Consider the following 57450-nt stretch of genomic DNA (forward strand, 5'->3'; position numbering starts at 1 on the left):
GCGGATCACGCCGCCCCCGCCTGTCTCCGCCCGAAACCCCGCCCCCTCCCGCACCACCGCCGCGATGGTGGTGCCGCCGCGCACCAGAACCCCCGCCCGCCGCACCAGGGACAGCAGCGCCGAGAGCCCCCGCAGCGGGTCCATCTGCCCTTCCGGCGCGCAGAAGGCCGCCCCCGCGAAGCCCGGGGCGAGGTAGGGCGCGACCGACATCAGCTCATTCGCGCCGAGCACCCGGCTATCCACGCCGAATGCGCGCTCCATCGCCACCTTGGCCACCAGGCGTTCCAGCTGCGCCGGCGTCTCCACCAGCATGATCCCGCCCTCGGTGCGGATGCCGAGGCTCTCGCCCGCCTCCGCCGCAATCTCCCGCCACAGCGCCACGGATTGCGGGCCGATGGACAGCACCTGCGCCGCCGCACTTTCCGGCCCTTCCTCCGCCCCGGCGCTGTCATAGGCGTGGAGCTGGATGTGCAGGCTGCCGGCATTGCCGGTGGTGGCGCCCTGCCCCGGCTCGCCGCGCTCCGCGAGGATCACGGAAAGCCCCTCCCGCGCACAATACAGCGCGGTGGACAGGCCGAGCGCGCCGCCGCCGACCACCAGCACGTCGCAGGCCTCGGCCGGGCCGGTGGCTGGGGTGTGGTGCACCGGCAGGATGGGGGCGGGCGTGGCGGTGGGGCCTTCCAGCCATTCCGGCTTCTCCATGGCCAGCGCGATGGCCGGCACCGGCTTCAGCGGCGCGCGGGGGGCGGCCCAGCCGGCTTCCTCCGCGGCGCCGACGATCCGCGCCACGGTGGCGCCGCACATGCGGCCCTGGCAGCGGCCCATGCCGGCGCGCGTCGCCTTCTTCACCGCGCCGAGTGAGACGGCGCCCTCGGCCATCGCGGCGCGCAGGGTGCCGGCGGAGACTTCCTCGCAGCGGCAGACCAGCGTGGGGTCGGCCAGGCTGCGCGCGTCGAATTCCGGCACGGCGAAGAAGCGCCACAGCGCATCCTGGAAGCCGATGGCGCGGGAAAGGGCGCGGCGGCTGGTGGTGTCCTCCGCCAAGCCCGGCCGCAGGTCCCGCGCCGCCGCCAGCCCGGCCAGGCGGCCGCGGGCAAAGGCGATGCGCGCGCCGCCCACCTGCGCGCCGTCGCCGACCGCGAAGACCGTTGGCAGGCTGGTGCGGCCGTCCTGGTCCGTCACCGTCTCCAGCCGGCCGAGGCCGCTATCGATGAACCGATGCCCGCAGCCCAGCGCGCGGGCCAGGCCGGTCTCCGGCTGGAAGCCCAGGTTCAGCGCCAGCGCATCGGCGGCAATGCGGATCTTCCCGGATGGCGTGCTGGCATGCAGCGCGAGGAAGCGGGTCTCGCCCTCCACCGCATCCGGGCGGGCGCCCCAGATCACGGGTACGCCGGCGCGCTTCAGAACGGCGAGGTAGCGCGCGCCGTCCCAGGCGAGGTCGGGCGCGCCGGCGGCCAGTCGCAGCGCCTGGCGCACGCCCCGGAACCCCGGAAACGGCGCGGCCTCCAGCACGGCGGCCACCTGCACGCCGCCCTCCACCAATTCGCAGGCGAGTTGCAGGTTCAGCGGGCCATTGCCGGCGATCACCACGTGATCCCCGGGCGAGACGCGATTCGCACGGGCCAGGGTTTGCAGGCAGCCGGTTGTCATCACGCCCGGCAGGGTCCAGCCGGGAATCGGCACCGGGCGTTCATGCGACCCGGCCGCGATCACCAGGCGCTGCGGGCGGAACACCACGTTGCGGCCCTCGACCAGCGCGGCGATCTCATCCGCCCCGAAACCGCCCCAGACGGTGGCGCCGAATCGGAAATCGACGCCGGCCGCGATGGCGCGCGCGCGCAGCTCGGCACCCTGGCGGAACTGGCGATCCGGCGCCGCATGGGCGTGGCTGGCGGCGAGCGGCTTCAGGTACTGGCCGCCCGGCGCATCGCGTTCATCCAGCGCCACCACCTTGCAGCCCGCTTCCGCCGCGGCGATGGAAGCCGACAGGCCGGCGGGGCCGGCGCCGACCACAAGCACGTCGCAGGCCAGTTCCTCCGCCGTCGCATGCGGCGGCGGGGCGAGGCGCGCAGGCTGCGCCGGGGCGGCGCGCTCTACCACCATGCCCGGCGCCACCTTGGCCAGGCACGCGCGCTGGTTGGCGCGGCCATCGATGGTGACCAGGCAATCGAAGCATGCGCCCATGCCGCAATGCAGCCCGCGCGGCGCGCCGGATTGCGTATACCGCAGCGTCAGCTCGCCGGCGGCGGACAGCGCCGCGGCCACCGTCTCGCCATACAGCGCGGAAATCGGGCGGCCTTCGAAGGTGATGCCCACCGCTTCGGCAGAGGGGCGGATCGCGGCGTGAGTCAGTCGCATGGGATGGGCTTGATGCTTTCGCGGAAAGGCGCATGGATGATGGCCGTTCGCGCGACAGGAGCAAGCCAATGGACCATCAGAATAAGCGGGGCGACAAATTTCGCGGCTGCTACACGGTCCTGATCACGCCCTTCACCAAGGGTGGGGCGGCAGTCGATTTGAAGGCGCTGGAGCGGCTGGTGGAATTCCAGATCCGCGAAGGTATACGCGGCCTGATCCCGCTTGGCTCCACCGGCGAATTTCTGTCTGTTTCGCCCGAAGAGAGAACCGCCATCGTGGAGACGGTGGTGAAGACCGCCGCCGGCCGCGTGCCCGTGCTGATCGGCACCGGGGCGGAGGATACGCGGGAGGTGGTGCGCACCTCGCGGGAGGCGGAGGCGCTGGGCGCGGATGGCGTGATGATCATCCCGCCCTTCTATTCCGTGCCGACGGAGGACGAGCTGTATCTCCACTACAAGACCGTCGCGGATTCCATCGGCATACCCATCATGGTCTACAACAACCCCGCCACGGCGAATGTCGACCTGACGCCCAAGATCCTCGCGCGGTTGGCCACCATCGAAAGCTGCCTCTACGTGAAGGAGAGCACGCTGGAGGTGACGCGCGTGCGCGACATCGTCGATCTCTGCGGCGACCGCATGGAAGTCTTCGCCGGCGTGCTGGGGTATGAAAGCGCCTGGCTGGGTGCCATCGGCTGGGTTGCCGTGTGTTCCAACCTGGCGCCGAAGCTGAGCACGGACATGTTCCACGCGGCGGCCTTCGACAAGGACATGGACCGCGCCCTGCCGCTTTACCGCCAATTGATGCCGCTGCTGCCCTTCGTCGGCGGGCCACGCTACGTCTCCGGCACCAAGGCCGGCTTCCGGCTGATGGGCATGCCGATGGGCGATCCGCGCCCGCCCCGCCTGCCGTTGCCGGGCACGGATGTGCCGCAGCTCGCCGCCGTGCTGCAGGGTCTGGGCCTGCTGGCCGAGGGCGCGCGCCAGGCGGCCTGAGTTCTTCTTCGAATCAAACAGGGAGTTTTAAATCATGCGTCGTCTTCTTCTCGCCGCCGCGCTCGCGGCTTTCGCATCGCCTGCCTTTGCGCAGGCCCCAACCGGCTGCACGCCGCGCGTGGCGAATTCGGAGCTGGTGAAGCCCGGCACCCTGATCATGTCGATCAACCCGACGCTGCCGCCGCTGCAATTCGTCAACGCGCAGGGTCAGTTGCAGGGGCTGCGCTTCGATCTCGGCCAGGAACTCGCCAAGCGCCTGTGCCTGACGCCGGAATGGGTGCGGATCGAGTTCAGCGCGATGATCCCGGGCCTCGCGGCGCGGCGCTGGGACGTGATCAACAGCGGCACCTTCTTCACCCCGGCGCGCGCCGAGATCATGCAGATGCTGCGCTATGAGAATGCGGCCGTCGCCTTCTCCGCCGCGCGCGGCAATCCGCTGAACATCGCCAGCGTCGATGACCTGGCCGGCAAGGTCGTGGGCGTCGAGATCGGCGGCTTCGAGGAAGCACGCACGCGCGCGCTGAGCGCGGATCTGGTCGCGCGCGGCAAGGCGCCCATCACCATCCGCACCTTCGACAACTTCGCCATCGCCTTCCAGGCGCTGCGCGTCGGCCAGGTGCAGGCGGTAACGAGCGTGGATGCGGTGGCCGCCGAATACGACCAGCGCGGCGATTTCCCGCGCGTGCTGCACGGCCTGTTCCCGACGCCGGCCAGCCTTGCCATGCGGTCCCGCCCCCTGGCGCTGGAGATCGCCAAGGTGCTGACCGAGATGAAGGCGGATGGCAGCTACGATGCGCTGTTCGACCGTTACGGCGTCAGCAAGTATGAGGCGGGCTTCGAAGTCGTCGGCCCGCAGTAACCATCCGACAACTCTGGCGGCCCGCGCACTTCGTGCGGGCCGAGGCCGCGAATGCGGCCAGCTTTCGAAAGCATGTAGATGCATATCTGGTCCTGGCAGGGGTTCTTCGACTACCTGTTCAACCCCTTCCTGCTGGAAGGCGCGGTCACCACGCTGTGGCTGACCGCGGCCTCCCTGTTCTTCGGCCTGATCCTGGGCATCGTCGTGGCGCTGCTGCGCCTGTCCGGCAACCGCTGGCTGGCCGCGCTCGCCAAATTTTATTGCTGGATCTTTCGCGGCACGCCGCTGCTGGTGCAGCTTCTCATCATCTACACCGGCCTGCCGCTGTTCGGCGTGCGCTTCAGCGTGACGCAGGCGGCGCTGCTCGGCCTGGCGCTGAACGAGGCCGCCTATCTCAGCGAGATCGTGCGTTCCGGCATCTCCGCCGTCGGCCCCGGGCAGCGGGAGGCCGGGCTGGCGCTGGGGCTGAAGAAGATCCAGGTCTTCCGCAACATCACCTGGCCGCAGGCCTTCCGGATCATCATCCCGCCGCTGGGCAATTCGGTGAACGGCTTGCTGAAGACCACCTCGGTCGCCTCGGTCATCTCGATGGAAGAACTGCTGCGGCGCACGCAGATCCTGATCCAGGAACGGTTCCTGGTGCTGGAATTGTTCCTGGCCGCGGCCTTCTGGTACCTGGTGATGACCACGGTGTGGGACCTGGTGCAGCGTCAGTTGGAAAAGCGCTACGGCCGCGCCTATGTCACCACTGCCGCCGACCGGCGCTGAGGCTCAGCCGGCGGTCAGCGCCCGCAGCAGCGCCGCCAGTTCCGGCTCCGCCACCAGCCCTGCAGCGGTGGCGGGCGTGACCAGCCGGCGTTCCCGCTCGCGGCGTTCCGGCCAGTCATGCAGCAGGCGCGCGACGCGCAGGCGATAGACCAGCACATCGCAAGGCAGCAGCACGCCGCCCGGCTTGCGCTTGTGATAGGCAAACTGGCCGATCGGGTCCGGGTCGGCCTCACCCACGATGCCGGCTTCCTCGAAGGCCTCCCGCGCTGCGCTGCGATGCGGTTGCTCGCCCGGCTCGATCCAGCCCTTCGGGATGACCCAGCGCCGTGTCTCGCGACTGGTCACCAGCACCACGCGCAGCGCCGCGCCCAGGCCGGTCAGCGGCAGGGCGGCGCATTGCCGGCGGAGGTCGGCCACCGCATCGCCCGGCATCTTTCCCCTGGCTCCCCGAATCACGGAAAGGCGACCTATCCGCCTGCGAAATTGCATCACATTGAGATGGACAATCCGTGGAGCTCTGTGAAGAGCCCATGAATCAGACGGCGCATTTCATGCGGATGACTGGACTTGTCATCGATAATTTCACAGCGCCAGCACCGCCAGCGCATGTGCGCGCAGCTTCACCTTCTGCACCTTGCCGCTGGCGGTCATGCCGATCGATTCGAACCCGTCCACAATCGCTAGGTGCCGCGGCATGCGGAAATTGGCCAGGCGCGGCTTCAGCCAGTCAAGCAGCGCCGCCTCCGTCACCGCCGCGCCATCCCGCAGCTGCACGAAGGCGGCCACCACCTCCCCCAGCCTTGCGTCCGGCACGCCGACCACCTGGGCGAGCGCCACCGCCGGATGCGCCGACAGCACCTCCTCCACCTCGGCGGGCGCGACATTCTCGCCGCCGACGCGGATCACATCCTTGATGCGGCCGACCATGCGCAGCCGGCCATCCGCATCCTGCGTGCCGAGGTCACCGGTGCGCAGGAAGCCATCCGGCGTGAAGGCCCTTTGCGTGTTTTCCGGGTCATGCAGGTAGCCGCGCATGACGGACCAGCCCCTCACCTGGATCTCCCCCGCCTGCCCGGCCGGCAGCGGCGCGTCGGTCGCGGGATCGGCGATGCGGACTTCCAGCCCCGCATGCGGCACGGCGCCGCCGGCGATGCGCGCCTCGACCGGCTCGCGATGGTCGGATAGCGCAACATTGGGCGACGCCTCGCTCAGCCCATAGGCCCAGCATAGATCCTGCACGCCCATGTCTTCCACGATCCGCCGCATCGTTTCCGGCCCCGCCGCGGCCCAGCCGCCACGCAGATGCAGCCGCGCCCGGTCGAAGCGGGGGTGGGACATCAGAAGCTGGAAGATCGCGTCATTGCCGGAGGTCAGGGTGCAGCGCTCACGCTCCAGCAAATCGAGCGCCGCGCCGGCCTCGAAGGTCGGCGGCGTCACCATCACGGCGCCGGTCACCAGGCAGACCAGCAGGGACAGGGTGGAACCGGCGACATGGAAGAAGGGCCGACAGTTCAGGTAGCGATCATCGGGCCGCACGCCGAGCTTCGCCGCACAGGCGGTGGCGTTGCGCAGCATGTTGTGGTGCGTCAGCAGCACGCCCTTGGGGTGGGCGGTGGTGCCGGAGGTGTACTGCACCAGCAGCACATCCTCCGCGGTGACCAAGGCCATTGCGACGTCCAGCGCCGCATCGTCCACCGCCCGCGCGCGAAATGCGTCCCAGCCCGGCGTGCCGGCCACCACCACATGGCGCAGCTCGGGCAATTCGCCGCGCACCTCCGCGACCGCCGCGGCGAAATCGATGTTGAGAAAGCGGCCAGCCAGCAGCACCGCCTTGCAACCTGCGCGGCCCAGCGCGAAGCCGATCTCGGGCGGCTTGAAGCGGGTGTTGACCGGCACCGTCACCGCGCCGATCAGCGCGGCGCCGTAGAAGCTGGCGACCCAGTTCGCATCATTGCCCATCAGCAGCCCGACGAAATCGCCGCGGCCGATGCCGAGCGCCAGCAGGCTGCGCGCGACGCCACGCGCCTCCGTGCGCAGCGCCGCATGGGTCAGCCGCACGCCATCCGCCACCAGCGCCTCCGCATCGCCGCGCTGCGCCGCATTGGCGTCGAGCAGGTCGGAAAGGCGCGTCGTCCAGCTCATCGGCCGAAGCCGGACATGGCGCTGCGCCATTCGGCGGCGTCCAGGCTGTCCTCGATCGCCAGCAATTCGGTGGCCAGCGCGCCGCGCGGGTCGCGTTCCAGCCCCTCATCGATGCAGCGCTTTGCGAGTGCCAGGGCCGAGGCAGGCGCCTTCAGGATGGTGGCGGTGATGGCCGCCAGCGTGTCCGCCACCGCATCGGGTGCGACCAGCCGCGCCACCAGCCCGGCGGAAAGCGCTTCCTCCGCCGTCAGCACGCGGCCGGTGAACATCATGTCCTTCGCCAGCCGCTTGCCGAGGATGCGCGGCAGGCGCTGCGTGGCGCCGACCGTGCCCCACAGCGCCTCCGGCGTCTTGAAGCTGGCTGCGGGCGTGGCAAGGATCAGGTCGCAGGCGGCGGCGATTTCCACGCCCGAACCCACGGCGGGGCCTTCGACCACGGCGATGCTCGGCATCGGCAGACGCTCGATCGATTCATAGGCCCAGAAGCCCTTCACGCGGCGCGCGCGCACCGCGTTGTCGTCCATGCCCTGGCGTTCCTTCAAATCCGCGCCGGCGCAGAAGACCGGGCCATTGGCGCGGATCACGACGCATTTCGCCTGCGCCTCGGTCGCGCGGCGGCAGGCGGCGGCGAGCGCCTCGGCGAGGGCGAGGTTCAATGCGTTGCGCGCCTGCGGGCGGTCCAGTGTCAGCGTCACCAGCCCATCGGCTTCCGTGTAAATCAGCGGTTCCGTCATATCGCGCCTTCCTCCCGCAGGGCCGCGATGCGCGCGGCGTCGTAGCCGAGTTCCGCCAGCACCGAATCCGTATCCGCGCCCAGCGCCGGCGCCGGCAGCGGTGCCGGGTCGGCAAATCCGTCGAAGCGGAAGGGCAGGCGCAGCGCCGGGTGGCTGGCTGCGCCATGCGCCACCTGCGCCACGCTGCCGCGCGCCTGCACATGCGGGTCCGCCACCACCTCATCGAGTGCCAGCACCGGGCCGTTCGGCACATTCGCCGCATCCAGCACCGCCACCGCCTGCGCGCGCGTCATCGCACCGAGGGCGGCGGACATCGCCGCCATGATGCGCTCGCGCTGTTCCAGCCGCTGCGCGTTGGTCGCCAGCCCCTCCAGTTCGGGCAAACCCAGCGCGGCGCAGAGCGGCGCCCAATGCTGGTCGCTGGCGGTGATGTGCAGGAAGCGGCCATCCTGGCAGCGAAAACTGGCAGTCGGCACGCGGCCGGGATGTTCGGTGCCGAGCCGTGGCGGCACTTCCCCCAATGCGAACAGCCGTGCGGCCGCGATGGTCAGCAGCGCCACCTGCCCGTCCAGCATGCCGAAATCCACATGCGCGCCTTCCCCTGTGGCATCCCGCCCGCGCAGGGCTGCCAGCAGCGCAATCGCCACCCACAACCCGCTGGTGAGGTCCGCCACCGGCAGCCCCGGCTTCACCGGCCCGCCGCCCTTCTCCCCGGTCAGCCCCATCAGCCCGCCCATGGCCTGAAACACCGTGTCGTAGCCCTTGCGCTGGGCGTAGGGGCCGGTCTGCCCGAAGCCGGTGCAGGACAGGTAGACGAGGCGTGGGCTCACCTCGCGCAGCGCGGGATAATCCAGGCCCCGCCGGGCCAGCGTGCCGGTCGGGAAATTCTCCACCAGCGCATCCGCGCCCGCCGCCAGGTCGCGGATCACCTGCCGCCCGCCGGGCTTGCGAAGATCCACCGTGATGCTGCGCTTGCCGCGGTTGCAGGCGAGGAAATAGCCGCTGGTGCCGAAATCGAAGAAGGGCTCGAAGCCGCGCGTTTCATCGCCTGTGCCGGGCTGCTCCACCTTAATAACGCTGGCGCCGAGTTCCGCCAGCAGCATGGTGGCGAAGGGGCAGGCCAGCACGCGCGACAGGTCCAGGATGCGAAGCCCCTGCAGCGGCCGCATGCCGCCATTCCCCGCCTGATCCATGCCACCCCCCGTTCCGTGCTTGCAGGAATGGGGCGGCTTGGTTGAGGATGTCAACGGTAAGGGCCGCCAGAGCCCCTGGGATGGAGACCACGACAATGCACATCACCCGCCGCCACGCGCTGGCCGGGCTTGGCCTGGCGCCGCTCTGCCTGGCGACCGCCCAGGCGCAGGCCGCCTGGCCGAACCGGCCGGTCCGCTTCATCGTGCCCTTCGCCGCCGGTGGTCCCGTGGAGGTGCCGGCCCGGTTCATTGCGGAATCGCTGGGCGGCAGGATCGGCCAGCCGGTGCTGGTGGAGACGCGGCCCGGCGCGGGCGGGTCGCTCGGCGTGCAGGCGGTGGTGCAGGCGAATGACCCGCACACGCTGCTGTTCACCACATCCTCCGTCGCCATCGTCCCGGCGCTGATGGCGAACCCCGGCTACGACCCGTTCCGCGACCTGGTGCCGATCACCATGGTCAGCGAGGCACCGATGGTGATCCTGGCCCGGCCGGAGAATCCGATCCGCGACTTGGCGGACCTTATCGCCCGCGCCAAGGCCGCGCCGGGGGCCATCACCTACGGCACCTCCGGCGTCGGCTCCACCACCCATCTCGGCGGGGCGCTGCTGGGCGTGCGGGCGGGGATCGATCTGCTGCACGTGCCCTATCGCGGCGCCGGGCAGGCGGTGACCGCGCTGTATGCGGGGGATACGGATCTGCTGGTGACCGGCACGATCGAGGCGCTGACCCATCTGCGCGACCGCCGCCTGAAGGCCATCGCCGTGACCAGCGCCGAGCGCGCCAGCAGCCTGCCCGATGTGCCGGCGATCAGCGAGGCGGTGCCGGGCTACGCCATGACCATCTGGTACGCCATGTTCGGCCCGCGCAACACGCCGCAGGATGTGGTGGACCGGCTGGTGCGGGAGGTGGCGCCGATGGCCCGCGGCAACCTTCTGGCCACCCGCATGGAGGAAAGCGGCGCCACGCTGCTGCTGGATGGCCCCGCCCGGCTGGCGGAGCGCCTGCGTGTCGAGGTGCCGCAGTGGCGGGAGGTGGTGGCCCGCGCGGGCATCCAGGCCGGGTGAGGCTACAGTCCCGCCAGCGCCGCGACGGCATCCTCGGGCCGTGCCACCGCGACGGCGCCGGCCTGCGCCAGCGCGGCGAGCTTGGCCGCCGCCGTCTCCCGCTCCGCCCCCGCCAGCGCACCGGCATGGCCCATGCGCGTGCCGGGCGGGGCGTGGCGGCCCATCACCAGCGCGACCAGGGGTTTGCCGAAGGCCGGCAGCGCCTCGGCCAGCGCATATTCCTTGTCGCCGCCCAGCTCGCCGCAATACAGCACGGCGCGCGTGCCGGGGTCGGCGGCCAGCATCGGCAGGTATTCATGCGGGTTGCGGCCGATCATCAGGTCGCCGCCCATATGGATGACGGCGCTCTGGCCGATGCCGGCCTCGGTCAGCAGCCGGGCCAGCGCCAGGGTCAGCGTGCCGCTGCGGCACAGCAGCGCGACAGCGCCGGGGCGGCAGAATTCCGGCGCGATGGAGCCGAGCAGCGTGCGGCCCGGAATGCACAGGCCGAGCGTATTCGGCCCGACCAGCCAGCACCCCGCCGCCCGCGCTTCCTGCGCCGCCTTCAGACTGTCCTGCACCGGGACATATTCGGCCGCCGCGACGATCAGGGGAATACGCGCGGCGATGGCGCCCCGCACCGCATCCAGCACGCCCTCGGGCGGCGTGTAGAGCACCGCGGCATCGGCGGGCTCATCGAGCTGGCTGAGATCGTCCAGCAGCGGCAGCCCATCCTGGCTGGTGCCGCCGCGGCCGGGTGCGATGCCGGCCACCAGGCGGGTGCCGGCGGCGCGCATGGCGGCGACCTGGGCGCTGGCGTAGCGTCCCGTCGGATTGACCACGACCACGCGGCGGGGCGCGTCCTGCAGCAGATTTTTGTGCATCATTCTCGGACATCGACAGGGGTTGCGGCACGATGCGGCTGACGGAGTGGGACGGCAAGACGGCGCTGCGGCGCCACGGCATCGCGGTGCCGCCCGGCGTGTTGACGGGCACGGCCGTGCCACCGGGCTGGGAGGATGCCGTGGTGAAGGCGCAGATCCTGGAAGGCGGCCGCGGCAAGCGCGGGCTGGTGCAGCGCGGCGATGCAGCGAAGCTGGTGCCGGAGATCCGCGGCCTGCTCGGGGATGCCGGCGCGCCGCTGCTGCTGGAACGTCCGGTCGACATCGCGCAGGAGATCTTCCTGGCGCTACGCGTGGACGGCACGGCGCAGGCGCTGGAGGTGCTCTGCGCGCCCGAGGGCGGCGTCGAGGTGGAAGGTGGCGCGCCGCCGCTGCGCTGGCACATCCTGCCCGAATCGCCATCCGCTTTGCCCGACAGCCTCCGCATCCTGCGCGGCGCCTTCCCGGCCGATCTGGCCGCGCGGCTGGCGCGGCTGGTGGTGCGGCTGGCGCGGGTGATGGTGGCGGAGGATCTGGAAAGCCTGGAGATCAACCCGCTGGCGCGCCTCGCCGATGGCAGCCTGGTCGCCTGCGACTGCAAGGCGGTGCGCGACGAGGCTGCCGGCTTCCGCCACGATGCGGAGGCCACGGCGCTGTCCGCGGGCCTGGAATCCGCAGCCATGACGCCGCTGGAACGCCGCGCGCGGGATGAGGGCTTCCAGATGGTCGAAATCCCCGGCGGCCGCGTCGCCATGGTCACCGCCGGTGCGGGGCTTGGCATGATGATGCTGGACCTGCTCGGTGATGCCGGCTGCCCCGCCGCCTGCTTTATGGACAACGCCCAGGGCGGTCCGGTGGAGACCGCGAAGCAGCGTTTCGCCATCGCCTTCGAGATGGCGCAGCGGCCGGGGATCGATGCCGTGCTGTTCTACACCACCCTCGCCTCCCGCCCTCTGAAGGGACGGGTGGAGGCGCTGGCGGCGCAGTTGCGGGCGCAGCCCTCGCCGAAGCCGCTATTCGTCGGCCTGGCGGCGGGGCATGCGGCGCTGGCGGGCTATTCCATGGCGCAGGCGGCAGCCGACCTCGCCGCGGTGGGCGTGACGGCACTGGAGGCGGACCCGCATGCGCTGGTCCGCCAATTGGCCGCTTCCATCGGCCCGAGGAGGACCGCGTGATGCAGCTGCCCGACCGCTTCGACCCGCTGGACCCGGCCACGCAGCCGGTGGTGCCGGTGCCCGGCTACCCCAACACCATCCGCCGCAATCCCTCCCGCGCCCCCTTCCGCCGCAGCCTGACGCGCACCGAACTGACCGGCCCGCTGGACCTGTCCGCAAAGCTGCGGCCGGGCGACGACAATCTGGCGGAGCTGGCGCCCGGCCGCATGGCGCAGGGCCAGCTCATTCATGTCGGCGGGCGCGTCCTGGATGAGGATGGCAGGCCGGTCGCCGGCGCCATCGTGGAGCTGTGGCAGGCCAATGCCGGCGGGCGCTACTTCCACCCGATCGATCAGCGCGACGCGCCGCTCGACCCGAACTTCATCGGCAATGGCCGCACGCGCAGCGATGACGCCGGGCGCTACGGCTTCTTCACCATCAAGCCCGGCGCCTATCCGGTGCCCGATAGCGGGCGCTGGTGGCGGCCGCCGCATATCCACATTTCCGTCCTTGGGCCGGGGTGCCTCATGCGGCTGGTGACGCAGATGTATTTCCCGGGCGACCCGCTGAACGCGATCGACCGCATCCTGAACTCGGTGCCGGATGCCGGCGCCCGCGCCCGCTGCATCGCGCATTTCGTGGCGCCGGAGGCAGTGATGGGCGATTGGCAGGGCTTCACCCACGATCTGGTGCTGCGCGGCCGCCACGCGACGCCGCCGCTGTGAGCAACCACCCCAACGCCCCGCTGGTGCCCACCGCCTGGGCGACGATCGGCCCCTTCTTCCCACAGACCTTCTTCCGCGATGGCGACAACGACCTGACGCGCCTGGCGCCCGACGCACCGCAGACGGCGCAGGGCAGCCCGATCTGGCTGACTGGCCGCGTGCTGCAGGAAGGCGGGGGGCCTTGCGTGAATGCCGTGCTGGAAGCCTGGCAGGCCGATGCCGCCGGCCGCTTCCGGCATCCGCGCGACCCGGACTGGCAGAAGGCCGATCCCGGCTTCTTCGGCTGGGGCCGCGCCTGGACGGATGCGGAGGGGCGCTTCGCCTTCCGCAGCATCATCCCCGGCGGCTACCGCGATGCCACGGGACTGCGCGCGCCGCACATCAACCTGGCGATCATCGGCAGCGGCATCATGGGGCGGCTCGCCACCTGCGTCTTCCTGCCCGGCTTTGCCGAGGCCAATGCCGCCGACCCGGTGCTGTCATCCCTGCCCGAGACGCTGCGCCCGCTGCTGGTGGCGCGCGCCGATGGGCAGGGGCCGGATGGTGCGCCGCGCTTCAGCCTGGACCTGCCGCTGCGCGGCGATCCGGCGGAGGAGACGCCGTTCTTCGAGGATTAGAGCACCGCATACACGTCATAGACCGGACCATGCGCGAACCGGTGGCCAACGCCCACCGCCAGCACCCGGTTCAGCCATTCATGCGGCCCCGGCCCGGTCTCGAAGCGCATGGCGACGCGCATGTAGTAGCTGCCGGGCGGCATCGCCTCCCCGGCCGCCATCCGCGCGGCAACCTCCGGCGGGGCGTGGCGGATGCCCTGGTAGGTGGCGCCGATGATCTGCCCGTCATCCGCCTGCAGCACCACCCGCACATCCAGCCGCGTGCCGCCGTCGGATTGCGTCACCAGCCAATCCGCGCCACCCGGCAGCACCTTCCCCGCCAGCCCCGGCCCGGCAAACTTCCCGCCGGTGACAAGGAAGACGCGGCGATCGCCGATCGGGCCGGCACCGATGGCCTGCGGCCCCTCCACCGACAATTCCAGGCGGAACAGGAAATCGGTGTTCAGTTGCATGCGTTCCATGGCCGTCGCTCAGCGCTGCCGCCAGGGCAGGCCATCGGCCTTCCAGCCAGCGACGCCACCGCGATGCCCGTCCTGATCCACCGGCCCCTCGAATCCGTCGGCGACGTTGAAGGCATGCGGAAAGCCGTGCTGCTGCGCTGCCTGGCCGGCGGCCAGGCTGCGCGCACCTGAACGGCAGATGAAATAGAGTTTGGAAAGCGGGGTGGCGCCGGCCCGGTGAAGCTGTTCCACGAAGGCGCCGTTGACCTGCATGCTGGGATAGACCTGCCACGGGATCAGCGCGACCTGCTTGCCGACCTCCGCGAGGTCCGGTAGTCCGACGAAATTCCACTCGGCATCGGTGCGGACATCGACCAGGATGGCGTCGGGGTCCTCCGCCAAGGCCTGGTAGGTGGCACGGGGCGTCACATCGGGAACACCAGTCATGGCTTCCTCTCCGTCGGGTTGATCCCGGCAGGATGGGGCCTCCTTGGCCGGGGGACAACCATAGGGTGCCACGCACAGCCCTGCGTGGCGGGAATAGGGGAAGATCGAAGCATGTCCGAGAAGCACGAGACCGCCGCGACGCACGACCATATGGGTCGCAAGATCGTTGGTTCGAAGCAGGAAGCCTTCCGGCAGGACCTGCCCTGGATCCTCGCGATGGTGGCACTCACCGTGTTCACGCTGATGGCGCTGTCCGGCTACTTCCGGCTGTAACGCGAACCCCGCCACCCGTCCCGGCCCGCAGCCGGGACGGTGTGCGGCACGGCGTCAGCGCCCCGCGCGCAGCGCGATGGCCAGAGGCGGGTCATCGGTCGCGAAGACATCCACGCCAAGCGTCAACATCCGCCGGATGCTTGGCGCGTGGTTGGCGCCCCATGTGCCGATGCCGATGCCGGCTGATCGCAGGCCGGCCACCAGTTCCGCATCGATGGCGCTTTCATGCACGCCGATCTCGGGGAATCCGTAGGCCCGCGCCGTGGCCACCAGCCCGGTCAGGCCGAGGTCGCGCAGCGTCGCAATCTCCAGCAGCCAGGCCACCCCGGCCAGCCCGCCGGCCGCCTGTGCCTCGGCCATGGTGCCGGCGTGGAAGCCGATGATCCAGCTCCGCCCCCGCTCCCCGGCCTGGTCCAGCACCGCAAGGGTGGCCGGGACGATGCCCGGATAGGGCTCGCCCGAGGCGCTGGCCTTGATCTCGATTCGCGGCGCCACCGGCGTGCCGGCCAGGATCGCGAGATAGTGCGCCAGCGTCGGCGGCGCCTCCCCCGCCGTCCCGCGCACCCGTACGGTGGCGAATTCCGCGGCGGTCAGGGCGGCGACGGGGCCGCGCCGGTCCGTGGTGCGGTCGAGCGTGGCGTCGTGCATGACCACCACCTGGCCATCCGCGCTGAGGTGCACATCGCATTCCGCCTGCTCCAGCGGCAGCCGGGCGGTGTTGCGGAAGGCCAAAGCGCTGTTTTCGGGCCAGAGGAACAGGCCGCCGCGGTGGCTGGCGATTCGGGTCATGGTAAGGGTCCGGGGGCGTATCGCGGCGCACCCTCGCTCCGCTTGCGGCGCACTCTCGCCCCGCTTGCGGCGACGCGCCAGGGCCGGTCTTGAAAGTTGCATCGGATTGCAAGCAAGGCAAGCATGAGCGCATAAGTGGAGGTGGCCGATCCATGGTCATCAGCTAGCCGCGCGGAGGGCTTCATGACCCTGTCCATTGTCATCCACCGTCCGGAATCCGGCCCCTCGGACAGCCCCCCGGCAGCCGAGGCCGAGGCCATGCGCCTCGCCGTGCGCGACGCGGTCTGGGAGATTGCCGATGCCCATTGGACCATGGGCAACGACGCCATCCTGGTCTCCACCGACCTGTCGCCGGACTACATGCTGAGCCATTTCCGGCGCGCCCTGGCCCGGCGCGGCTTCGACCGCAGCGGCCTGCTGCTGGTCACCGGCGTCGGCCCGCGCGCCGCCTGGTCGGACCTGCCGGAGGAGGCGGAGGGCTGGCTGAAGGACGTGCTGGCCTGATGCGCCCGGCGCATGGATGCAAGGTCACGCGATTGCATGCGGCGCCACTCGCGTTATGGTTGCTGCAATCGTTAATGGTATTGTTGTAGGATGCTCAGGTGGCGGGACAGATCGCCACGGCCCGGAATTTTGGCGGGCACCTCGATGCCAGGGAGCCCAGCATGTCTTCGGCGCATCGCCGCTTTCGCAATCTCCTCGCCGCCTTGCTCCTGGCTGTGGGGTTCAACGCCATGGCGGCCCACGCCGAGCAGGCGCCGATCCGCCTCAAGATCGTCGGCGGCCTCGCCGATGTCAGCCAATATGTGCGCTATGAGGAACCATTCTGGCGGACCCGCATCGCGGAACTGACCGACGGACGGGTGCAGGCCGAGATCGCGCCCTTCGACCGCAGCGGGATTCGCGGGCAGGAAATGCTGCAATTGATGCGCCTTGGCGTGGTGCCCTTCGGCACGGCGCTGCTGGCCGTGGTCTCCACCGAGGAGCCGGAGTTCAACGCGGTGGACCTGCCGGCCCTGGCGCCCGACATGGCCAGCCTGCGCCAGACCGTCTCCGCCTTCCGCCCGCATATCGAGCAGGTGCTGCGCGAGCGCTACCAGATCGAGTTGCTGGGCATCTACACCTATCCGGCACAGGTGGTGTTCTGCACCCGCCCCTTCACCGGCCTCGGCGACCTGTCCGGCCGGCGCATCCGGTCCTCCTCCGTCGGGCAGTCCGAGATGCTGCAGGCACTTGGCGCGACACCGGTGGTGATTCCCTTCGCGGAGGTGGCGCAGGCGATCCGCAGCGGCGTGGTGGAATGCGCCATCACCGGCACGCTGTCCGGCAACGCGATCGGCCTGCATGAGACGACAAGCCATGTGCACGCCATGGCCCTGGCCTGGGGGATTTCCATCTTCGGCGCCAATGCCACCGCCTGGGCTGCCATCCCGACCGATCTGCAGCAGGTGATCCGCGACGGGATCGTCGACCTCGAACGGCAGATCTGGGTCGCCGCGGACCGTGAAACGGGTGAGGGCCTGGCCTGCAATGCCGGCCTGCCCTCCTGCACCGCCGGGCGCCGCGGCAGCATGACGGTGGTGCCGGTCAGCGCCGCCGATGACGAACGGCGCCGCCGCCTGCTGACCGAGGTGGTGCTGCCGCGCTGGGTCAATCGTTGCGGGATGGATTGCGTGGAGGCCTGGAACCAGTATCTGGCGCCGACGCTCGGCCTGCAGGCGCGGCCCGAATAGATGCAGACCGCCCGCCGCCTTCGCCTCGCGGTGCTCGCTGCCGTCATCCTGCTTCTCCTCGCGCAGGTGGTGGCGACGGCGATGCTGCTGGAACGGTCGCGGGAGGCAGCGCTGGCGGCGGCGACCGATACGGCGGACCGGGTCAGCCGCGCGGTCGAATCCTCGATCAACCGCAGCTTCGTGCAGGTGGATGCGATGCTGGCCGGGCTGCCCGCCATCCTCGCCCCCTATGCGCGCGATGGCCGCTTCGATGCGAATGCGGCCGGGCGGGTGATGCGGGAGCTGAACAACCAGAACTTCACCTTCCGCGACGTGCTGCTGGTGCGGGAAGATGGCATGCCCATCGCCACGTCGCTCGCCGTGTCACGCCGCCGGCCGCTGCCGCTGCCACTGGGTGCGGCCTTCACGGATGCCACGCCGAATGCCGGCAGCGTGATGATCGGCGGGCCGGTGCAGAACCCGGCCACCGGCGAATGGGCGCTGTTCTTCGCCCGCCCGGTGGTGATGCCGGTGCTGGGCGCCGTCACCGCGGTGGCGGAAGTGCCTGTGCCGATGGTGGGCAGCCTGCTGGCGGTGGGCGGCAGCGCACCGGGACTTCGCATCACGCTGGAACGCGATGACGGCACGCTGCTGGCCGCCCTGCCGCATGACGAGACGCGGATCGGCCGCCGCATGTCGCAAACCGCGGCCGCACTGACCGGGCTTGCGGAAACCCGCAGCCGCTTCAACGGCGAACCGGCGCTGATCTCGGTGCGGCCCACCCTGTATCCGTCCTTCTCCATCGTCACGACCATGGAGTTGCAGGCGGCGCTGGAGGGCTGGCGCACGGACCGCGAGCGCGCCCTGATGGTCTCCGTGGCCTTCGCGGCCCTGGTCCTGGCGCTCGCCGCCGCCCTGCTGCTTGGCCTGCGGCAGCGGGAGAAGGTGGAGGCGGAGCGCGCGCGCTGGCGCTCCACCCTGGAGAATGCGCTGGAGAGCATGTCGGACGGCTTCGTCATGTTCGGGCCGGATGACCGGCTGATCGCGTGCAACCAGCGCTACAAGGAATTCTACGCCATCTCGGCGCCCTTCATCAAAGCCGGCGCCGCCTTCCGCGACATCATGCGCGAGGGTGCGCGCCGCGGGCAGTACCCGCAGGCGGTGGGCGACATCGAGGCCTTCGTGGACGAGATGGACCAGTGGCGCCACGCCAACAACCCGCCGATCGAGCGGCTGTTGCCGGATGGCCGCTGGGTGCTGATCACCGAACGCAGCACGCCCGATGGCGGCACGGTGGGCATCCGTACGGACATCACCCCGATGAAACGGGCGATGGACGACCTGGCCCAGGCGCGCGATTCGGCGCGCGCCGCGGGGGAGGCGAAAAGCCAGTTCCTCGCCCGCATGTCGCATGAGCTGCGGACCCCGCTGAACGGCGTTCTCGGCTTCGCCCAGGTGCTGCTGCGCGACCCGAACCTCACCGAAGAACAGCGCGACCAGGTGCTGACCTTGCATGAGGCCGGGCAGCATCTGCTGGAGCTGGTGAACAGCCTGCTCGACCTGTCCAAGATCGAGGCCGGCAAGCTCGACCTGCATCTGCGCGATGTCGCGGTGCGCCCGCTGCTGGAAGCCTGCGCCGGCCTGCTGGCGCCGGAGGTGGACCGCAAGGGCATGACCCTGACGCTGGATGTCGCCCCCGGCACGCCGGAGGCGGTGGAGGCGGATGCGACGCGGGTGCGGCAGATGCTGCTGAACCTGCTGTCCAATGCGGTGAAGTTCACCCCGCCCGGCGGCCGCGTGGATTTCCGTGCCGGCCCGCTGCCGGATGGCCGCCCCGGCCTGCGGATCGAGGTGGAGGATACCGGGCCGGGCGTGCCGCCGGAAAAGCGCCATCTGCTGTTCGAGGATTTCTCCCAGCTCTTCCCGGTCGCCGGGCAGGAAGGCGCCGGCACCGGGCTGGGGCTCGCGATCTCCGCCCGGCTGGCCGCCGCGATGGGCGGGCGGATCGGCTGCGACAGCGAATTCGGGCCCGGCGCGCGCTTCTGGGTGGAATTGCCGCTGAAGCAGGTGCCGTTGCCCGCCGCCGCACCGGCCGCGGCAGCCCGCCCGGCCGAGCCGATCCCGGCCGCCGCCGGCCGCAGCCTGCGCATCCTGGTGGCCGATGACGTCGCCGCCAACCGCATGGTGGCCCGCGCCATGCTGGTCGGCGTCGGCCATCGCGTCGACAGCGCGGCGGATGGTGCGGAAGCCTTGGCCGCGGTGGAGCGGGAGGCTTATGACGTGGTGCTGATGGATGTGCAGATGCCGGTGATGGACGGGCTGGAAGCCACCCGCCGCATCCGCGCGCTGGACAGCGCCCGCCGCCGCGTCCCGGTGCTGGCCGTCACCGCCTCCGCCCTGCCGGAACAGGTCGCCGCCTGTCATGCCGCCGGCATGGATGGGCACCTGGCCAAGCCGATCGACCGCGAATCGCTGATCGCCGCGGTGGCCCGGCTGGCGGGTGGGGATGCGCTTCAGGCCACCGCCAGCGTCGCCGTCGTGGATGCCCAGCAGCCGCTGCTGGAACTGGCGGCACTGCGGAACCTGGCCGCCGATCTCGGGCCGACCGCGGATGCCGTGATCTCCGAATTCGTCTCCGAGGTCAGGCTGTGCTTCGAGACGCTTTCCGCTCCGACCATCCTCGACGACCCGCCCCGGCTGCGCCACGCCGCGCATCGGATGCTCGGCGCCGCGCGCACCCTCGGTGCCCGGCGCCTCGGCGCGGTGACGGATGCGCTTCAGAAGGACATGCATGCGGAGCGGGATCTGTCCGCGCCGCTGCGCCTGGTGCTGGAAACCGCGGCGGCGACCCTGCCGCTGATCGAGGCGCCGCTGGGGCAGGCGACGCAGAACGAGTCCACGCCGCGCAGCCGCGCCGCGCGGCTGGCGCAGGGCGTTGCGGATTAGACCGCTTTCCATTCGCCCTGGTCTGGCGATGTGCCGGATTCCCAGGCGATGCCGACCGCCTTCGAAATGCGTCATGAGCCGGGTCAGGCGGGCGGGATGCGCATCGGCGCGATCGGCGGGCGGACGAAATAGGGCGGCAGATCGTGCCACAGCCCACCCCGGCGCATCTCCGCCGCGCCGAAGTTGAACAGGCAGCGCATATAGGCCGGGTCGAATTCCTCGGTCGACGTGCACGGCATCCCGCGCGGAATCCAGGCGGCGCGGAATTCGATCTCATCGCGCTCCGCGATCAAGAACAGCTTGTACATGTCGCCGATGGCGCTGCCGCGGATCAGGGAACTGATAGAGGCACCGGCGATGGAGAAGATGCGCGGGCGCACCGGGGCTGCGTTGGTCAGCACCTGATTGTTCACGATCACCCACATGCGCCGGTCGATGTTGCGGCCGATCTGCTGCCGGGTGAGTGCCGCGATCGGCAGTTGCGGCGAGATCAGCACCACCTGGGACGTGGCGCCGCCATCCACATGCATCTCGTCGAAGCGCCGCCCATCGGCGGTCTGCACCGGGACGAAGACCGGCGGGAAGGCGATGGGCACGGCGGCCGAGGCCCGGATCACGTCCCGAAACATCTGCACCGCGCCCGGGTGGCCGGAGGCGGCGATGGCGCCCATGTTCCAGATCATCGGCCGGCCATGATCCAGATTGGTGGTGCCGACGAACAGCAGCCGCCCGCGCTGGTATTCCGCCGCGACCTTGGCCAGCAGATCCGCCGTGACGTAATGCGCGATGCGGTTGGCGAGGCCAGTGGTATCGGTCAGCGCCACGCCGGAGACCAGGCCACTGAGCACCGCCGGGCGGGCCACCTGGCTGGTGCGCAGCGTGGTGTAGATCTCCTCGATCACCGGGTCGTAGGCGGAGCCGAGGAAGGCGAAGGGTGCGATGATGGCGCCGGTGCTGATGCCCGCGACGGCGGCGAAGCTGGGCCGCGTGCCGCTTTCACTCCAGGCGCGCAGCACCCCGGCGCCGAAGGCGCCATCCGGCCCGCCGCCCGACATCGCCAGGTAATGCAGCACCGGCATCTGCCCGGCCGCCGCACGCTCCCCATAGCGTTGCCGCAGGATACCGGCCTGGCGCGCCACCAGCGCATCCAGCGCATTGGGCTCCAGCGCATCACCCCAGACCCGCAGGCCCGGGATGCCGAGCGGATGCGCCTGGCCGGTCAGGTCGGCAGGCACGGCGTTGCGGCTGACCCCGGCGCAGGCGCCCAGCAGGCATAGCAGCAAGGCCGCAGCAAGGTGACGGTATCGGTGCATCGGCGCGGCGCCCCAGGTGATCGGGCATGGTTGCGCCGCGAGGCGTTGAACCTTCCTGAAGGCGGTCTCAGCGCAATGGGGCGATGCGCGCCGCCAGCAGGTCGAAGAAGCCGGGCGCGTCCAGCGTCTCCAGCAGGTTCAGGTTCGGCGGGCGGCCGAGCCGCTGCCAGCGATCGATCACGGTGCGGCCGCGTCCGGGGCCGGGGCCGCAATCGACCTCCGCCTGCGCCTCCCGCGCGCCGAACAGGCCGGGCGCCAGCAGCCAGGCCACGGCGCAGGGATCATGCAGGGGAAAACCCCGGAAACCCATGCGGCGGGAGGGCGGCAGGGCGCGCAGGATGGCGGTCGCCGCGCGCCAGCAGGCGCCGCCTTCCCGTGCCTCCAGCGCCGTCACCACGGCCGGGGTGACGAAGGCCTGCGCGGTCAGGTCCAGCGTCGCCATGGTCAGGCGACAGCCGAGGCCGAGCAGGATCGCCAGCGCCTCCGGGTCGTTCCAGGCGTTGAACTCGGCGGCGGGGGTGATGTTGCCCTCGGACCAGGCGCCGGACATCAGCACGATCTCCGCCACCCGGTCCACCAGCGCCGGCTCCGTCGCGAAGGCCAGTGCCAGATTGGTGACGGGGCCGAGGCCGATGAGGGTGACGGAGGCCGCGGGCGCCGCGCGCAGCAGGTCACGGATCGCATCCGGCGCAATGCCGGGGGCCAGCGGCGGGCCATCCGGCAACCGCACACCGGCCAGCCCGTCCTGGCCATGCACCGCCGTCTCGAAGCGGAACGGCGCCATCAGCGACCGCTCGGCGCCGGCCACCACCGGGATGTCCCGCCCCGCCAGTGCGACGATGGCGCGCGCATTGGCGGTGGTGGAGGCGAGGCCGACATTGCCGCCCGCCACCGTCACCAGCCGCACATCCAGCTCCGCCGAGGCCAGCGCCAGCCACAGCGCGATGGCGTCATCCGTGCCCGGGTCGCAATCGATGATCGTGGTGCGGCTCATGCCAGTTCGCGCTCCACCAGGCTGCACCAGAAGGCGGCGCCATGCGGCAGGGCGGCGTCGGGGAAGTCGAAATGGACGTTGTGGTGGAAACCCTCGGGATGTGCGGGTTCTCCGGTGCCGAGCCAGGCATAGGCGCCGGGGATGCGGGCCAGGAATTCGGAGAAATCCTCGCCAGCCGTGATCGGCGGATGGTCGTCCCGCACCGCCAGCGCCGTGCCGGTGGCGGCCGCCACCATCACCGCGGCCTGCGCCGCGTGGTTCACCGTGGGGCCGAGGCGACGAATGTAGCGCGGCGCGGCCTGCACCCGGTGCTGCAGCGCGACGGCCTGGGCGATCTCCGCGATGCGGGTTTCCAGATGCGTCCGCACCGGCTCCTCCAGCGCGCGCGCCGTGCCGCGCAGGAAGACGCTGTGCGGGATGACATTGGGCGAAGCGGCATCGCCGGCGGCCATGTGGCCGACGCTGACCACGGCGGTGCCGAGCGGGTCCACCTCCCGCGCCGCAATGGCCTGGAGGCCGAGGATGAAGGCCGCCGCCGCCAGCGTCGCATCACGCCCGAGATGCGGCTTGGCGCCATGCGTGCCGATGCCGGTGAAGGTGACTTCCCAGGTGTCGGAGCTCGCCAGCACCGGGCCTTTGGGGACGGCAATGGTGCCCAGTGGCAGGCCGGGCAGGTTGTGCAGGCCGTAGATGGCATCCACGGGGAAGCGCTCGAACAGGCCTTCCTCCGCCATCACCCGCGCGCCGCCGAGCGATTCCTCGGCCGGCTGGAACACCAGATGCACGGTGCCGGCGAAGCGGTCCCGATGCGCGGCCAGCCATTCGGCGGCGCCCAGCAGCATCGCCGTGTGGCCATCATGGCCGCAGGCATGCATCCGGCAGGGGGCTTGGCTGGCATAGGGCAGGCCGGTGGCTTCCGTCATCGCCAGCGCGTCCATGTCGGCGCGCAGCGCGATGGCGCGGTTGCCCAGGCGGCCCTGCATGCGGCCCTGGATGGTGCCGACCACGCCGGTACCGGCGAGCCCCTCCGTCACCTGGATGCCCCAGCCGCGCAGCAAGGCGGCGACGCGGGCGGCGGTGCGGTGTTCCTCGAAACCAAGTTCCGGATGGCGATGGAAATCCTGACGCCAATCGGTCATGGCGGCCAGTGCGGTGGCGAAATCGGCGGGGCTGGGCATGCGGGGGCCTCAGGCGGTGGCGGGGTGGGGCTTAGCATCTGGCGCGCCCCAGATCGCGTCCTCGGTGAAGCCGAGCTCGGCGAATTCGGCAGCGCGCAGCGGCGCTTCCTCCGCCGGGTAGAACTCATCGAGCTGCGGCGGCGCGGCGGAAGTGCCGGACAGCATGGCATGCGCCTGGCCGCGATGGTGGATCTGGTGCTGGAACAGGTGCAGCAGCAGCCGGTCGCGCCGTTCCTCCTGCACCCGCGTGCCGCGGTTCACCCGGACGATGCCGGCCAGCGCGGCCTCATCCAGCGCCTCGCAATGGGCGATCAGCCGCCGGTCGACCGCCAACTGCGCCGCGCGCAGGCCGGGCAGGTCGGGGTGCGGCACGCGGTTCGCCCATGCGGCCGGGCCGAGCCAGCCGCCCTCCAGCGCATCGACATAGAACCAGTCGACGATGAGAATATGGTTCAGCGTCGCTACCAGGCTGGGGAAGAAGCCGGCACGCGAAGCGGCCCATTCCGCCGGGTCCAGCCGGGCGCAGGCGGCCAGCAGGCGGTGGTTCGCCCAGGCATTGTTGTGGGCCTGAGCCCGGAACAACAGCACGCTCATCCCGACGCTCCTGCCGGACGGTTGCGGTGAAGCGCCGCAACATGGCAGTTTGCGCCGCGCAACCCAATGGAACCCGGATGGCGTATTGGCAGCATTTCGGCGCGCCGCCGGCCGCGCGCGCGCCGTTCCGCGAGACCTTCCCCGCGCCGCTGCCGGATGGCGCGGTGCTGGATTTGCCGCTGCGCGATTTTTCCGACTTCGCCGTGGCCGGGCTGATCGCCAACCAGGCCAGCTTCGCCGTGATCCGGCGCCTCGCCCATTGGATGACCGAAGCGGCCCGGCCCCTGCAGCCCGACATGGTGGTGGGGATGCCGAGCCTGGGCCAGGTCTTTGCCCCGCTGGTGGCGGAATCGCTCGGCCACACGAACTGGGTGGCGCCCGGCTGGTCGCGCAAGCGGTGGTACGAGGAACGGCTTTCCGTGCCGGTGCGGTCCATCACCTCCCCCACCCCGCGCCGGCTCTGGCTCGATCCGCGTATCCTGGACCGGCTGGCAGGTCGGCGGGTGCTGCTGGTGGATGATGTGATCTCCACCGGCACCTCCGCCCTCGCCGGGCTGGAATTGCTGGCGGCCGCGGGCATCACCCCGGTGGGGCTGCTGGTCGCCATGGTGCAGGGCGATCGCTGGCAGGCCGCCTGGCCCGCCGCCATCCCGGTCCGCGCCGCCTTCGCCACGCCCATCTTCCGTCCCTCCCCCGCCGGCTGGGTGCCGGAGGCAGGGACCGCCCCGCATGACCTGTGTCTGACGACCATCAAGGACCACGCCGCATGATCCGCACGCTTCGCGCCGCTTTGCTCGGCACGGCCCTCCTCGCCGGCCCGGTGGCAGCCCAGGAAAACATCCGCATCGGCGTGGAGGCGGGGCCGACCAGCCTCGATCCGCATTTCGCCAGCCTGATCACCAACATCGCCTTCGCCCGGCACGTCTTCCAGCCGCTGATGGAACAGGATGCGACGCAGAATCTGCGCCCGGCCATCGCGCTGTCGCTGCGCGCGGTGGAGGAGCTGGTCTGGGAGGTGAAGCTCGACCCCGCCGCCCGCTTCCATGACGGATCGCCGGTAACGGCGGAGGATATCGCCTTCACCATCGCCCGCGCCGGCGACGTGCCGAACTCGCCCTCCTCCTTCCGCTACGCGACGCGACCGATCGCGGCGGTGGAGGCGGTGGATGCGAGCACCATCCGCATCCGCACCAACCAGCCGACCCCGCTGCTGCCGAACTTCCTGGCGCTGGTGATGATCGTCTCGAAGAAGCATGGCGAGGGCGCTTCCACGGCGGACTTCAATGCTGGCCGCGCCATGATCGGCACCGGGCCGTTCCGCCACGTCTCCTGGCAGCCCGGCAGCCCCGTGGTGATGGAGCGCAACCCGGCCTTCGCAGGCGCCGCGCCGGCCTTCCAACGGGTGGAATTCCGCCCCATCGCCAATACCGGCGCCCGCGTCGCCGCGTTGCAGGCGGGCGATGTGGACATGATCGAGATCGTGCCGCCCGACCATTTCGCCCGCTTCAAGGCGGAGACCGCGCGCTACGCCACCGCCGAAAGCCCCTCCAACCGCCTGATCTTCCTGACGCTAGACAGCGACCGGGAGGACAGCCCCTTCATCCGCGGCCGCGACGGCGCGCGCATCGCCAACCCGCTGCGCGACCCGCGCGTGCGCCGCGCCCTGTCGCTCGCCATCAACCGCGATGCCATCGTCTCCCGCATCATGCAGGGCCAGGCGCTGGCGGCGGGGGATCTCGGCCCGCCCGGCTATTTCGGCACCTCCCCCGATCTGCGGCCGACGCCATTCGACCTGGACCAGGCCAAGCGCCTGCTGGCGGAGGCCGGCTTCCCGGATGGCTTCGCGGTGCAGATCAACGGTCCGAATGACCGCTACATCAATGACGAGCAGGTGGTGCAGGCCATCGCGCAGATGTGGACCAGGCTTGGCCTCGCCACCACGGTGGAGACCAAGACACGGTCGATGTGGCTGAGCGAGGCGGCGCAGCTGCGCTATTCGGTGAACCTCGCCGGCTTCTCGCCCAACCCGGAACTGCTCGGGATGCTGGAGACGCAGATCCATAGCTGGAACACCACGCTCGGCCTCGGCACCGCCAATCGCGGGCGGTTTTCCAATGCGGAGATCGACGCCATCATCCAGCGCGCCCGCACCACCATCGACGACGACCAGCGCCGCACCCTGACGCAGCAGGCGACGCGGATGGCGCTGGTGGACCAGACGGCGCTGATCCCGCTGTTCTTCCCGGTCAACACCTGGGCGATGCGCCGCGGCTTCACCTATGAGGCGCGGACGGATGAGATGACGCTGGCCTTCAGCGCCGGGCGCGCCGCACGGTGAACCAGCCCGTCGATCCCGCGCTCCGCGCCCGCGCGGTCCAGGCCGCACGCGGCTCGGCGCCCTTCGACCTGCTGCTGGTGGGCGGCATGGTGGTGGATGTGGCGACCGGCGAATTGCGCGCCGCGGATGTCGGGATCGTCGGCCCGCTGATCGCTTCCGTGCATCCGCCCGGAACCCGGGAGGATGCGGCTGCGGTGGAGGATGTGGCGGGGCGCTACCTCGCGCCCGGCTTCATCGACAGCCATCTGCATTACGAAAGCAGTCTGATGGCGCCGGCGGATTACGCCGCCGTGGTGGTCCCCGCCGGCACCACCACCTGCGTCTGGGACCCGCACGAGTTGGCCAATGTGCTCGGCGTGCCGGGGGTACGCTGGGCGGTGGAGGCCTCCCGCGGCTTGCCGCTGCGGACGTTGGTGGCGGCGCCGTCCTGCGTGCCATCCGCGCCGGGGCTGGAACGGGCGGGCGCCGAGATTGGTGCGGCCGAGATGGCAGAGATGCTGTCCTGGCCCGAAGTGGTCGGCGTGGCGGAGGTGATGGACATGCCCGGCGTGCTGCGCGGCACGGCGCATATGACGGGCATCGTCGGCGCCGGGATGGCGTCGGGCAAGAATGTGAATGGCCATGCGCGCGGGCTGCTGGATGCGGACCTCCAGGCCTATGTCACGGCCGGCGTCACCTCCGACCATGAGATCACCGCTGCCGGGGATTTCCTGCAGAAACTGCGCGCGGGGCTGACGGTGGAGCTGCGCGGCAGCCACGACCAGGTGCTGCCCGGCGCCGTCGCCGCCCTCGCCACGCTGCCGCTGCTGCCGGTGAACCTGGTGCTGGCGACCGACGACGTTTTCCCGGATGAGCTGGTCGCCAAGGGCGGGCTGCGCGACACCATCGCCCGGGTGATCGCCCGCGGCTTGTCGCCGATCAGCGCGATCCGGCTGGCGACGCTGCATGCGGCGATGCGGCTGAAGCGCGACGATCTCGGGCTGGTGGCGCCGGGGCGGCGGGCGGATATTGTCGTTCTTTCGGACCTCACCACCGTTGCGGTGGACCGCGTGCTGTTCGATGGCGCGGTGGTCGCGCGCAATGGTGCACTGGTAGCGCCGCCTGCGCGCCGCACCGATGCGCCGATGGATACGATGAAGCTGCCGCCGCAATCACCGGATGCCTTCCGGCTGCATGTGAAAGGCGTGCGGAATGGCCGCGCCAAGCTGCGCCGCATCGTCGGCTCGCGCTTCACCGAATGGGGCGAAGCCGAGGTCGCGGTGCTGTATGGCGTGGCCGCGGTGCCGCCGGGCCATGCGGTGCTGACCATCATCCACCGCCACGGCCGCGCGCCCGCGGTGCCGCAAACCTGCCTGACCGATGGCTGGGGCGCGCTGCGCGGCGCCATCGCCACCACCATCGCGCATGACAGCCACAATCTGCTGGTACTTGGCGACACGGCGGAGAACATGGCGGCTGCCGCCAATGCGGTGATCGCGGCCGGTGGCGGCATGGCGGTGGCGGAGGGTGGCGTGGTGACGGCGCTGCTGCCGCTGCCCATCGCAGGCCTGCTGGCAGAAACACCACCCGGCACCACCGCGCGCAACTTCGCAGCGCTGCGCGAGGCGGCGGACCGGGTGTGCGACTGGCTGCCGCCCTACCGCCTCTTCCGTGGCATCACCGGCATTTCGCTCGCCTGCAATGCCGGTCCGCACCTCACCGATCTCGGCCTAACCGATGGCGGCACCGGCGATATCTTCGACCCGGCGGAGCCGCTGCTGGCCTAGGCGCGCACCACCCTTCGCCCCGCCAGCCGCCGCCGGTCCAGCACCGCGGCGAAGCCGGCCAGCGCCGCCGCCCCCGCCGGCATCAGCGCCAGTTCCAGCCACCAGGCGCCGGCAGGATGCAGCGCCAGCGCCGTCGCCACGCCCCAGGACAGGAACAGGCCGAGGCAGAACACATGCAGGCTGTGCTGGCCGATCAGCGCCAGAACCTGCGGCACCGCGCCATGCATCCAGGGCGCATCACGCGGCACCAGCACCGCCACCAGCCAGGCCAGCGCCAGCGCATGCGCCAGCCGCAGCGGGCCGAGAATGGGCTTCTCCGCCGCGCCCTCCAGCAGCTCCGGCGCCGGGATGGTCCAGCCGTAATGGCCGAGCTTCACCCACAGCCCCATCACCACCACCGAAGCCGCCAGCGCCAGCAGCACCGGATGGCGCGGCAGCGGCGCCGCGCCGAGCAGCGCGCGTCGCCCGCACCAGGCGCCCAGCAGGAACAGCACCTGCCAGGCGAAGGGATTGAAGCCGATCTCGGTGCCGCCCAGCCCGGGCAGGGTCAGGCCAAGAATTTGCGTCGTGGCATACAGGCCAAGGGGAAACAGCAGCGCCCAGTCGCCCAGCCGTTCCTGCAACCACAGGAAGGGCGCCAGCAGCAGCATGCAGAACACGAACAGCGGCAGGATATCCATGAAGGCGGGCTGGTACAGCAGCACCAGCGTGCCGCCGATGGCGCGCAGCGGGTCCTCCGCCAGCCAGCCCCAGCCCGCGGCCTCGGGCGGCACCGGCGCCGTCATCCGCATCCAGAACACCATGGCGGCGAACAGCGCGAAGACCAGCAGATGCGTCAAATACAGCTTGCGGATGCGCCCGCCCAGGTCGCGCAGCGCCGCGCCAAACCCATCCCGCGCCCGCTTCAGCGTGAAGACGGAGCCGAGCGCGAGGCCCGACAGCAGCACGAACTGCTCCGAACTGTCGGAGACACCCCAGCTCGCATGGATGCCCCAGAAGTAGATCGCGCCGTAGGCATGGGCGATGAAAATGGAGACCTGCAACCAGCCGCGCAGGACATCCAGCCGGACATCGCGCGGCGGGCGCTTCAGCGCGGCGGGCGCCACGGCTCAGGCCGCCTGCGGCAAAAGGCGCGCGCGCAGCGCGGAGAGCAGCGCGAAGGCCTCGGCGCGATGCGCGAACAGCACGAAGGCCGCCATGACCCAGGTGAAGACCGCTTCCTTGAACAGCCCGCCGCCATCGCCATAGGGATCGATGCCGAGCGGGCTGACCGTGTGGAAGAAGATGGCGCCCGTCATCGTGCCGAGCGACAGCGCCGCGCCCACCATCCGCGTGCGCGGGATCAGCACAAGGACGGCGCAGAAGATCTCGAGGATGGCGACGAACAGCCGGAACGGCTTCTCCCCGCCCGGCGTGCCGAGCCAGTCGGAGATGATGGTGAACAGATAGACCGAGCCTTCGTGGCCCGTCAGCTTGAACTGCTGGTACCAGGTCAGCTCATAGGCAATCCAGATCGCCGCCGGCCAGGCCAGCCATTTCAGCACGCGATCGGTGCCGGGAGAGAGGGTCAGCATGGCGGGCGCTCCGCTTGATGGATGCACCCAGCTTCGCCGGCTCCCTACGCCCGGTTACGGATGTCTCAACCCAGATCGAGATCGAGGAAGATCGGCAGGTGGTCGCTGCCCTCGGCCTCGGTGCCGATACGCGCGGCGCGGAAGGCGGGCACCAAGGCGGGGTGCAGCAGCGCGTAGTCGATCCGCGCACCTTCCTGCCCCTTCCACTGCGCCATGGTGTGGCCGGACATCTCGGCATGGCCCGCCAGCACCCAGGAATCGGCGAATTGCCCGCGCACCGCGACGCGACCCGGCCGATGCGTCGCATCGCCCACCAGCATCGGGTATTCCGGGCCGTCCGGGCGCAGGTTGAAATCGCCGAACAGGATGCAGGGCTCGGGCGGCGCCGGCTCGGCCCAGCCCTCGGTCCAGTCATCGTCGCGGCCATTGGCCCAGGCCATGCCATCCCGCGGCGCGCTGGCGACCATCGCCTTCAGCGCCTCGATCTGCGGGATGCGGGTGACCGGCGCCAGATGCGACAGATGGATGGAATAGATGCGGATCGGCCCGCCGGGCAGGTCGATCACCGCCTCCACCGCGCAGCGCTGCACATCCTGCTGATCCGCCGGCGGCAGGAAGGGCAGCGGCAGGGTGCGGGTGGAACGGATCGGGAAGCGGGAGAACACCGCATTGCCGAAGCGCCGCCGCCGGTTCACCACGCGGCCCGCATCATCGGTGAAGCTGGCATCGACATCATAGGTGGCGCCGAACACCATGTGCCGGTTCAGCCGCGCGGCGAACCAGGCGGCCTGATCGATGAAATCGTTGCGCGCGAAGCCGGTGGCGACTTCCTGCATGGCGATCACATCGGCCGTCTCGACCTCCCGCGCGATGCGCTCCAGGTCGTACAGGCCGTCCTGGCCCTTGCCGTACTGGATGTTGTAGCTGGCGAAGGTGATGGTCACGGGTGGTGGTCCTCGGCGTTTGGCTGAGGCTGCCGCCGGAGGGTGTGGCGCGTCCAGGGTCGGAATCATGACACGCGGCGCTATTCCGCGATGAGATCGACGCCCACCGTCAGCTTCTGCCGCCCGCCGCCGAGCAGGATGCCGGTCACCGGGCTGACATCGGAGAAATCCCGCCCCCAACCAAGCAGCAGATGCTCGTCCGAGACCACCAGGTCGTTGGTCGGGTCGAGGTCCACCCAGCCATGCCGCGGGCCGAGCCAGCAGCCAACCCAGGCATGGCTTTGATCCGCCCCCTGGCGCCGCGCCTGCCCGGGCGGCGGCCGGGTGCGGACATAGCCGGAGCAATAGCGCGCCGGCAGGCCCAGTGCGCGCAGCCCTGCGATCATCAGATGCGCGAAATCCTGGCAGACCCCGGCGCGCAGCTCCAGCACCCGGGAGACGGGGGTGGAGATGCTGGTGACGCCCGCCTTGAAGGCAAAATCCCGCCGGATGCGGGCGCACAACTCCCGCACGCCGGCCATGATCGGACGGCCGGGCGGGAAGGATTCGGCGGCATAGAGGCCGGCGGCGCGCTCGGCCGGAGCGTGGTGGCTGGGCAGGGTGAATTCGGCGGCGTCCCAACCTTCCGGGCTGCGCGCGGCATCGCGCACCTGTTCCCAGGGCAGCGTGTCCCCGGCCGGGGGTGGGGGCGCGAAATCCACCTCGACCGTCGCCTTCAGCGTCACCTCGAAGGCGTCATGCGTGGTGCCGATGAACAGCCAGGTGACGCCATTGCCGAAATGGTCCTGGCCATCCTTGCGGTGCCCGCCCTCCGGCAGCACTTCGATCTCGGCGGCCCGCACCACCTGCCCCGGCAGCTTCCGCGGCGACAGGTGCAGAAGGTGGGAGGCGAGGTCCACCGAACGGCCATAGCGATAGGCGGTGCGGTGCCAAAGGGTGTAGCGGGTCATCTACTCCGGCGCCCCGCTCTCATCTTCGCCCAGCGAATGGGTGCGGACGTGGCTGACATAGCGCCGCGCCACCGCATCCGACAGGGCCGCCGTCTCCGCCTCCAACGCGTGGAGATCGGCCGGCAGCGCGGCCGTGGCCACATCCCGGTCGGTGGCCACCAGCACCGCATCCACCAGCGCCTGCGGCCGCGCGGCGAGTGAGGCGGCGGTGGCGGCCAGCAGATCCTCCGCCCCCGCGATCTCCGCCAGCCTTTCCTTCACCGCGGCAAGCTGGAAGCCCAGCGCGCGCGGGTTGCCGGGATCGGCCAGCACCAGGTCCAGCACCGGCGCCGCCTGCACCGCGGCCAGGTAGCGGGCGCGGTAGGTCAGCGCGCTGTCGCACAATTCGAGCGCCAGCCGCAGCCCGGCCTCCAGCCGCAGCGGTGGCTGATCCAGCGCATGCGCCAGGTTGCGCGCGGTGGCCGTCGCACGCTCGATGCGCCGGCCGAGGTCGAAGAACATCCAGGCGCCGCCGCGCACCATGTTCTCCGCCGCGATGCCGGACAGCGCGGTGCAGAATCGGATGATGGCGGTGGCCGCCGGGGCCAGGGCATCGAGCCCGCCGACACCGGCCAGCAGCCGCGCGCGCCCTTCATGGATGAGATGCGCGAAGGCGGCCCACATGTCATGCGTCAGCCGGTCCCGCACCGCCACCTGCGGCCGCTCAACCGCCTCCAGCAGGCCGAGCAGCGCACCGCCCGGCCCGGCGGCGGCGCGCAGCGCGCGCGGCAGGGCGGCGCCATCGGCCGGGCTGGCAGCGGCCTCGGCGTCGATCAGCCCGGCGGCGTGCAGGCAGCGGGCAAGCGTCCTGATCTCCGCCACCTCCCGCGGCATCGCGGCGCCGCGCAGCAGGCGGGACAGCAGGGCGCGCATCAGCCGCGCCGCGCCGTCCAGCCGCTCCACATAGCGGCCTAGCCAATACAGGTCATCCGCCACCCGGCTCGGCAGATCGCCGGAAGCGCGCTGGATGGTCAGCACCGCCGCGCGCGGGGCGGCGGGGCCGACGATGTCCTGCGTATCCTCCGCCATCACCCAGACATCCTTGGCGGAACCGCGCCGCGCCGGCGGGCCGGCGATGGCGCCGCTGCCCTCCAGCACATGCGCCATGCCGCCCGGCATGGCGTGCCATTGGCCGGCGGCGTCGCGCATCAGAAACATCCGCAGCACCACCGGGGCAGGCTCCAGCGCCTCGCCGGCCAGTTGCGGCGCGGCGGAGGGCGGCATGGGGCGGGTGGCGGCGAACATCCAGGGGGCGGCGGTGCCACGCTCGGAGAAGGCCTCCAGCGCACCCAGCGGCGGCTCCTGCCCCTGTTCGAAGGCGGATCGCAGGCGCCAGGCCTCGGGCGCGGCCTGCACCACATCCCGCGCCGCCGGGTCGCCCATCCACAGTGTCTCCAGCCCCGCCAGCGCCAGGTCTTCATCCAGCAGCAGGCGGGCGCAGGCGGGCAGATACGGTGCGGCGCCGGGCATTTCGGCCAGCATGGAACCGGGCGCATTCACCAGCCGCACGGCGCCATCGCGCAGCACCCGCATCAGCCCGGGCACGCCAGTGCCGGCATCGAATTCCAGCGGGTCCGACAATTCGCCCTTGATGCGGCGCAGGATGACATCGACGCGCTTCAGACCGCGCAGGGTCTTCAGGAACACCTCGCCGTCGCGCACCGTCAGATCGCCGGTCTCGACCAGTTCCAGGCCCAGTTGGCGCGACAGGAACAGATGCTCCAGCCAGGTCTCCTGCTTGGCACCGGGCGTCAGCAAGGCGAGGCGCGGATTGTCCACGCCGGGCGGCGCCAGGGCCTGCAGCGCATCGATCCAGCCATCGAAGAAGGGCCGCAGGCTGCGGACCTGCACGGCGCGAAACGCCTCCGGCAGCACGCGGGCCAGCAGGTTGCGGTTCTCGGCCGCGAAGCCCACGCCATTGGCGCCGCCAGTGCGGTCCGCCAGCACCCGCCAGGCGCCATCCGGCCCGCGCAGCAGGTCCGCGCCGTAGAAGGCCAGGCGCGGGAAGGGCACGGTGGCGGGCGCCCGGCAGGGGCGCAGGAAATGCGGGTTGCCGAAGACCAGCGTCGCCGGCAACGCGCCCTCGGAGAGCAGGCGTTGCGGGCCGTAGAGATCCTCCAGCATCGCCGCCATCAGCCGGGCGCGCTGTGCCAGGCCGGATTCGAGACTGGCGAATTCCGCCGCGGACAGGATCATCGGCACCGGGTCGCAACGCCAGGGGCGGCGGGTGCGGCTGGCGGAGTCGGCCAGCACCGTGGCCACCCCCTCCTCCTCGAAGGCGCGATCGAGGCGGCGGCCGCGTTCGGCCACCGCGGCATAGCCGAGCGAGGAGAAGGCGCCGAGCAGCCCACGCCAATGCGGCCGCACCTGGCCGCGGCCGTCCACCATCTCATCCAGTTGCGGTGGGGCGTGGTCCGCGTGGGCGGGTGCGTCGGTCAGGTGTTGCGCCTCAGATCCAGGGTTCGGGGAGTTGCACGGGAGTTTAGCACGCGCGGCGCCGGCATGGCGCCCGGCGTATGGCCAAACGGGAAGAACAATGCACGGCGGCGCGCTTCGGCCTCATTCGCATTGACCGGAAAGCTCTGGTAGTTGCGGCCGCCCGGATGCGCCACATGGTGCTGGCAGCCGGCCAGGCTGCGGCCGGTCCAGCTATCCCACACATCGAAGGTCAGCGGCGCCTGGGCGCGCACCGTCGGGTGCAGGGCGGATGGCGGGTTCCAGGCCTTGAAGCGGATGCCGGCGACGTATTCGCCTTCCGTGCCCGTCGGCGTCAGCGGCACCGCGGCGCCGTTGCAGGCGAGGGTGAAGCGTTCCTCCACCCAGCCCGTGACGCGCGCCTGGAGGCGTTCCACGCTGCTGTCCACATAGCGGGTGGTGCCGCCGGCGGCGGTTTCCTCGCCCAGCACATGCCAGGGCTCCAGCGCGTTCCGCAGTTCCAGCTCCATGCCACGGACGGCGATGTGGCCGACCTTCGGGAAGCGGAACTCGAAATGCGGCTCGAACCACTCGGCCTGGACGGGGAAGCCGAGCGCCTGCACCTCCTCGATCACCTCGCCGAAATCCTGGTGGGCGTGGTGGTGCAGCATGAAATCATCATGCAGGCGGGTGCCCCATTTGATCAGGCGGCGCTCATAGGGGCGCTGCCAGAAGCCCGCGACCAAGGCGCGCAGCAGCAATTGCTGGGCGAGCGACATCTGCCAATGCGGCTGCATCTCGAAGCCGCGGAACTCCACCAGGCCGAGGCGCCCGCCGGCACGACCCGGATCATACATCTTGTCGATGCAGAATTCGGTGCGGTGGGTGTTGCCCGTCATGTCCACCAGCAGATTCCGGAAGATGCGGTCGGTCAGCCAGGGCGGGACGTCGGTGCCCATCGGGGGCACCTGCGCCAGGGCGGTTTCCAGCTCGTGCACCGCATCGCCGCGCGCCTCATCCACCCGCGGATGCTGGCTGGTCGGGCCGATGAACAGCCCGCTGAACAGGTAGGAGAGCGAGGGGTGGTTGTGCCAGAAGCCGACCAGCGACTTCAGCAGGTCCGGCCGCCGCAGAAAGGGACTGTCCGTCGGCGTCGCCGCGCCCATCACCATGTGGTTGCCGCCGCCGGTGCCGACATGGCGGCCATCCAGCATGAATTTTTCCGCCGCCAGCCCGATCTGGCGGGCTTCCTCATACAGCGTCTCGGTCCGCGCGCTGGTCTCGGCCCAGCTGGCGGAGGGGTGGATGTTCACCTCGATCACGCCCGGATCGGGGGTGACGGAGAAGTTCAGCACGCGCGGGTCCTGCGGTGGCAGATAGCCCTCCAGGAACACCTTCCGGCCAGTCTCCCGCGCCGTGGCCTCGATGGCGGCGACCAGGTCGAGCCAGTCCTGCACCACGGCGAGCGGCGGCAGGAAGATGTGGATCATGCCGCCGCGCGGTTCGACACAGAGCGCGGTGCGGACCACGCCTGGCTCCTCCTTGCCCGGCTCGGGCACCGGCTGTTCCACCACGCGGCCGCGCGCGGGGCCTTCGCGGCGCGGCTGCAAAGGCTCGCGCCGGGCGAAGGGGTCGGGCTCCGGCTCGGCCTCGATGCTGTCCTCGGCGGCCCAGGGCAGGCTGTCCAGCGGCAGGCGGAACCCCATCGGGCTGTCGCCCGGCACCAGCAGCAATTCGCCGTCGCGGAAGGACCATCTGCCGGATTCCCAGGCACGGTCCGCCCCCACCCCGGCACGGCGCAGCGGCAGGACGGAGCCGATCTCCGCCGCCAGCCCCTGGCCGAACAGCCGCGCCAGGCGGGCGCGTTCCAGGGGGTCCTTCAGCGTGGCATCCTCGGCCACGACATTGGCCGGGAGCATCTTTTCCTTCCACAGGTAGTAGTGGACATCCTCCCGCGCCGGCATCAGCAGCGACGCATCCAGGCCGAGCCGGGTGGCAAGCGCGGCGGCGAAGCCGGCGGCATCGGCGGGCGTTGCATCGCCGATATCGTCATCCGAGGCGAGCAGGCTGGGGTCGGTCCAGACCGGCTCCCCATCCGCGCGCCAATGGCAATGCAGGCCCCAGCGCGGCAGCGGTTCGCCGGGGTACCATTTGCCCTGCGCGTAGGTCAGCGCCGCACCGGGCGCCCAGATCGGCTGCAGACGGCGCAGCAGTCGGCCAGCCAGCTTGCGCTTGGTCGGCCCCAGCGCATCCGTGTTCCACTCCGCCGCATCGCGGTCGCCCTCTGCCACGAAGGTCGGCTCGCCGCCCACGGTCAGGCGCACATCGCCGGCGGTGAGCGCCTGGTCCACGGTGGTGCCCAGCGCCATGATCCGCGCCCAGTCTTCCCCCGTGTAGGGCTTGGTCACGCGCGGCGATTGCGCCACGCGGCGGACTTCCATGTGGAAGCCGAACTCCGTCTCCGCCTCATCCACCCCGCCGGTGATGGCGGCCGCCGAGGCCGGCTCCGGCGTCGCGGCCAGCGGGATATGGCCCTCGCCGGCCAGCAGGCCGGAGGTGGGGTCGAGGCCGATCCAGCCGGCACCGGGCACATAGACCTCGCACCAGGCATGCAGGTCGGTGAAATCGACCGAGGTACCGACCGGGCCGGTGACGGATTTCACATCCGGAACGAGCTGGATCAGGTAGCCGGAGACGAAGCGCGCGGCGAAGCCGAGGTGACGCAGGATCTGCACCAGCAGCCAGCCCGAGTCGCGGCAGGACCCCTTGCGATTCGACAGCACTTCTTCCGGCGTCCAGACGCCGGGTTCCATCCGCACGATGTAGCCGATCTCGGTGGACAGCTTCTGATTGAGGTCCACCACGTAGTTCACCGTGCTCGGTGCCTCGCGCGGGATGTCCTTCAGATAGGCTTCCAGCAGCGGCCCGGGCGCCGAGACGCGGCGGAACGGGGCGAGTTCCTGGGCGAGCACCGGGTCGTAGGTGAAGGGGAAGCTCTCCGCCTCCGGCTCCACGAAGAAGTCGAAGGGGTTGATCGTGGCCATGTCGGCCAGCAGATCCACCGTAACGACGAATTCGCGGACGCGTTCGGGGAACACCACGCGGGCGATGAAATTGCCCTGCGGGTCCTGCACCCAGTTGAGGAAATGCGGCTTCGGCGAGATGTCCAGGGAATAGGACAGGATCGGCGTGCGGCAATGCGGCGCCGGCCGCAGCCGGATGAGTTGCGGCGACATGCCGACCAGGCGGTCATAGCTGTAGCTGGTGCGATGGGTGAGCGCGGCGTGGATGCTCATGGGGTGTGGGGTGTCCGGCCGGGATTTCGTGAATTGCTATCCCACCGGAATGGAGGGGGCCGCAAGGCGGAGAATGGCCTCGGGTGGACAGGACCGCCCCTGCCGCTCCAACCTGCCGCCGATAGCGGCTTTGGGGAAACGGGAATGGCTCAAAAATATGCATTGGTGACGGGTGCCGGGTCCGGCGTCGGCCGCGCTGCATCGCTGGCGCTGGCCGAGGATGGCTGGACGGTGGCGCTGCTGGGCCGCCGCAAGGACGCGCTGGAGGAGACGGCCGGGATGTGCGGCGGCGGCAAGACCCTGGTGTTGCCGGCCGACGTCACCGACCCCGGCCAGATCGACGCCGCCTTCGCGACACTCGCAAAAGAATTTGGCCGCCTGGACCTGCTGTTCAACAATGCCGGCAACAACGTGCCCGGCACGCCGTTCGAGGAACTGACGGCGGAACAATGGTTCAAGGTGGTCAACGTCAACCTGAACGGCGTGTTCCTCTGCGCCCATGCCGCCTTCCGCATGATGGCGAAGCAGGACCCGATGGGCGGGCGCATCATCAACAACGGCTCGATCAGCGCCCATGCGCCGCGGCCGGGTAGCGCACCCTATACCGCCACCAAGCACGCCGTCACCGGCCTGACCAAATCCATGAACCTCGATGGCCGCCGCTTCGACATTGCCGTGGGGCAGATCGATATCGGCAATGCGGCGACGCCGATGGCGGAACGCATGGCCAAGGGCGTGCCGCAGGCCGATTGGCAGATCAAGGCGGAACCGCTGATGAAGGTGGACCATGTCGGCCGCGCGGTCGCGCAGATGGCCGCCTGGCCGCTGGAGACCAACGTGCTGACCATGACCATCATGGCCACCAAGATGCCCTTCGTCGGTCGTGGTTGAGGGACGGGGGTCCATGCGGTCGCTGGAGGGCGCAGGCGCCCGCAGGGCAACGAGCACCGGAGGCGTGAATCGCATGGGAGAAAACGCATGAACAAGCTCGATCTGCAGGGCCGCGTCGCCGTTGTCACCGGCGGTGCGCGTGGCATCGGCCTGGCGGTGGCGCGGCGGATGATCCAGTCCGGCGCCGCCGTCTCGATCTGGGATGCGGACCCCGCCAAGGCGGAGGAAAGCCGCGCGGCGCTGGCCGCCGATGGCGCCGTCTCCGCCCAGGTCCTCGACCTGGCGGATGAGGTCGCGGTGGCGGAGGCCACGACCAAGACGCTGGTCGCGCATGGCAAGATCGATATTCTGGTGAACAATGCCGGGATCACCGGTGGCAACATGCCGGTGGCGGATATCCCAGCCGCGCAATGGCGCCGCGTGGTGGAGGTGAACCTGACCGCGCCCTTCCTGGTGTGCCAGGCGCTGGTGCCGCATCTGGTGGCGAATGGCTGGGGCCGCGTGGTGAATGTCGCCTCCGTCGCGGGGAAGGAGGGCAATCCGAACGCCGCGCATTACTCCGCCAGCAAGGCCGGGCTGATCGGGCTGACCAAGTCGCTGGCGAAGGAACTGGCAACGAAGAACGTGCTGGTGAACTGCGTCACGCCGGCCGCCGCCAAGACCGATATCTTCAACCAGATGACGGAGGCCCATATCGCCTTCATGCTGTCGAAGATCCCGATGGGCCGTTTCGTCGAGGTGGAGGAGATCGCTGCCCTGATCTGCTGGCTGTCGACGCCCGATTGTTCCTTCTCGACCGGTGGCGTCTTCGACATCAGCGGCGGGCGCGCCACCTATTGAGCGCGCTTCTGGCGGATATCGGCGGCACCAATGCCCGCTTCGCGCTGTGGCAGGCTGGGCGGGCCTCGGAGCCCGTCATCCTGCCCGTGGCGGATTTCGCGACCGCGGAGGATGCGATGGCGGAGGCAATCCGCCGCCTGGCGCCGGCCACGGCGCCGGAGCGCGCCATCCTGGCGCTCGCCGGGCCTGTGCTGGAGGAGCCGGTGCGGCTGACCAACGCCAACTGGGCGCTGTCGAGTGCCGCCATCGCGGATCGCTTCGGCATGAAGCGCGTGCGGCTGGTGAACGACTTCCTGGCGCTGGCGCATGCGCTGCCGCATCTGGGCGCGGGCGATGTGCACCGCATCGGCGGTGGCCGGGCCGTGGCCGATGCGCCGATGCTGGTGGTCGGCCCGGGCACCGGGCTGGGCGCCGCCGGGCTGGTGCCCTCCCCCTCCGGCCCGATCGCCGTGCCGACGGAGGGCGGCCATATCGGCCTGGCCGGGGAGACGGTGCGGGAGGATGCGGTGATCAGCGGCCTGCGCGCCCGCTGCGGCCGCGCCGGGGCAGAGGAGGCGCTGTCTGGCCGCGGGCTGGTCAACCTGCACGCCATCGTGGCCGATCTTCAGGGCGTGGCCGCGCCACCGCGCGATGCCGCCGCGATCGTCGCCGCCGCCGGCACCTGCAAGGTGGCGGATGAGACGCTGGCGCATTTCCTGGCCTTCCTGGCGGGCTTTGCCGGTGACATGGCGCTCGCCTGGGGCGCGCGCGGCGGCGTGTTCATCGCCGGCGGCATCCTGCCGCGCCTGCTGCCGATGCTGGATGCCCGGCAGTTTCGTGAACAATTCGAGGCCAAGCCGCCGATGCGGCACTGGATGGCCGATGTTCCCTTGGCGGTGGTGACGCACCCTGCCCCGGCCTTCCTGGGCCTTGCCGCGATGGCGCGGTTCAGCGCGGATTAACGGCTGCTGCCCGCAACCGGCGGGCGAAAGCAGGTGCTCCTTTTTCATTTGGCGGCACCTGCTATTTGCTGCAAAGCAGCGTCGTTGGCGCGATCGTCCCAACGGCGTGCGATCACGCCTGCCCCCAGGAGCCGAGACAAGATGGACACCCCGACGACACCGAGCCTCGCCGCCGCGCCCACTCGGATGCCGGCGGATGATGCCGCCGCGCTGCGCGAGACCATCCTGCACAAGCTGACCTATGATCTGGGCAAAAGCCGGCTCGGCGCACGGGATCGCGACTGGTTCATCGCCACCGCCCTGGCGGTGCGGGACCGGATCGTGGATCGCTGGATCGACCTGACGCGGGCCACCTACCAGTCCGGCGCCAAGCAGGTCTATTATTTGAGCCTGGAGTTCCTGATCGGCCGGCTGCTGCGCGACAACGTGTCCAACCTGGGCCTGGTCGGCGCCATCCGCGATGCGCTGGAGCCGCTCGGCGTGGACCCGGAGAAGCTGCGGATCGCGGAGCCGGATGCGGCGCTCGGCAATGGCGGCCTCGGCCGGCTCGCGGCCTGTTTCATGGAGAGCATGGCCTCGCTGGGCATTCCGGCCTTCGGCTACGGCATCCGCTACGACCATGGCCTGTTCCGCCAGATCATCCGCGATGGCTGGCAGCATGAATTCCCCGAGGACTGGCTGAACTTCGGCAATCCGTGGGAATTCGCCCGGCCGGAAATCTCCCACACCATCGGCTTCGGTGGCGTGGTGGAGGCCGTGGCCGTCTCCGAGGCCAGCGTGAAGCTCGTCTGGAAGCCGGGCGAGACGGTGCAGGCGGTGGCCTATGACACGCCCATCGTCGGCTGGCGCGGCGCGCATGTGAACACGCTGCGGCTTTGGTCGGCACGCGCCACGGATGCGCTGAAGCTGGAGGCGTTCAATTCCGGCGACCATATCGGCGCGCTCAGCGAGAAGGTACGCGCGGAGAGCATCTCGAAGCTGCTCTACCCTTCCGATGAAAGTCCCGCCGGGCAGGAATTGCGGCTGCGGCAGGAATACTTCTTTTCCTCCGCCGCGCTGCAGGACCTGGTTCGCCGGCATATGCGCGTCTATGGCGATATCCGGTCCCTGCCCGATCGCGTGGCGATCCAGCTGAATGACACGCACCCCGCCATCGTGGTCGCGGAACTTTTGCGCATCCTGGTCGATCTGCATGACATTGCATGGGACGAGGCCTGGAACATCACGCGCCGCACGATCAGCTACACCAACCACACGCTGCTGCCCGAGGCGCTGGAAAGCTGGCCGGTTCCATTGATGGAGCGGCTGCTGCCACGCCACATGCAGCTGATCTACCTGATCAACGCCTTCCACCTGGATGAGGTGCGGAGCGGCAATCCGGGCGATGGGCGGCTGCTGTCCTCCGTCTCCCTGATCGAGGAAGGGCATGGGCGGCGCGTGCGGATGGGCCATCTGGCCGTGGTCGGCTCGCACAAGGTCAACGGCGTCTCCGCGCTGCATTCGGAACTGCTGAAGCAGACGGTGTTCGCGGATTTCCACCACCTGTTCCCGGGGCGTCTGACCAACAAGACCAACGGCATCACCTTCCGGCGCTGGCTCCAGCAATGCAATCCGGGCCTGACCGGGCTGCTGGTGGAAGCCTGCGGGCCGGGGGTTCTGGACAATCCGCAGGCGCTGGAGAAGCTGCGCCCACTGGCCACGGATGCGGTTTTCCAGCAGAAATTCGCCGCCGTGAAGCGCGCCAACAAGCAGGCGCTGGCAGCCCTGGTGCGGGACCAGTACCAGCTCAAGCTGGACCCGGACGCGCTGTTCGACGTCCAAATCAAGCGCATCCACGAATACAAGCGCCAACTGCTGAACGTTATCGAGGCAGTTGCGTTGTATGACGAAATCCGCAGCCAGCCGACGAAGAACTGGACCCCGCGGGTCAAGATCTTCGCCGGCAAGGCAGCGAGCAGCTACCACCGGGCGAAGCTGATCATCAAGCTGGCACATGACGTGGCCCGCGTGGTGAACAGCGACCCCACGGTGCGCAACCTGCTGAAGGTGGTGTTCCTGCCGAACTACAACGTCTCGCTCGCCGAAATGATCGTGCCCGCGGCCGACCTGTCCGAGCAGATCAGCACGGCGGGCATGGAGGCATCAGGCACCGGCAACATGAAGCTGGCGCTGAACGGCGCGCTGACCATCGGCACGCTCGACGGCGCCAATGTCGAGATCAAGGAACATGTCGGCGACGACAACATCTTCATCTTCGGCCTGACGACCGATGAAGTGGCCAAGCACCGTGCCGAGGGTATCCAGGGCTCGGCCGCCATTGCGCGGTCGCGCCGGCTGCAGGAAGCGCTGGAGCAGATCGAGGCGGGCGTCTTCTCCCCCGACGACCCGACCCGCTACCGCGAGCTGGTCGCCTCGCTCCGTGCCTCCGACTACTTCCTGGTGAGCGCGGATTTCGACAGCTACTTCGACGCGCAGCGCCGCGTCGACGATCACTGGCACAACCCCGCCGCCTGGTGGAAATCCGCCGTGCTGAACACCGCCAATGTCGCCTGGTTCTCCTCCGACCGCACCATCGCGGAATATGCGGAGGAGATCTGGAACGTGCCTGTGTCAAGCGAAGCCCTGCCCACGGATGAAGGTGAAGCGCCCATGATGGAAGCCTGGCAGATGCCAGCGGCCGAGCTTGAGGCGCTGCTTAACGCCCGCCATGGCGACCCTTTCGCCTGGCTTGGGCCGCATGAGGTGCCGGCTGGGCCGGAAGGTGGCGGCCTTGTGGTCCGCGCCTTCGTGCCGGATGCCGCAAGGCTGTACGTGCTGCCGGCGGAAGGCGGCCCGCCGGTGCCGCTCGACCAGCGCGACGGCGCCGGCATCTTCGAGGGAAAGCTGCCGCGACGCCGCCTGCCCTTCGCCTATCGCCTGCGTGCCGAGAATGACGGCGGCACCTGGGAGCTGGAGGACCCGTTCCGCTTCGGCCCGACGCTCGGCCCGCTCGATGACCATCTGCTGGTGGAGGGCACGCATCGCCGGCTGCATGAACGCCTGGGCGCGCATGTGGTGGTGCATGAAGGCGTGCAGGGCACGCGCTTCGCGGTCTGGGCGCCGAATGCGAAGCGGGTTTCCGTGGTTGGCGATTTCAACGCCTGGGACGGCCGCCGCCACCCGATGCGCAAGCGCGTCGATAGTGGGTTGTGGGAGATCTTCCTGCCGGGCCTTGGCGCGGGCGCTGCCTACAAGTTTGAAATCCTCGGCCCCGATGGCGAGGTGCAGCCGCTGAAGGCGGACCCCTTCGGCCGTGCCGCGCAGCTTCGCCCGGCCACCGCATCCTTGGTACAGGCGGATGCGGAATTCCCCTGGCAGGATGCCGACTTCCTGGCGCGGCGCGGTGCGCGCCAATCGGCCCGCGCGCCGATCGCGATCTATGAGGTGCATGCCCCGTCCTGGCGCCGCCACCCCGATGGCCGCTTCTATTCCTGGGACGATCTGATCACCGCCCTGGTGCCCTATGTCGCCTGGATGGGCTTCACCCATGTCGAGCTGATGCCGGTGATGGAGCATCCGCTGGATGAAAGCTGGGGCTATCAGCCGATCGGGCTGCACGCCCCCACCGCGCGGATGGGCGACCCGGCCGGGCTGAAGCGCTTCGTCCAGGCCTGTCACGACCATGATCTGGGCGTGATCCTGGATTGGGTGCCGGCGCATTTCCCGCAGGACAAGCACGGGCTGATCCGCTTCGACGGCAATGCGCTGTACGAACACCCGGACCCGAAGCGTGGTTTCCACAAGGGCTGGGGCACCGCGACCTTCGATTTCGGCAGGCGCGAGGTGGCGGGCTTCCTCGCCTCCAACGCGCTGTACTGGACGCAGGAATTTCACGCCGACGGGCTGCGCGTGGATGCGGTTTCCACCATGGTGCATCTCGACCACGGCCGGGCGCCCGGCGACTGGATTCCGAATGACGAAGGCGGCACGGAAAACCACGAGGCCGTCGCCTTCCTGCGCCAGGTGAACGCCCTGGTGGCGGAGGAAGCGCCCGGTGCGGCGATATTCGCGGAGGAGGCAACCTCCTGGCCCGGGGTCACGCATCCGGCCGAATCCGGCGGGCTCGGCTTCCAGTTCAAGTGGAACATGGGCTGGATGAACGACACGCTGCGCTACATCGCGCTGGATCCGCTGCACCGCCGCTGGCACCACAACCTGGTGACCTTCGGCATGGTCTATGCCCATTCCGAGAAATTCGTGCTGCCGCTCAGCCATGACGAGGTGGTGCACGGCAAGGGATCGCTGCTTGGGCGCCTGCCGGGCGACGACTGGCAGCGCTTCGCGACGTTGCGCGCCTATTACGGCTTCATGTACGGCCACCCCGGCAAGAAGCTGCTGTTCATGGGCGACGAGATCGCGCAGTGGCGCGAATGGTCCGAATCCCGGGAACTGGATTGGTGGCTGCTGCAATTCGGCACCCACCAGGGCGTGCAGAACCTGGTTCGCGAACTCAACCAGATCTACCGGGAGATACCCGCCCTGCATGCAGGGGATGCAATTCCGGAGGGTTTCCGCTGGATCGACGCGGATGACGCGGAGCATTCCGTGTTCAGCTGGCTGCGGATGGATGGCGAAGGTGGAAAACCCGTTGCGGTGTTGTGCAACCTCACACCCGTTCCGAGGTTACATCTACGCTTCGGCTTGCCGCAGGCAGGTGTGTGGCGAGAAGTGCTGAATACCGACGCGACGGGTTTCGGCGGTTCGGGCATGGGCAATCTCGGGCGTGTGGTGGCTGAAAACCTGCCCGCGCACGGCTTCCCCGCCTCGGCCGTCGTGGTGTTGCCTCCGCTGGCAACCATCTATCTGATGCCGGAGCATCTCGAGAACGAAACTGAGGGAGAAGACCATGCCGAACAGCCGTAGCCAGGCCTCTGCGCCCCTGGCCCGTACTGCCATGGCCTTCGTACTGGCAGGTGGCCGGGGTAGCCGCCTGATGGAATTGACGGACCGCCGGGCCAAGCCCGCGGTGTTTTTCGGCGGCAAGTCCCGCATCATCGACTTCGCGCTGTCCAACGCGATCAATTCCGGCATCCGCCGCGTCGCGGTGGCCACGCAGTACAAGGCGCACAGCCTGATCCGCCACCTGCAGCGCGGCTGGAACTTCCTGCGCCCGGAACGCAACGAGACCTTCGATATCCTGCCCGCCAGCCAGCGTGGCGATGGGCAGAACTGGTACCTCGGCACCGCGGACGCCGTGTATCAGAACATCGACATCATCGAGGATCTGGCGCCGCGCCACATGGTCATCCTGGCCGGCGACCATGTGTACAAGCAGGATTACGAGCACATGCTGCAGCAGCATGTGGAATCCGGCGCCGATGTGACGGTGGGCTGCATCGCCGTTCCGCGGATGGAGGCCACGGCCTTTGGCGTGATGCATGTGGACACCAATGCCAATATCGTGGCGTTCCTGGAGAAGCCGAAGGACCCGCCCGGCATTCCGGGGCGGGAAGATCTGGCGCTCGCCTCCATGGGCATCTACGTCTTCGAGACGAAATTCCTGTTCGAACAGCTGCGCCGCGATGCCGCGGACCCGGACAGCCAGCGGGATTTCGGCCACAACATCATCCCCTACCTGGTCAAGCACGGTAAGGCGGTGGCGCACCGGTTCGAACGGTCCTGCGTCCGCTCCAGCCAGGAAGCCGCGCCCTATTGGCGCGACGCGGGCACCATCGATGCCTATTGGGAAGCCAATATCGACCTGACGGATGTGGTCCCGGGCCTCGACCTGTTCGATCGCGACTGGCCGATCTGGACCTATGCCGAAGTCGTGCCGCCGGCGAAGTTCGTGCATGACGTGGAAGGACGCCGTGGCGAGGCGATCGCCTCCCTAGTCTCGGGTGGCTGCATCGTCTCCGGCGGCAGCGCGCGGCGGTCACTGCTGTGCACCGGCGTGCATATGCATTCCTACACCAAGGTCGATGGTGGCGTGCTACTGCCCTATGTCGATGTCGCCCGCGGCGCGCGGCTGACCAATGTGGTGGTCGATCGGGGCGTGCGTATCCCGGAGGGCATGGTGATCGGCGAGGACCCGATCCTGGATGCCAAGCGCTTCCGGCGCACGGAGAAGGGCATCTGCCTGGTGACCCAGGCCATGCTCGACAAGCTGGAGGCATGAGCCTGCGCGTCCTTTCCGTCGCCTCCGAATGCGTGCCGCTCGTGAAGACCGGCGGCCTGGCGGATGTGGTGGGCGCTCTGCCGGCGGCACTCGCCGAGCAGGGCGTACGGGTCACCACGCTGCTGCCGGGCTATCCGGCGGTGATGGCGGCGATGGGCGGGGGACGCGCGCTGCGACGGGTCGATGACCTGTTCGGCGGCCCAGCGCGATTGCAGCGTGGGGAGGTGGCGGGGATGGACATCATCGCCATCGACGCGCCGCACCTGTTCGCCCGCACGGGCAACCCGTACCTGTCGCCGCAGGGCGGCGAATGGGCGGATAATGGCGTGCGCTTCGCAGCCCTCGGCGCGATGGCGTCGCTGGTCGCGACGGGCGGCATCCGCGCCCTGAACTTCGACGTGGTGCACGCACATGACTGGCAGGCGGGGCTCGCGCCGGCCTATCTGCGCTATGCACCGAAGCGCGTGCCTTCCGTCTTCACCGTGCATAACCTGGCCTTCCAGGGGAAATTCCCGCTGGCGCTGTTCCCGCTGCTCGGCCTGCCGGCGCAGGCGCTGGCGGTGGAGGGTGTCGAGTATTTCGGCACCACCGGCTTCCTCAAGGCCGGGCTGTGGTACGCGGACCGCATCACCACCGTCTCCCCCACCTATGCCGCCGAGATCCGCACGCCGGAGATGGGCATGGGGCTGGATGGGCTGTTGCGCGGGCGGGCGGGCGCGGTCTCCGGCATTCTCAACGGCATCGATGAGGCCGCCTGGGACCCCACGAAGGACAAGCTGCTGCCGGCGAATTTCAGCGCCAGCAATCCGAAGCCGCGCGCCATCAACAAGGCCGCGCTGCAGCGCCGGCTTGGGCTGGATGAGGACCCGGACGCGCTGCTGTTCGGCTTCGTCGGGCGGCTGACCTGGCAGAAGGGCGTGGATCTCATCCTCGGTTCGCTGGGCACCATGCTGGGCCAGGGCGCCCAGCTCGCCGTGCTCGGCACCGGTGAGCCGGAGCTGGAGGCCGCCTGTCGCGCCGCCGCCGGGGCCAATCCCGGCCGGGTCGGCCATGAGATCGGCTATGACGAGGCGCTGGCCCGGCAGATCTATGCCGGCGCCGATGTGGTGCTGGTGCCGAGCCGCTTCGAGCCCTGCGGCCTCGCCCAGCTTTGCGCTCTGCGCTACGGCGCGCTGCCGCTGGTCGCCCATGTCGGCGGGCTGTCGGACAGTGTGATCGACGCGAATGAGATGGCGCTGGCCGAAGGCCAGGGCACCGGGCTGCACTTCTCCCCGGTGACGCGGGAGATGCTGGAGGCCGCGGTGCTGCGCATGGCCGCGCTGTGGCGGGACAAGCGGGTCTTCAACAAGCTCCAGGCCAATGCGCTGCGCTGCGACGTGTCCTGGACCCGGTCCGCCGCGCGCTATGCGGCGCTGTACAAGGATGTCGTCACGCATGCGCGCTGAGGCGGCAGAGGGCCTCCCCGAGCCGCTGGGCGCGACGCTGGACGAACTCGGCGCGAACTTCGCCTTTCCGGCGCCCGACGCCACCGCCGTGCTGGTCTGCATCTTCGACGCCCAGGACAGGGAGGTGGCGCGCATCCGCCTGCCCGGCCGCACCGGAGATGTGCATCACGGCCACATCGGTGGCCTCACCCATGGCCTGCGCTATGGGCTGCGGGTGGAGGGGCCATGGCAGCCCTGGCGCGGGCATCGCTTCAACCCGCAGAAGCTGCTGGTGGACCCCTGGGCCAGGGCGCTCGACCGGCCCTTCGTGCTGCACCCGAGCCTGTTCGACACCGGCGAGTCGCCGAGTGACGGCGACAGCGCGCCGCATCTGCCGAAGACCCTCCTCGCCGCGCCGCTGCCCGCCGCGCCGGGCCGCGCGCCCGGCGGGCCGCAGGTGATCTACGAGCTGCATGTGAAGGGCTTCTCGCAATCCAATCCTGCGGTGCCGGAGAGCCTGCGCGGCACCTTCGCCGGCCTCGGCCATGCCGCCAGCGTGGCGCATCTGAAGCGCCTCGGCGTGACCATGGTGGAATTGCTGCCGGCCGCCGCCTGGGTGGATGAACGCCACCTGCCGCCGCTCGGCCTGACCAATTACTGGGGCTACAACCCGGTGGCGCTGCTGGCGCCCGATCCGCGGCTCGCGCCGGGTGGCATGGCGGAGGTGCGGGCGGCGATCGGGGCGCTGCACGAAGCCGGCATCGCCGTGGTGCAGGATGTGGTGTTCAACCATACCGGGGAATGTGACGAGCTCGGCCCGACCCTGTCGCTGCGCGGCCTGGGCAATGCCGCCTTCCACCGCCTGCTGCCGGAGGATGGCCGCCGCTACGTCAACGATGCCGGCTGCGGCAACACCCTGGCGCTCGACCGCCACTGGCCGCTGCGGCTGGTGATGGATGCCTTCCGGCATTGGGCGGAACAGGCCGGGCTGGATGGCTTCCGGCTGGATCTGGCGACCACGCTCGGGCGGCGCGAGGCCGGCTTCGACCCGCAGGCGCCGCTGCTGCAGGCGATGCGGCAGGACCCGGTGCTGCGAAACCTCACCATCATCGCCGAGCCGTGGGACATCGGCGCGGAGGGCTACCAGCTCGGCCGGTTTCCCGCTGGCTGGGGCGAGTGGAATGATCGTTTCCGCGACGATGTGCGTCGCTTCTGGCGCGGCGATTCCGGCCGCATCGGCGCGCTGGCGACGCGGCTGGCCGGGTCGGCCGATACCTTTGTCGGGCGGCCGCTGTCGGACAGCGTGAACTACATCACGGCGCATGACGGCTTCACCCTTGCCGACCTGGTCAGCTACGCCGGCAAGGCCAACCACGCCAATGGCGAGGATAATCGCGACGGCACCTGGGACAACACGTCCTGGAACTGCGGCGCGGAGGGACCGAGCGACAACCCCGCCATCCTCGCCCGCCGCCAGCGGGACATGCGCGCGCTGCTGGCAACGCTGCTGCTGGCGCGCGGCACGCCGATGCTGGCGATGGGCGATGAGGCCGGGCGGAGCCAGGGTGGCAACAACAACGCCTATGCCCAGGACACGGCCCGCAGCTGGTTTGACTGGGCCGGGATGGATGCGGCGCTTTGCGACTTCACCGCGCGGCTGGTCGCCGCCCGGCTGGCGCATCCGGCACTGCACGGCACGGCGGCGCTGACCGGCCTGCCGGACGCGGCGGGCCTGCCGGATGTGCAGTGGCTGCGCCCGGACGGCGTGCCGATCCAGCCGGAAGATTGGCACGACCCATCCCGCCAGGCGCTCGGCGCCCTGCTGCATGCGGCGGGGGATCGCTGCCTGCTGCTGCTCAATGCTGGCATCGCCCAGTCCCTGACGCTGCCGGAGGCGCGCGCCGGCCATGGCTGGCGGCTGCTGGCCGACAGCGCCGATCCCACCGCCACCGCCCTGCCCGCGACCCTGCCCGCGCGCGCCGTCCTGCTGCTGGCCGAGGAACCCGCCACGCGGAGCGCGCGTCCGGCGCGCAGGGACGACGAATCCCTGGCGCGACTGGCCCGCGCCGCCGGCATCGACACCGAATGGCACCCGATCTCCGGCCCGCGCAGCGTGGTACCGGCCAGCACGCTGCGCGCCCTGCTCGGCGCGCTCGGACTGCCGGCGGAGGATGCCGCGGCGATCCGCGGCAGCCTCGATGCGCTCTCGGCGCCGCCCGGCCTTCCGGCCTCGTTCAGCCATCGTGGCGGCACGCCACCGCTGGTGCCGCTGCCGCTCTCCGACCGGCCGGTGATGCTGCGGCTCGACACCGAGGATGGCCGCAGCCAGCGCATTCCGGTGCCGCCCGAGGCCGGCACCACGCAACGCCTGACGCTGCCCGATGGGCGCGCCGCGGCGCAGCGCCTGGTGGCGCTGCCGCCCCTGCCGCCGGGCCGCCACCGCCTGTTCGATGAGGCTGCGCCAGACCGCACCTGCCTGCTCAGCGTGGCTCCCGCGCGCTGCTACATGCCGCCGAAGCTCGCCGGCGGCGGCCGCGGCTTCGGGATCTCGGCGCAGATCTACGGGCTGCGCGGCGCGCGGGACCAGGGGATCGGCGATTTCTCCGCCGTCGCGGAATTCGCCCGCATGGCACAGGCGCAGGGCGCGATGGTGGCCGGCCTCAGCCCGCCGCATGCGCTGTTCGCGACCGACCGCAGCCGCGCCAGCCCCTACCACCCCTCCGACCGCCGCTTCCTCGACCCGATCTTCATCGACGTGACGGCGTTGCCGGGCGCCGGCGACCTGCCGGAGTTCGCTGCGGCCCTGCCGGTGTTCCAGGCGCTGGCCGCACGCGGTTCGGTGGATCATGCGGCGGTCTGGCAGGCCAAGCGCAGCGTGCTGCTGGCCGCCTGGCGCGCGCTGCGGCACGAACCGCCGGACCTCATTGCCTTCCGCCAGGCGGGCGGGGAGGCGCTGGAGCATTTCTGCACCTTCGTCGCCATCGCCGACCATGTCGGCCACAGCGATTCGCGCGCCTGGCCCGCCGGTTTGCAGCACGGCGCCGATGCCGGCCTCGCGGACTTCCGCGCCCGGCACGCGGATGCCATCGGCTTCGCCGCCTTCCAGCAATGGGTGGCCGATACGCAGCTCGCCGAGGCTGGCCGCGCCGGCGCCGGGCTGTATCGCGACCTCGCGGTGGGCGCCGCGCCGGATGGCGCCGAGATCTGGTCCGGCGACAGCCGCTTCCTGCCCGGCTTCTCGGTCGGCGCGCCGCCCGATCCCTTCGCGCGGGATGGCCAGGTCTGGGGCCTGCCGCCGCCCGATCCGCGCCATGGCGCAGCACTCGGCCACGCCCCCTTCGCCCGGCTGATCCGCGCCAATATGCGCCACGCCGCGGCGCTGCGGGTGGACCATGTGCTCGGCCTGAAGCGGCTGTTCCTGGTGCCGGAAGGTGCCCGGGGGTCTGAGGGCACCTACCTTGCCCAGCCTTTCGAGGATCTGCTGGGCCAGCTGGCTCTGGAAAGCCTGGACGCGAAATGTCTGGTGGTGGGGGAGGATCTGGGCACGGTGCCGGCGGGCATCGGCCAGGCGCTGCAATCGGCCGATGTGCTGTCCTACCGCGTGCTCTGGTTCGAACGGCACGGCGCCCGCTTCACCGCGCCGGACCATTGGCCGGCGCGTGCGGCCGCCTGCGTCTCCACGCACGATCTCGCCACGCTGGAAGGCTTCTGGACCGGCGCGGACATCGCCGAGCGCGCGACGCTCGGCCTGCTGCCCGATGTGGCGGCCGCACAGGCCGAACGTGCCGCGGACCGCGCGGCGCTGATCGAGGCGCTGGCCCAGCACGGCCTGCTACCCCCCGGCACCCTCGCGGATGGCCCGATGACGGATACACTCGCCGCCGCGATCCATGGCTTCGTCGCCGCCACCCCCTCCGCCCTGCTGCTGGCCCAGGCCGAGGATCTGGCCGGAGAGGCGCAGGCGGTGAACCTGCCGGGTACGGATCGGGAGCGTCCGAACTGGCGTTTGCGCCTGCCGGTGCCGGTCTCCACCCTGGCAGCCCTGCCCCGCGCGCAGGCCATCCTTGCCACCTTGCGCCAGGCACGGGGGTAGGAAGCTCGGGGCCGGCGGGGCAGACTGCGCCGCCAATGTCCAAGGGGTGGGAAATGTCGACGGAAGCACAGCAACGGTTCCAGACGCTGCATGAGTTGGTGAAGGCGGCGAAGATCCGCCTTAACGCCAATATCTGGGACTATCTGGTCGGTGCGACCGAGACCGAGACCACCATGCTGCGCAACCGCGCCGCGCTCGATTCCTGGGCCTTCAAGCCGCGTGTGCTGCGCGATGTCAGCGCCGTGGACAGCAGCGGCGATTTCCTCGGCAAGCGGCGCATCCGGCTGCCGGTGGCACTCGCCCCGGTTGGGTCACTGGACAGCTTCGATCCGGGCGGCGCCGCCACGGCCGGCCGCGCGGCGGCGGAATTCGGCGTGCCGATCATCGTTTCCAGCGTGACGGAGCCGGGGCTGGAAGGCTCCGCCCAGGCCAATCCGGACGGCGCCAAGGTCTTTCAGCTCTACGTCCGCGGCGGGCCGGACTTCATCGACGAACATATCCGCCGCGCCATGGATGCGGGCTACGACGCCTTCGCCATCACGGTGGATACCGCCCATTACAGCCGCCGCGAGCGCGACATCGCGAAGCGCTTCGTCAAGCATTGGCGGGCGCGGTCTTCCGGCATGAACTACCAGGCCGCTTTATCCTGGGCCGATATCGCCCGCGTCCGCGCGGCGCATCCGGATGTGACGCTCATCCTGAAGGGAATCGGCACCGGGGAGGATGCGGAGATCGCGGTCGAGCATGGCATCGAGGTTGTCTATGTCTCGAACCATGGCGGCCGCCAGCTGGATCATGGCCGCGGCTCGCTCGAAGTGCTGCCGGAGGTGGTGCAGGCGGTGTCCGGCCGCGCGCGGGTCTGGATGGATGGCGGCATCAGCCGTGGCTCGGATCTGGTGAAGGCGGTGGCATTGGGGGCGGAGATGGTGGGGCTCGGCCGGCTCTATTGCTACGGCCTGGCCGCGGCCGGGCAGGAAGGCGTGCTGCGTGTGCTGCAACTGCTGGAGGATGAGGTGCAGACCTGCCTCGGCCTGCTCGGCGCCACCAGCTTCGCCGAGGTCAAGCCGGCCATGCTGGCGGCCGTGACCCCGGCGGTGCCGCCGCATGTGCATTCGGCATTCCCGCTGCTGGCGCAGCCCGAACGCGGCTATTAAGGGGGTCGGGCGGCGCGGGCGGCTTGCCCGCGGCACAAGGTGGGTGGAGTATTCGCCCACCGCCCTGGCAGGCCATGGCTTTACCGTCACCTGTGCCGGTTGACTGTGCCGGGCGGGCTTCGCAGCATCCGAACCACCGAGGAAACGTGCGAGCCACACGCCCCCTGCTCCGCCATGCCGCCCTGGCCTTTGTCCTGCTCGCAGGCGGTGGGCATGCCGTGGCGCAACCACGTGGCGGGCCGCCAGCGGCAGAACCGATCCCCCTGCCGCCACCCCCCGCCCCGGCCGAACCGCCCGCACCCGCCGCGCAGCTACCAGCGGCGGCGGCCCCCGTGGCCCCGTCCGTGGCCCCCTCCGCGACTGCGGAAGCGGCCCCCCTGCAACGCAGGCTCACCCTCGGGGAGATCGGCCTGCCGACCGGTCTCGGCTTCGATGCCGCTGGCACCGAGGCGAGTTTCCCGCTGCCGCGCGGCGTGCCCGGCCTTGCCGCGCGGCTGGCGCTGGAGTTCGAGCTTTCGGCCCCCTTCCCCGGCCGCCATGCGGTGGAACTGCGCGCCAATGGCCGCCTGCTGGGCAGCACGGCCTTCCCGCCCGGCAGCAGCCGCCTGACACTCGATGTCGCATTGGCGGAGGCCGATCTGGCCGAGACGGAGCTGCGCCTCGGCCTGCGCCTGCTGGGGGATACCGATCAGGCCAGCGCCACCCTGCTGCCCGCAAGCCACCTGGCGCTGCTGCTGCCCGACCCCGGCCAGCTTTCCGTCGCCGCCCTGTTCGGGCTGCTGCCGCCGGTCACGCAGGTGCTGCTCCGCCCCGGCCCGATTTCGGCGACGGAGGCTGCCGCGGCGCTTCGCATCGGCCTGGCCCTGGCGGCTTCGGGGCGGCAGGCGACCATCGCCAGCGCCCCGCCCGGCGTGGCGCTGGCTGGCCGTGGCGGCACCCGGCTGTGGGCCAACGGCGCCGTGCTGGTGGGCGAAGGGGCGGAAGCCGCGACGGTGCGGCTGGTGAACGGGCTGCCCGTACTGAGCCTGGGAGGCGCCACGCCGGAAAGCCTGGCGCGGCTGCTGGACAGCCCCTGGCGCGGCCTGGCGCTGGCCGAACGCCTGACCGGAGGCGCGGCGACGGAGGTCGCGCCAGCGGCCGAACCACCCACCAGCCTGCCCTTCACCGCCTTGCGCGGCAGCCTGGCACCGCAGGAAACGGCGCGCGCCGCCTGGAACCTCAGCTTCAGCCTGCGCGACCTGCCGCCCGGCACGCAGCCCAGCGGGCTGGAGGTGCTGCTGCGCGCCGCCCCCGACCCCGCCGGCGCGCCGGGCGTGGCGACCATCCTGCTGAACGACGTGATCCTCGGCAGCACCACCCTGACGGCGGACGGCCAGGGCCGCATCGCCCTGCCGGTGCCGGGCGAGGCCCTGGCGGCCCAGAACCGCATCGAGGTGGTGTTGCAGCGCGCCACGGCCAGCGGGCCGGCGCAGCTTCTGCCGGGCAGCCAGCTTCGCCTGGCGCCGGCGGGCGCGCCCCGCGACTTCTTGGGCCTGCCTGCAGCCTTCGGCACGGGGGTGGAGGTTCTGGTGGATGCGCCGGGCGGCGTGCTGGTGGCGGAGGCGCTGAACCCGCTGCTGTGGGTGCTGCGCGCGGTGGTGCCCGCCGCCGCGCCACTGCGGGTGACGCTGGCCGAGCCCGGCACGCCCGCCAGCCCCACCGGCCCCTTCGTCGCCGCCACCTTCGAGCCGCCTTCGGGTAGCGACCCGGTGCTGCGCTTCGATGCCGGCCGCATCCAGCTTTCGAACCGCGCCGGGCGGCCGGTACTGGAACTGGGCGGGGTGGCGCGGGCCATCTCGGTGCAGCTGGTCACGGCGGGCGGGCAGCCGGGGCTGTGGCTGCGGCCGATCGGCCCGCCGCCGCTGCTGCCCGCGGCGGCCCCGCGGCTCGACCGGGGGGATGTGGCACTGCTGGATGGGCAGGGCGTGGCGCTGGCCTGGTCCAGCACGCCAGGGCCGCAATTGCGGGTGGATTACCCGGACGCACCCCGCCCGGCGGGCTGGCTGCCGGCGCTGATGGCCTGGCGGCCCTGGATCGTCGGCGTGCTCTGGCTGGCGGGCTTCGTGCTGGTGGTCTGGGCCTTCCTGCGTCCGCGCCAGAGCTGATCCGGGTTACCGATCCGATGGCGGCCCGGCGAAGCCCGCTCCGGCCTGCCGTGGCACCGCCGGAACCATCCGCCGGCCCGCGGCACCGCAGGTGAAATGGCCTGATGCCAATGCCGCGGATCGCGGCTGGTCCGTCCTCACGCGCCGGCACATCGCTGCCCCCTGGGCGCTCACCCGCCTCGCGCGGGCGCGGGTCGCAACATCTGGTATAACGGCGCGGACACAATTGGAGTTTCGCCCGCCCATGTCGCAAGACGATCCGACGATTTCGCCGCCTCCGGTGCAGCTGATCTTCGTTCACCTGCCCAAGACCGGCGGCTTCGCCCTGCACGCCGCGCTGGAACGCGCCCTGCCCGCCGGCAGCGTGCTGCGGATTGGTGACAGCGCCGCGCAGCAGGCATTCGCGGCGATGCGCCCGGGACAGGTGGCGCCCTACAGCATGGTGAGCGGGCACTTCACCTTCGAGGAGGCGAAGGCCCGCGCCCGCCCCGGCGCCCGCTTCGCAACCGTGCTGCGGGACCCGGTGGCCCGCCTGGTGTCCGCCTTCAACTACATGTCCACCTGGGAAGACCACCCGCTGCATGCGAGCTTCCGCAACCGCGGCTTCGCCGAGTTCATCGCCGATTCCGGCCAGGAACTGGCCGCCGAGGCCTGCCGGCAGCTGACCGGCCGCGACACGGCGGCGGAGGCGATTCCGGTTCTCGAGAACCACTACGCCCTGGTCGGCACCACTGCCCGCCTGCCCGATGTCTCGCAACGCCTGCATCAATGGCTGGGCCTGGCACCGCAGGTTCCGGGGCGCGAGAACGTGACCGCCGGCCAGGGCCGCATGAGCCTGACAAGCGAGACCTGCGAGCAGCTTCTGGAGCTGACGCGGGAGGACCGCAAGCTGTTCCAGCACTTCGCCAGCCACCACGACGGACTGTTCATCCACCGCGCCTGTTCCGGCGTGTAAAGAACCGCTGAAACGCAGAAAGGCCGGATCAAAGATCCGGCCTTTTCTTCAGCAAGTTAACCCGTGGCGGACCCGAAGGGACTCGAACCCCTAACCCCCAGATTCGTAGTCTGGTGCTCTATCCAATTGAGCTACGGGTCCGTACGGGAAGCGCTAGATAGCGGGGGCTTTTGGATCGTGCAACCCCGCCATCCGCAATTCTATGCAGAGAGTTTTTCGAGCTCCCGCAGCACCGCTTCACCCATCACGGTGGTGCCCACGCGGGCCATGCCGGGGGCCATGATGTCGGCCGTGCGCAGCCCGCCGCCGAGCACCTTCTCCACCGCCTGCTCGATCAGCGTGGCATCCTCGTCCATGCCGAAGGACAGCCGCAGCAGCATGGCGAAAGAAAGAATCTGGGCGCTCGGATTGGCGATGCCCTTGCCGGCGATATCCGGCGCCGAGCCGTGGATCGGCTCATACAGCGCATGGCGGCGGCCATCGGATTGCAGTGCGCCGATGGTGGCCGAGGGCAGCATGCCGAGCGAGCCGGTCAGCGCGGCAGCGAGGTCCGACAGCACATCGCCGAACAGATTGCCGCCGAGCACCACGTCGAACTGCTTGGGCCGCGAGGCGAGCTGCATGGCGCAGTTGTCCGCGTACATGTGCTCCAGCTCGACATCCGGATATTCGGTGGCGCCGACCTCACCCACCACGGCGCGCCACAGGCGGCCGGATTGCATGACATTCGCCTTGTCGACGCTGGTCATCTTATTGCGGCGCTTGCGCGCCAGGTCGAAGGCGACGCGGGCGACGCGGGCGATCTCGTCCTCGTCATAGATTTCCGTGTCGATGCCGACTCGCTTGCCCTGCTGGTTCACATGGATGCCGCGCGGCTCGCCGAAATAGATGCCGCCGGTGGTCTCGCGGACGATCATGATGTCGAGGCCGCGCACCAGTTCCGGCCGCAGCGCGGAGGCGTCTATCAATGCGTCGAGCACAACCGCGGGGCGGAGGTTGGCGAACAGGCCGAGATCCTTGCGCAGCCGCAGGATGCCGAGCTCCGGCCGCTTGTCGAAGGGCAGCTTGTCCCATTTCGGGCCGCCGACGGAGCCGAACAGCACCGCATCGGCCGCACTGGCCGCGGCCACCGTCTCATCCGGGCAGGGCGATCCGGTGGCATCCAGCGCGGCGCCACCGACCAGGCCCTCGGTGATCTCGAAGGTGACGCTGCGGCGGCGATCCATCCAGTCGATCAGGCGGCGCACTTCGCGCATCACCTCCGGCCCGATGCCGTCACCGGGCAGGATGAGAAGCTTCTTGTTGGCGGGCATCGTTCGTCCTGTCGGGAAAGGCTCTCCCTCCCCCACCTTGCGGGGGAGGGTCGGGGTGGGG

The 57450-nt window shown here is 70.4% G+C and carries 44 protein-coding genes, 1 tRNA gene and 1 pseudogene; 25 read left to right on the plus strand and 21 right to left on the minus strand.

All coding sequences use genetic code 11. The annotated features are described in order from the left end of the window. Positions 1–2358: FAD-dependent oxidoreductase (locus Q8S40_RS02265; RefSeq protein ID WP_305669135.1), on the minus strand; the 2358-nt coding region annotated here is incomplete at its 3' end. A gap of 68 nt (positions 2359–2426) precedes the next feature. Here Q8S40_RS02265 and Q8S40_RS02270 point away from each other — a divergent pair. From Q8S40_RS02270 to Q8S40_RS02280, 3 genes are all read left to right on the plus strand, one after another. After that, on the plus strand, positions 2427–3353 hold the full coding sequence (locus tag Q8S40_RS02270) for a dihydrodipicolinate synthase family protein (protein ID WP_305669136.1): 927 nt from the start codon (positions 2427–2429) through the stop codon (positions 3351–3353). A gap of 34 nt (positions 3354–3387) precedes the next feature. After that, on the plus strand, positions 3388–4212 hold the full coding sequence (locus tag Q8S40_RS02275) for an ABC transporter substrate-binding protein (protein ID WP_304813961.1): 825 nt from the start codon (positions 3388–3390) through the stop codon (positions 4210–4212). 78 nt (positions 4213–4290) lie between these two features. Further along, positions 4291–4980: an amino acid ABC transporter permease gene (locus tag Q8S40_RS02280; RefSeq protein WP_304813962.1), complete on the plus strand. Its 690-nt coding sequence runs from the start codon at positions 4291–4293 to the stop codon at positions 4978–4980. Between the two features lie 3 nt (positions 4981–4983). On the opposite strand, the gene Q8S40_RS02285 is transcribed toward Q8S40_RS02280, so the two are convergent. From Q8S40_RS02285 to Q8S40_RS02300, 4 genes are all read right to left on the minus strand, one after another. Beyond that, on the minus strand, positions 4984–5412 hold the full coding sequence (locus Q8S40_RS02285) for an NUDIX hydrolase (protein WP_305669137.1): 429 nt from the start codon (positions 5410–5412) through the stop codon (positions 4984–4986). Positions 5413–5562: 150 nt separating this feature from the next. After that, positions 5563–7122, minus strand: coding sequence for an AMP-binding protein (locus Q8S40_RS02290; protein WP_305669138.1), 1560 nt, complete (start codon positions 7120–7122; stop codon positions 5563–5565). After that, the gene (locus Q8S40_RS02295; RefSeq protein ID WP_305669139.1) at positions 7119–7856 is read right to left on the minus strand and encodes an enoyl-CoA hydratase/isomerase family protein; all 738 of its coding nucleotides are present in this window, start codon (positions 7854–7856) and stop codon (positions 7119–7121) included. The genes Q8S40_RS02290 and Q8S40_RS02295 overlap by 4 nt, the downstream gene beginning before the upstream one ends. Further along, on the minus strand, positions 7853–9049 hold the full coding sequence (locus Q8S40_RS02300) for a CaiB/BaiF CoA-transferase family protein (protein ID WP_305669140.1): 1197 nt from the start codon (positions 9047–9049) through the stop codon (positions 7853–7855). The genes Q8S40_RS02295 and Q8S40_RS02300 overlap by 4 nt, the downstream gene beginning before the upstream one ends. Positions 9050–9144: 95 nt before the next feature. On the opposite strand from Q8S40_RS02300, the gene Q8S40_RS02305 reads away from it, so the two are divergent. Then, the gene (locus tag Q8S40_RS02305) at positions 9145–10113 is read left to right on the plus strand and encodes a tripartite tricarboxylate transporter substrate binding protein (protein WP_305669141.1); all 969 of its coding nucleotides are present in this window, start codon (positions 9145–9147) and stop codon (positions 10111–10113) included. A 2-nt stretch (positions 10114–10115) separates the two neighbouring features. On the opposite strand, the gene Q8S40_RS02310 is transcribed toward Q8S40_RS02305, so the two are convergent. Further along, a complete protein-coding gene (locus Q8S40_RS02310; protein ID WP_305669142.1) occupies positions 10116–10979 on the minus strand; it encodes a CoA-binding protein in 864 nt (287 codons plus the stop codon). Between the two features lie 29 nt (positions 10980–11008). On the opposite strand from Q8S40_RS02310, the gene Q8S40_RS02315 reads away from it, so the two are divergent. Genes Q8S40_RS02315 through pcaG form a run of 3 tightly spaced genes read left to right on the plus strand, consistent with a single transcriptional unit; the run spans position 11009 to position 13469 of the window. Next, entirely contained in the window at positions 11009–12148 is a 1140-nt protein-coding gene (locus tag Q8S40_RS02315) for an ATP-grasp domain-containing protein (protein ID WP_305669143.1), read from the plus strand. Beyond that, positions 12148–12852, plus strand: coding sequence for a protocatechuate 3,4-dioxygenase subunit beta (locus Q8S40_RS02320; protein WP_305669144.1), 705 nt, complete (start codon positions 12148–12150; stop codon positions 12850–12852). The genes Q8S40_RS02315 and Q8S40_RS02320 overlap by 1 nt, the downstream gene beginning before the upstream one ends. After that, positions 12849–13469 (plus strand): protocatechuate 3,4-dioxygenase subunit alpha, encoded by a 621-nt coding sequence (gene pcaG, locus Q8S40_RS02325; protein ID WP_305669145.1) that lies wholly within the window; start codon positions 12849–12851, stop codon positions 13467–13469. The genes Q8S40_RS02320 and pcaG overlap by 4 nt, the downstream gene beginning before the upstream one ends. Here pcaG and Q8S40_RS02330 read toward each other — a convergent pair. Beyond that, complete coding sequence (locus Q8S40_RS02330; protein ID WP_305669146.1) at positions 13466–13921, minus strand: DUF3237 domain-containing protein; 456 nt, start codon at positions 13919–13921, stop codon at positions 13466–13468. The two genes, pcaG and Q8S40_RS02330, sit on opposite strands and share 4 nt — an antisense overlap. 18 nt (positions 13922–13939) lie before the next feature. Beyond that, a complete protein-coding gene (locus Q8S40_RS02335; RefSeq protein WP_304810955.1) occupies positions 13940–14356 on the minus strand; it encodes a rhodanese-like domain-containing protein in 417 nt (138 codons plus the stop codon). Between the two features lie 111 nt (positions 14357–14467). Between Q8S40_RS02335 and Q8S40_RS02340 the strand changes: the two genes are divergently transcribed. Next, positions 14468–14629, plus strand: coding sequence for a hypothetical protein (locus Q8S40_RS02340; RefSeq protein ID WP_304810957.1), 162 nt, complete (start codon positions 14468–14470; stop codon positions 14627–14629). 54 nt (positions 14630–14683) lie between these two features. Here the strand turns inward: Q8S40_RS02340 and Q8S40_RS02345 are convergent, their stop codons facing one another. Then, positions 14684–15418, minus strand: a complete 735-nt coding sequence (locus tag Q8S40_RS02345; protein ID WP_305669147.1) for a glycerophosphodiester phosphodiesterase family protein — start codon at positions 15416–15418, stop codon at positions 14684–14686. A 183-nt stretch (positions 15419–15601) separates the two neighbouring features. Here Q8S40_RS02345 and Q8S40_RS02350 point away from each other — a divergent pair, with 183 nt between their 5' ends. The 3 genes from Q8S40_RS02350 to Q8S40_RS02360 all read left to right on the plus strand — a co-directional run bounded on the left by Q8S40_RS02350 (position 15602) and on the right by Q8S40_RS02360 (position 20076). Then, positions 15602–15922 (plus strand): hypothetical protein, encoded by a 321-nt coding sequence (locus tag Q8S40_RS02350; protein ID WP_304810961.1) that lies wholly within the window; start codon positions 15602–15604, stop codon positions 15920–15922. Between the two features lie 161 nt (positions 15923–16083). Further along, positions 16084–17151, plus strand: a complete 1068-nt coding sequence (locus tag Q8S40_RS02355) for a TRAP transporter substrate-binding protein (RefSeq protein WP_305669148.1) — start codon at positions 16084–16086, stop codon at positions 17149–17151. Next, positions 17152–20076 carry an ATP-binding protein gene (locus Q8S40_RS02360; protein WP_305669149.1) on the plus strand — a complete coding sequence of 975 codons (2925 nt, stop codon included), beginning with the start codon at positions 17152–17154 and terminating at the stop codon, positions 20074–20076. It begins immediately after the preceding gene. Between the two features lie 83 nt (positions 20077–20159). Here Q8S40_RS02360 and Q8S40_RS02365 read toward each other — a convergent pair whose 3' ends face one another. The 4 genes from Q8S40_RS02365 to Q8S40_RS02380 all read right to left on the minus strand — a co-directional run bounded on the left by Q8S40_RS02365 (position 20160) and on the right by Q8S40_RS02380 (position 24155). Beyond that, entirely contained in the window at positions 20160–21359 is a 1200-nt protein-coding gene (locus Q8S40_RS02365) for a patatin-like phospholipase family protein (protein WP_305669150.1), read from the minus strand. A 97-nt stretch (positions 21360–21456) separates the two neighbouring features. Beyond that, the gene (locus tag Q8S40_RS02370) at positions 21457–22383 is read right to left on the minus strand and encodes a nucleoside hydrolase (protein WP_305669151.1); all 927 of its coding nucleotides are present in this window, start codon (positions 22381–22383) and stop codon (positions 21457–21459) included. Continuing rightward, positions 22380–23561 carry an amidohydrolase gene (locus tag Q8S40_RS02375; RefSeq protein WP_305669152.1) on the minus strand — a complete coding sequence of 394 codons (1182 nt, stop codon included), beginning with the start codon at positions 23559–23561 and terminating at the stop codon, positions 22380–22382. Before Q8S40_RS02375 ends, Q8S40_RS02370 begins: the two co-directional genes overlap by 4 nt. Positions 23562–23570: 9 nt before the next feature. Beyond that, positions 23571–24155 carry a DinB family protein gene (locus Q8S40_RS02380; protein ID WP_305669153.1) on the minus strand — a complete coding sequence of 195 codons (585 nt, stop codon included), beginning with the start codon at positions 24153–24155 and terminating at the stop codon, positions 23571–23573. 77 nt (positions 24156–24232) lie between these two features. Here Q8S40_RS02380 and Q8S40_RS02385 point away from each other — a divergent pair, with 77 nt between their 5' ends. Genes Q8S40_RS02385 through Q8S40_RS02395 form a run of 3 tightly spaced genes read left to right on the plus strand, consistent with a single transcriptional unit; the run spans position 24233 to position 28259 of the window. Further along, positions 24233–24925: a phosphoribosyltransferase gene (locus tag Q8S40_RS02385; RefSeq protein WP_305669154.1), complete on the plus strand. Its 693-nt coding sequence runs from the start codon at positions 24233–24235 to the stop codon at positions 24923–24925. Continuing rightward, positions 24922–26493: an ABC transporter substrate-binding protein gene (locus tag Q8S40_RS02390; RefSeq protein WP_305669155.1), complete on the plus strand. Its 1572-nt coding sequence runs from the start codon at positions 24922–24924 to the stop codon at positions 26491–26493. The genes Q8S40_RS02385 and Q8S40_RS02390 overlap by 4 nt, the downstream gene beginning before the upstream one ends. Then, on the plus strand, positions 26490–28259 hold the full coding sequence (locus tag Q8S40_RS02395; RefSeq protein ID WP_305669156.1) for an adenine deaminase: 1770 nt from the start codon (positions 26490–26492) through the stop codon (positions 28257–28259). Before Q8S40_RS02390 ends, Q8S40_RS02395 begins: the two co-directional genes overlap by 4 nt. On the opposite strand, the gene Q8S40_RS02400 is transcribed toward Q8S40_RS02395, so the two are convergent. From Q8S40_RS02400 to Q8S40_RS02425, 6 genes are all read right to left on the minus strand, one after another. Further along, entirely contained in the window at positions 28256–29365 is a 1110-nt protein-coding gene (locus Q8S40_RS02400; protein ID WP_305669157.1) for an OpgC family protein, read from the minus strand. The genes Q8S40_RS02395 and Q8S40_RS02400 overlap by 4 nt on opposite strands. 3 nt (positions 29366–29368) lie before the next feature. Further along, positions 29369–29833 carry a DoxX family protein gene (locus tag Q8S40_RS02405; RefSeq protein ID WP_305669158.1) on the minus strand — a complete coding sequence of 155 codons (465 nt, stop codon included), beginning with the start codon at positions 29831–29833 and terminating at the stop codon, positions 29369–29371. Between the two features lie 65 nt (positions 29834–29898). Continuing rightward, positions 29899–30777 carry an endonuclease/exonuclease/phosphatase family protein gene (locus Q8S40_RS02410; RefSeq protein WP_305669159.1) on the minus strand — a complete coding sequence of 293 codons (879 nt, stop codon included), beginning with the start codon at positions 30775–30777 and terminating at the stop codon, positions 29899–29901. Between the two features lie 80 nt (positions 30778–30857). After that, positions 30858–31727 carry a transglutaminase family protein gene (locus Q8S40_RS02415; protein ID WP_304813982.1) on the minus strand — a complete coding sequence of 290 codons (870 nt, stop codon included), beginning with the start codon at positions 31725–31727 and terminating at the stop codon, positions 30858–30860. Beyond that, positions 31728–34154 (minus strand): circularly permuted type 2 ATP-grasp protein, encoded by a 2427-nt coding sequence (locus tag Q8S40_RS02420; protein WP_305669160.1) that lies wholly within the window; start codon positions 34152–34154, stop codon positions 31728–31730. Between the two features lie 47 nt (positions 34155–34201). Further along, on the minus strand, positions 34202–37477 hold the full coding sequence (locus Q8S40_RS02425) for a DUF2126 domain-containing protein (RefSeq protein ID WP_305669161.1): 3276 nt from the start codon (positions 37475–37477) through the stop codon (positions 34202–34204). 144 nt (positions 37478–37621) lie between these two features. Between Q8S40_RS02425 and Q8S40_RS02430 the strand changes: the two genes are divergently transcribed. The 11 genes and pseudogenes from Q8S40_RS02430 to Q8S40_RS02475 all read left to right on the plus strand — a co-directional run bounded on the left by Q8S40_RS02430 (position 37622) and on the right by Q8S40_RS02475 (position 56076). Next, positions 37622–38368: an SDR family oxidoreductase gene (locus Q8S40_RS02430; protein WP_305669162.1), complete on the plus strand. Its 747-nt coding sequence runs from the start codon at positions 37622–37624 to the stop codon at positions 38366–38368. An 87-nt stretch (positions 38369–38455) separates the two neighbouring features. Then, the gene (locus Q8S40_RS02435) at positions 38456–39208 is read left to right on the plus strand and encodes an SDR family NAD(P)-dependent oxidoreductase (RefSeq protein WP_305669163.1); all 753 of its coding nucleotides are present in this window, start codon (positions 38456–38458) and stop codon (positions 39206–39208) included. Beyond that, positions 39205–40149 (plus strand): glucokinase, encoded by a 945-nt coding sequence (locus tag Q8S40_RS02440; RefSeq protein ID WP_305669164.1) that lies wholly within the window; start codon positions 39205–39207, stop codon positions 40147–40149. The genes Q8S40_RS02435 and Q8S40_RS02440 overlap by 4 nt, the downstream gene beginning before the upstream one ends. A gap of 141 nt (positions 40150–40290) precedes the next feature. Then, positions 40291–42756 (plus strand): annotated as a pseudogene (locus tag Q8S40_RS25215) (glycogen/starch/alpha-glucan phosphorylase); the annotation flags it as partial. 60 nt (positions 42757–42816) lie between these two features. After that, positions 42817–45051 carry a 1,4-alpha-glucan branching protein GlgB gene (gene glgB, locus Q8S40_RS25220; RefSeq protein WP_408872165.1) on the plus strand — a complete coding sequence of 745 codons (2235 nt, stop codon included), beginning with the start codon at positions 42817–42819 and terminating at the stop codon, positions 45049–45051. After that, complete coding sequence (glgC, locus tag Q8S40_RS02450) at positions 45035–46306, plus strand: glucose-1-phosphate adenylyltransferase (RefSeq protein ID WP_305669166.1); 1272 nt, start codon at positions 45035–45037, stop codon at positions 46304–46306. The genes glgB and glgC overlap by 17 nt, the downstream gene beginning before the upstream one ends. A 2-nt stretch (positions 46307–46308) precedes the next feature. After that, a complete protein-coding gene (glgA, locus tag Q8S40_RS02455) occupies positions 46309–47751 on the plus strand; it encodes a glycogen synthase GlgA (RefSeq protein ID WP_371136791.1) in 1443 nt (480 codons plus the stop codon). Further along, positions 47741–51823 carry a glycogen debranching protein GlgX gene (gene glgX, locus Q8S40_RS02460; protein WP_305669168.1) on the plus strand — a complete coding sequence of 1361 codons (4083 nt, stop codon included), beginning with the start codon at positions 47741–47743 and terminating at the stop codon, positions 51821–51823. Before glgA ends, glgX begins: the two co-directional genes overlap by 11 nt. Positions 51824–51876: 53 nt before the next feature. Continuing rightward, the gene (locus Q8S40_RS02465) at positions 51877–52977 is read left to right on the plus strand and encodes an alpha-hydroxy acid oxidase (protein ID WP_305669169.1); all 1101 of its coding nucleotides are present in this window, start codon (positions 51877–51879) and stop codon (positions 52975–52977) included. Positions 52978–53321: 344 nt separating this feature from the next. Next, the gene (locus Q8S40_RS02470) at positions 53322–55121 is read left to right on the plus strand and encodes a hypothetical protein (protein ID WP_305669170.1); all 1800 of its coding nucleotides are present in this window, start codon (positions 53322–53324) and stop codon (positions 55119–55121) included. Positions 55122–55401: 280 nt separating this feature from the next. Then, positions 55402–56076 (plus strand): hypothetical protein, encoded by a 675-nt coding sequence (locus Q8S40_RS02475; protein ID WP_305669171.1) that lies wholly within the window; start codon positions 55402–55404, stop codon positions 56074–56076. A 64-nt stretch (positions 56077–56140) separates the two neighbouring features. On the opposite strand, the gene Q8S40_RS02480 is transcribed toward Q8S40_RS02475, so the two are convergent. Both Q8S40_RS02480 and leuB read right to left on the minus strand, forming a co-directional pair. Further along, a tRNA-Arg gene (locus Q8S40_RS02480) sits at positions 56141–56217 on the minus strand. A 59-nt stretch (positions 56218–56276) separates the two neighbouring features. Next, complete coding sequence (leuB, locus tag Q8S40_RS02485; protein ID WP_305669172.1) at positions 56277–57389, minus strand: 3-isopropylmalate dehydrogenase; 1113 nt, start codon at positions 57387–57389, stop codon at positions 56277–56279. Positions 57390–57450 lie beyond the last annotated feature (61 nt).

Origin of the sequence: Falsiroseomonas sp. (assembly GCF_030695085.1) — a bacterium.
Classification (GTDB): Bacteria; Pseudomonadota; Alphaproteobacteria; order Acetobacterales; family Acetobacteraceae; genus Falsiroseomonas.

Coding starts and splice junctions, on each gene's coding strand:
- Q8S40_RS02340 (WP_304810957.1), top strand. CDS start 14,468: ATGTCCGAGAAGCACGAGACCGCCGCGACGCACGACCATATGGGTCGC.
- Q8S40_RS02290 (WP_305669138.1), bottom strand. CDS start 7,122: ATGAGCTGGACGACGCGCCTTTCCGACCTGCTCGACGCCAATGCGGCG.
- glgX (WP_305669168.1), top strand. CDS start 47,741: ATGCGCGCTGAGGCGGCAGAGGGCCTCCCCGAGCCGCTGGGCGCGACG.
- Q8S40_RS02370 (WP_305669151.1), bottom strand. CDS start 22,383: ATGAGCCGCACCACGATCATCGATTGCGACCCGGGCACGGATGACGCC.
- Q8S40_RS02285 (WP_305669137.1), bottom strand. CDS start 5,412: ATGCCGGGCGATGCGGTGGCCGACCTCCGCCGGCAATGCGCCGCCCTG.
- Q8S40_RS02280 (WP_304813962.1), top strand. CDS start 4,291: ATGCATATCTGGTCCTGGCAGGGGTTCTTCGACTACCTGTTCAACCCC.
- Q8S40_RS02430 (WP_305669162.1), top strand. CDS start 37,622: ATGGCTCAAAAATATGCATTGGTGACGGGTGCCGGGTCCGGCGTCGGC.
- Q8S40_RS02270 (WP_305669136.1), top strand. CDS start 2,427: ATGGACCATCAGAATAAGCGGGGCGACAAATTTCGCGGCTGCTACACG.
- Q8S40_RS02405 (WP_305669158.1), bottom strand. CDS start 29,833: ATGCTGACCCTCTCTCCCGGCACCGATCGCGTGCTGAAATGGCTGGCC.
- glgB (WP_408872165.1), top strand. CDS start 42,817: ATGCCAGCGGCCGAGCTTGAGGCGCTGCTTAACGCCCGCCATGGCGAC.
- Q8S40_RS02375 (WP_305669152.1), bottom strand. CDS start 23,561: ATGCCCAGCCCCGCCGATTTCGCCACCGCACTGGCCGCCATGACCGAT.
- Q8S40_RS02355 (WP_305669148.1), top strand. CDS start 16,084: ATGTCTTCGGCGCATCGCCGCTTTCGCAATCTCCTCGCCGCCTTGCTC.
- Q8S40_RS02415 (WP_304813982.1), bottom strand. CDS start 31,727: ATGACCCGCTACACCCTTTGGCACCGCACCGCCTATCGCTATGGCCGT.
- Q8S40_RS02390 (WP_305669155.1), top strand. CDS start 24,922: ATGATCCGCACGCTTCGCGCCGCTTTGCTCGGCACGGCCCTCCTCGCC.
- Q8S40_RS02320 (WP_305669144.1), top strand. CDS start 12,148: ATGCAGCTGCCCGACCGCTTCGACCCGCTGGACCCGGCCACGCAGCCG.
- Q8S40_RS02300 (WP_305669140.1), bottom strand. CDS start 9,049: ATGGATCAGGCGGGGAATGGCGGCATGCGGCCGCTGCAGGGGCTTCGC.
- Q8S40_RS02420 (WP_305669160.1), bottom strand. CDS start 34,154: ATGGTGGACGGCCGCGGCCAGGTGCGGCCGCATTGGCGTGGGCTGCTC.
- Q8S40_RS02310 (WP_305669142.1), bottom strand. CDS start 10,979: ATGATGCACAAAAATCTGCTGCAGGACGCGCCCCGCCGCGTGGTCGTG.
- Q8S40_RS02360 (WP_305669149.1), top strand. CDS start 17,152: ATGCAGACCGCCCGCCGCCTTCGCCTCGCGGTGCTCGCTGCCGTCATC.
- Q8S40_RS02425 (WP_305669161.1), bottom strand. CDS start 37,477: ATGAGCATCCACGCCGCGCTCACCCATCGCACCAGCTACAGCTATGAC.
- Q8S40_RS02435 (WP_305669163.1), top strand. CDS start 38,456: ATGAACAAGCTCGATCTGCAGGGCCGCGTCGCCGTTGTCACCGGCGGT.
- Q8S40_RS02345 (WP_305669147.1), bottom strand. CDS start 15,418: ATGACCCGAATCGCCAGCCACCGCGGCGGCCTGTTCCTCTGGCCCGAA.
- Q8S40_RS02380 (WP_305669153.1), bottom strand. CDS start 24,155: ATGAGCGTGCTGTTGTTCCGGGCTCAGGCCCACAACAATGCCTGGGCG.
- Q8S40_RS02385 (WP_305669154.1), top strand. CDS start 24,233: ATGGCGTATTGGCAGCATTTCGGCGCGCCGCCGGCCGCGCGCGCGCCG.
- Q8S40_RS02315 (WP_305669143.1), top strand. CDS start 11,009: ATGCGGCTGACGGAGTGGGACGGCAAGACGGCGCTGCGGCGCCACGGC.
- Q8S40_RS02350 (WP_304810961.1), top strand. CDS start 15,602: ATGACCCTGTCCATTGTCATCCACCGTCCGGAATCCGGCCCCTCGGAC.
- Q8S40_RS02305 (WP_305669141.1), top strand. CDS start 9,145: ATGCACATCACCCGCCGCCACGCGCTGGCCGGGCTTGGCCTGGCGCCG.
- Q8S40_RS02295 (WP_305669139.1), bottom strand. CDS start 7,856: ATGACGGAACCGCTGATTTACACGGAAGCCGATGGGCTGGTGACGCTG.
- Q8S40_RS02335 (WP_304810955.1), bottom strand. CDS start 14,356: ATGACTGGTGTTCCCGATGTGACGCCCCGTGCCACCTACCAGGCCTTG.
- glgC (WP_305669166.1), top strand. CDS start 45,035: ATGCCGAACAGCCGTAGCCAGGCCTCTGCGCCCCTGGCCCGTACTGCC.
- Q8S40_RS02465 (WP_305669169.1), top strand. CDS start 51,877: ATGTCGACGGAAGCACAGCAACGGTTCCAGACGCTGCATGAGTTGGTG.
- Q8S40_RS02330 (WP_305669146.1), bottom strand. CDS start 13,921: ATGCAACTGAACACCGATTTCCTGTTCCGCCTGGAATTGTCGGTGGAG.
- leuB (WP_305669172.1), bottom strand. CDS start 57,389: ATGCCCGCCAACAAGAAGCTTCTCATCCTGCCCGGTGACGGCATCGGG.
- Q8S40_RS02275 (WP_304813961.1), top strand. CDS start 3,388: ATGCGTCGTCTTCTTCTCGCCGCCGCGCTCGCGGCTTTCGCATCGCCT.